At 67.2% G+C, this 57,671-nt stretch carries 49 protein-coding genes and 1 pseudogene (1 of these 50 running past the window's edge); 20 read left to right on the top strand and 30 right to left on the bottom strand.

Features of this window, described 5'->3' with window-relative positions; genetic code table 11:
* The 6 genes from B7438_RS00240 to B7438_RS00215 all read left to right on the top strand — a co-directional run.
* On the top strand, positions 1–687 hold the 3' portion of the coding sequence (locus tag B7438_RS00240; protein ID WP_085367340.1) for an extracellular solute-binding protein. Its footprint begins 678 nt before the window's first position; the window shows 687 of its 1,365 coding nt (coding positions 679–1,365); the start codon falls outside the window, past its left edge; the stop codon is at positions 685–687.
* Positions 684–1,652: a carbohydrate ABC transporter permease gene (locus B7438_RS00235; RefSeq protein WP_085367339.1), complete on the top strand. Its 969-nt coding sequence runs from the start codon at positions 684–686 to the stop codon at positions 1,650–1,652. Before B7438_RS00240 ends, B7438_RS00235 begins: the two co-directional genes overlap by 4 nt.
* Positions 1,649–2,473, top strand: a complete 825-nt coding sequence (locus tag B7438_RS00230) for a carbohydrate ABC transporter permease (protein WP_085367338.1) — start codon at positions 1,649–1,651, stop codon at positions 2,471–2,473. Before B7438_RS00235 ends, B7438_RS00230 begins: the two co-directional genes overlap by 4 nt.
* A gap of 68 nt (positions 2,474–2,541) precedes the next feature.
* On the top strand, positions 2,542–5,376 hold the full coding sequence (locus B7438_RS00225) for a hypothetical protein (protein WP_143465478.1): 2,835 nt from the start codon (positions 2,542–2,544) through the stop codon (positions 5,374–5,376).
* Positions 5,377–5,498: 122 nt separating this feature from the next.
* The gene (locus B7438_RS00220) at positions 5,499–7,784 is read left to right on the top strand and encodes a glycoside hydrolase family 3 C-terminal domain-containing protein (protein WP_085367336.1); all 2,286 of its coding nucleotides are present in this window, start codon (positions 5,499–5,501) and stop codon (positions 7,782–7,784) included.
* 92 nt (positions 7,785–7,876) lie between these two features.
* Entirely contained in the window at positions 7,877–8,170 is a 294-nt protein-coding gene (locus B7438_RS00215) for a hypothetical protein (RefSeq protein ID WP_085367335.1), read from the top strand.
* Between the two features lie 42 nt (positions 8,171–8,212).
* Here the strand turns inward: B7438_RS00215 and B7438_RS00210 are convergent, their stop codons facing one another.
* The 3 genes from B7438_RS00210 to B7438_RS00200 all read right to left on the bottom strand — a co-directional run bounded on the left by B7438_RS00210 (position 8,213) and on the right by B7438_RS00200 (position 9,220).
* Positions 8,213–8,455, bottom strand: a complete 243-nt coding sequence (locus tag B7438_RS00210) for a hypothetical protein (protein ID WP_085367334.1) — start codon at positions 8,453–8,455, stop codon at positions 8,213–8,215.
* Between the two features lie 182 nt (positions 8,456–8,637).
* Positions 8,638–8,838, bottom strand: a complete 201-nt coding sequence (locus B7438_RS00205) for a hypothetical protein (protein ID WP_085367333.1) — start codon at positions 8,836–8,838, stop codon at positions 8,638–8,640.
* A gap of 82 nt (positions 8,839–8,920) precedes the next feature.
* Positions 8,921–9,220, bottom strand: coding sequence for a hypothetical protein (locus tag B7438_RS00200; RefSeq protein WP_085367332.1), 300 nt, complete (start codon positions 9,218–9,220; stop codon positions 8,921–8,923).
* Between the two features lie 96 nt (positions 9,221–9,316).
* Here B7438_RS00200 and B7438_RS00195 point away from each other — a divergent pair, with 96 nt between their 5' ends.
* Complete coding sequence (locus tag B7438_RS00195) at positions 9,317–9,688, top strand: cupin domain-containing protein (RefSeq protein ID WP_085367331.1); 372 nt, start codon at positions 9,317–9,319, stop codon at positions 9,686–9,688.
* 62 nt (positions 9,689–9,750) lie between these two features.
* On the opposite strand, the gene B7438_RS00190 is transcribed toward B7438_RS00195, so the two are convergent.
* The 6 genes and pseudogenes from B7438_RS00190 to B7438_RS00165 form a co-directional block, all read right to left on the bottom strand.
* On the bottom strand, positions 9,751–10,479 hold the full coding sequence (locus B7438_RS00190) for an SDR family NAD(P)-dependent oxidoreductase (RefSeq protein ID WP_085367330.1): 729 nt from the start codon (positions 10,477–10,479) through the stop codon (positions 9,751–9,753).
* A gap of 4 nt (positions 10,480–10,483) precedes the next feature.
* The gene (locus tag B7438_RS00185; protein ID WP_085367329.1) at positions 10,484–11,134 is read right to left on the bottom strand and encodes an HAD family hydrolase; all 651 of its coding nucleotides are present in this window, start codon (positions 11,132–11,134) and stop codon (positions 10,484–10,486) included.
* Between the two features lie 57 nt (positions 11,135–11,191).
* Positions 11,192–11,737, bottom strand: a complete 546-nt coding sequence (locus B7438_RS00180; protein ID WP_179150687.1) for an NUDIX hydrolase — start codon at positions 11,735–11,737, stop codon at positions 11,192–11,194.
* Between the two features lie 255 nt (positions 11,738–11,992).
* Positions 11,993–12,511: a GNAT family N-acetyltransferase gene (locus B7438_RS00175; protein WP_085367327.1), complete on the bottom strand. Its 519-nt coding sequence runs from the start codon at positions 12,509–12,511 to the stop codon at positions 11,993–11,995.
* Between the two features lie 92 nt (positions 12,512–12,603).
* Complete coding sequence (locus B7438_RS00170) at positions 12,604–13,626, bottom strand: Gfo/Idh/MocA family protein (RefSeq protein WP_085367326.1); 1,023 nt, start codon at positions 13,624–13,626, stop codon at positions 12,604–12,606.
* Positions 13,627–14,074: 448 nt separating this feature from the next.
* Positions 14,075–14,773, bottom strand: a pseudogene (locus tag B7438_RS00165) (Gfo/Idh/MocA family protein); the annotation flags it as partial.
* A gap of 168 nt (positions 14,774–14,941) precedes the next feature.
* On the opposite strand from B7438_RS00165, the gene B7438_RS00160 reads away from it, so the two are divergent.
* Positions 14,942–15,883, top strand: a complete 942-nt coding sequence (locus tag B7438_RS00160) for a phosphodiesterase (protein ID WP_085367325.1) — start codon at positions 14,942–14,944, stop codon at positions 15,881–15,883.
* Positions 15,884–15,889: 6 nt separating this feature from the next.
* On the opposite strand, the gene B7438_RS00155 is transcribed toward B7438_RS00160, so the two are convergent.
* Positions 15,890–16,915, bottom strand: a complete 1,026-nt coding sequence (locus B7438_RS00155) for a LacI family DNA-binding transcriptional regulator (protein WP_085367324.1) — start codon at positions 16,913–16,915, stop codon at positions 15,890–15,892.
* 93 nt (positions 16,916–17,008) lie between these two features.
* Between B7438_RS00155 and B7438_RS00150 the strand changes: the two genes are divergently transcribed.
* Genes B7438_RS00150 through B7438_RS00135 form a run of 4 tightly spaced genes read left to right on the top strand, consistent with a single transcriptional unit; the run spans position 17,009 to position 22,296 of the window.
* Positions 17,009–18,385 (top strand): ABC transporter substrate-binding protein, encoded by a 1,377-nt coding sequence (locus B7438_RS00150; protein WP_085367323.1) that lies wholly within the window; start codon positions 17,009–17,011, stop codon positions 18,383–18,385.
* Between the two features lie 40 nt (positions 18,386–18,425).
* Entirely contained in the window at positions 18,426–19,355 is a 930-nt protein-coding gene (locus B7438_RS00145) for a carbohydrate ABC transporter permease (RefSeq protein WP_085367322.1), read from the top strand.
* 3 nt (positions 19,356–19,358) lie between these two features.
* Complete coding sequence (locus B7438_RS00140) at positions 19,359–20,228, top strand: carbohydrate ABC transporter permease (protein WP_218775120.1); 870 nt, start codon at positions 19,359–19,361, stop codon at positions 20,226–20,228.
* Between the two features lie 37 nt (positions 20,229–20,265).
* The gene (locus B7438_RS00135; protein WP_085367321.1) at positions 20,266–22,296 is read left to right on the top strand and encodes a glycoside hydrolase family 2 protein; all 2,031 of its coding nucleotides are present in this window, start codon (positions 20,266–20,268) and stop codon (positions 22,294–22,296) included.
* Positions 22,297–22,357: 61 nt separating this feature from the next.
* Here the strand turns inward: B7438_RS00135 and B7438_RS00130 are convergent, their stop codons facing one another.
* On the bottom strand, positions 22,358–23,935 hold the full coding sequence (locus B7438_RS00130) for a stealth family protein (protein WP_085367320.1): 1,578 nt from the start codon (positions 23,933–23,935) through the stop codon (positions 22,358–22,360).
* Positions 23,936–24,076: 141 nt separating this feature from the next.
* Here B7438_RS00130 and B7438_RS00125 point away from each other — a divergent pair, with 141 nt between their 5' ends.
* Positions 24,077–24,394 carry a hypothetical protein gene (locus B7438_RS00125; RefSeq protein ID WP_085367319.1) on the top strand — a complete coding sequence of 106 codons (318 nt, stop codon included), beginning with the start codon at positions 24,077–24,079 and terminating at the stop codon, positions 24,392–24,394.
* A gap of 35 nt (positions 24,395–24,429) precedes the next feature.
* Here the strand turns inward: B7438_RS00125 and B7438_RS00120 are convergent, their stop codons facing one another.
* The 4 genes from B7438_RS00120 to B7438_RS00110 form a co-directional block, all read right to left on the bottom strand.
* On the bottom strand, positions 24,430–25,269 hold the full coding sequence (locus tag B7438_RS00120; RefSeq protein WP_085367318.1) for a hypothetical protein: 840 nt from the start codon (positions 25,267–25,269) through the stop codon (positions 24,430–24,432).
* 32 nt (positions 25,270–25,301) lie between these two features.
* Entirely contained in the window at positions 25,302–25,568 is a 267-nt protein-coding gene (locus tag B7438_RS00115; RefSeq protein ID WP_085367317.1) for a Rho termination factor N-terminal domain-containing protein, read from the bottom strand.
* A gap of 130 nt (positions 25,569–25,698) precedes the next feature.
* Positions 25,699–25,863, bottom strand: coding sequence for a DUF4175 domain-containing protein (locus B7438_RS20115; RefSeq protein ID WP_143465476.1), 165 nt, complete (start codon positions 25,861–25,863; stop codon positions 25,699–25,701).
* Positions 25,864–25,962: 99 nt separating this feature from the next.
* Entirely contained in the window at positions 25,963–26,703 is a 741-nt protein-coding gene (locus B7438_RS00110) for a TetR/AcrR family transcriptional regulator (RefSeq protein ID WP_085367316.1), read from the bottom strand.
* A 107-nt stretch (positions 26,704–26,810) separates the two neighbouring features.
* Between B7438_RS00110 and B7438_RS00105 the strand changes: the two genes are divergently transcribed.
* Positions 26,811–28,286, top strand: coding sequence for an MFS transporter (locus B7438_RS00105; protein ID WP_085367315.1), 1,476 nt, complete (start codon positions 26,811–26,813; stop codon positions 28,284–28,286).
* A 30-nt stretch (positions 28,287–28,316) separates the two neighbouring features.
* Here the strand turns inward: B7438_RS00105 and B7438_RS20735 are convergent, their stop codons facing one another.
* The gene (locus B7438_RS20735; RefSeq protein WP_247597206.1) at positions 28,317–29,027 is read right to left on the bottom strand and encodes a hypothetical protein; all 711 of its coding nucleotides are present in this window, start codon (positions 29,025–29,027) and stop codon (positions 28,317–28,319) included.
* A 914-nt stretch (positions 29,028–29,941) separates the two neighbouring features.
* On the opposite strand from B7438_RS20735, the gene B7438_RS20435 reads away from it, so the two are divergent.
* A complete protein-coding gene (locus B7438_RS20435; protein WP_179150686.1) occupies positions 29,942–30,103 on the top strand; it encodes a hypothetical protein in 162 nt (53 codons plus the stop codon).
* Between the two features lie 150 nt (positions 30,104–30,253).
* Here B7438_RS20435 and B7438_RS00095 read toward each other — a convergent pair whose 3' ends face one another.
* Complete coding sequence (locus B7438_RS00095; RefSeq protein WP_143465474.1) at positions 30,254–30,439, bottom strand: hypothetical protein; 186 nt, start codon at positions 30,437–30,439, stop codon at positions 30,254–30,256.
* Here B7438_RS00095 and B7438_RS00090 point away from each other — a divergent pair.
* Positions 30,429–30,653 (top strand): hypothetical protein, encoded by a 225-nt coding sequence (locus B7438_RS00090; protein WP_143465472.1) that lies wholly within the window; start codon positions 30,429–30,431, stop codon positions 30,651–30,653. The two genes, B7438_RS00095 and B7438_RS00090, sit on opposite strands and share 11 nt — an antisense overlap.
* Here the strand turns inward: B7438_RS00090 and B7438_RS20430 are convergent.
* From B7438_RS20430 to B7438_RS20705, 6 genes are all read right to left on the bottom strand, one after another.
* Positions 30,650–30,811: a hypothetical protein gene (locus B7438_RS20430; RefSeq protein WP_179150685.1), complete on the bottom strand. Its 162-nt coding sequence runs from the start codon at positions 30,809–30,811 to the stop codon at positions 30,650–30,652. The genes B7438_RS00090 and B7438_RS20430 overlap by 4 nt on opposite strands.
* Positions 30,812–30,868: 57 nt before the next feature.
* On the bottom strand, positions 30,869–31,645 hold the full coding sequence (locus B7438_RS00085) for a hypothetical protein (RefSeq protein WP_085367312.1): 777 nt from the start codon (positions 31,643–31,645) through the stop codon (positions 30,869–30,871).
* A complete protein-coding gene (locus tag B7438_RS00080; protein WP_085367311.1) occupies positions 31,642–32,022 on the bottom strand; it encodes a hypothetical protein in 381 nt (126 codons plus the stop codon). Before B7438_RS00080 ends, B7438_RS00085 begins: the two co-directional genes overlap by 4 nt.
* Before the next feature lie 174 nt (positions 32,023–32,196).
* Entirely contained in the window at positions 32,197–32,553 is a 357-nt protein-coding gene (locus tag B7438_RS00075; protein ID WP_085367310.1) for a hypothetical protein, read from the bottom strand.
* Between the two features lie 9 nt (positions 32,554–32,562).
* Positions 32,563–32,820, bottom strand: a complete 258-nt coding sequence (locus B7438_RS20110; protein WP_143465470.1) for a hypothetical protein — start codon at positions 32,818–32,820, stop codon at positions 32,563–32,565.
* Between the two features lie 299 nt (positions 32,821–33,119).
* Positions 33,120–33,407: a TetR/AcrR family transcriptional regulator gene (locus B7438_RS20705; protein WP_256921807.1), complete on the bottom strand. Its 288-nt coding sequence runs from the start codon at positions 33,405–33,407 to the stop codon at positions 33,120–33,122.
* Positions 33,408–33,509: 102 nt separating this feature from the next.
* Between B7438_RS20705 and B7438_RS00065 the strand changes: the two genes are divergently transcribed.
* Positions 33,510–34,307: a hypothetical protein gene (locus B7438_RS00065; RefSeq protein ID WP_085367309.1), complete on the top strand. Its 798-nt coding sequence runs from the start codon at positions 33,510–33,512 to the stop codon at positions 34,305–34,307.
* A gap of 195 nt (positions 34,308–34,502) precedes the next feature.
* Here B7438_RS00065 and B7438_RS00060 read toward each other — a convergent pair whose 3' ends face one another.
* Positions 34,503–35,372 carry a Swt1 family HEPN domain-containing protein gene (locus B7438_RS00060; RefSeq protein WP_085367308.1) on the bottom strand — a complete coding sequence of 290 codons (870 nt, stop codon included), beginning with the start codon at positions 35,370–35,372 and terminating at the stop codon, positions 34,503–34,505.
* Between the two features lie 444 nt (positions 35,373–35,816).
* Between B7438_RS00060 and B7438_RS00055 the strand changes: the two genes are divergently transcribed.
* The gene (locus B7438_RS00055) at positions 35,817–42,773 is read left to right on the top strand and encodes a PA14 domain-containing protein (RefSeq protein WP_179150684.1); all 6,957 of its coding nucleotides are present in this window, start codon (positions 35,817–35,819) and stop codon (positions 42,771–42,773) included.
* A gap of 1,437 nt (positions 42,774–44,210) precedes the next feature.
* On the opposite strand, the gene B7438_RS00045 is transcribed toward B7438_RS00055, so the two are convergent.
* The 5 genes from B7438_RS00045 to B7438_RS00020 all read right to left on the bottom strand — a co-directional run bounded on the left by B7438_RS00045 (position 44,211) and on the right by B7438_RS00020 (position 54,422).
* A complete protein-coding gene (locus B7438_RS00045; RefSeq protein WP_143465468.1) occupies positions 44,211–44,450 on the bottom strand; it encodes a hypothetical protein in 240 nt (79 codons plus the stop codon).
* Between the two features lie 37 nt (positions 44,451–44,487).
* Positions 44,488–51,354, bottom strand: coding sequence for a PA14 domain-containing protein (locus tag B7438_RS00040; protein ID WP_143465466.1), 6,867 nt, complete (start codon positions 51,352–51,354; stop codon positions 44,488–44,490).
* 833 nt (positions 51,355–52,187) lie between these two features.
* Entirely contained in the window at positions 52,188–53,699 is a 1,512-nt protein-coding gene (locus tag B7438_RS00030) for an FAD-dependent oxidoreductase (RefSeq protein ID WP_085367302.1), read from the bottom strand.
* A 17-nt stretch (positions 53,700–53,716) separates the two neighbouring features.
* Positions 53,717–53,986 carry a hypothetical protein gene (locus B7438_RS00025; protein WP_085367301.1) on the bottom strand — a complete coding sequence of 90 codons (270 nt, stop codon included), beginning with the start codon at positions 53,984–53,986 and terminating at the stop codon, positions 53,717–53,719.
* A gap of 103 nt (positions 53,987–54,089) precedes the next feature.
* Positions 54,090–54,422 carry a hypothetical protein gene (locus B7438_RS00020; RefSeq protein ID WP_085367300.1) on the bottom strand — a complete coding sequence of 111 codons (333 nt, stop codon included), beginning with the start codon at positions 54,420–54,422 and terminating at the stop codon, positions 54,090–54,092.
* Positions 54,423–54,502: 80 nt separating this feature from the next.
* Between B7438_RS00020 and B7438_RS00015 the strand changes: the two genes are divergently transcribed.
* Both B7438_RS00015 and B7438_RS00010 read left to right on the top strand, forming a co-directional pair.
* Entirely contained in the window at positions 54,503–55,294 is a 792-nt protein-coding gene (locus tag B7438_RS00015; RefSeq protein WP_085367299.1) for a putative protein N(5)-glutamine methyltransferase, read from the top strand.
* Between the two features lie 32 nt (positions 55,295–55,326).
* Positions 55,327–56,166 (top strand): TspO/MBR family protein, encoded by an 840-nt coding sequence (locus B7438_RS00010; RefSeq protein WP_085367642.1) that lies wholly within the window; start codon positions 55,327–55,329, stop codon positions 56,164–56,166.
* 6 nt (positions 56,167–56,172) lie between these two features.
* Here B7438_RS00010 and B7438_RS00005 read toward each other — a convergent pair whose 3' ends face one another.
* A complete protein-coding gene (locus tag B7438_RS00005) occupies positions 56,173–57,594 on the bottom strand; it encodes a basic amino acid/polyamine antiporter (RefSeq protein WP_085367298.1) in 1,422 nt (473 codons plus the stop codon).
* Positions 57,595–57,671: the final 77 nt, after the last annotated feature.

Genomic DNA, 57,671 nt, shown 5'->3' with positions numbered 1-57,671 from the left:
CACCTGTACGGGTTCGCGCTGTCGGCGCTGGCCGGATCGCAGAAGGTCAACGACCTCGTCAACGGCTCCAGCGGATCGTGGACGGGCGCCGACGAGGTGAAGGCGGCCGATGTCGTGCAGGGCTGGCAGAAGTCCGGGTACATCACCCCCGGCGCCAACGGCGTCTCCCGGGATGCGGCGGTCGCCTCGTTCGGCAACGGCGACGCGGCGTTCCTCATCACCGGCACCTGGTACCTGGCGACGCTGGCCGAGGCGACGGCATCCAAGGACATCGGCTTCACCGCGCTGAAGCCCGCCGGATCGGACACGCCCGTCACGATGGGCGGAGAGGGCCTCGCCTGGGCGATCACGTCCAAGTCGAAGAACGCGAACGCGGCGGCCGCGTACATCGACTTCGTCACGGACAAGAACGCGTCCGAGGTGCTCGTGAAGACGGGCAACCTGCCGACGGTCGTGCCGAGCGGGTCCGAGCAGGCCACCGGCACGGTCACCGGCGACGTCACCGCGAACTACATCACCATCTCGAAGTCGAACGGCATCACCCCGTACCTCGACTACGCGACGCCGACGTTCTACGACACCATCACCGCGGCGGCTCAGGATCTGATCGCCGAGAAGGCGACGCCCGAGCAGTTCACGCAGACGCTGCAGGACGACTACGCCGCCTTCACGAAGAAGAACGGATGACCGTGACCGCACACAAGGACGGACAGGCGGTCGCCCCCGCCGTCCGACCGGCTGTCCGCCCGGCCGGAGCAGCGCGCTCCGGCCGGGCGGGGCGACGCAGGAAGCGCAGCCTGGTCGCATACCTCTATGTGCTGCCCGCGTTCCTCGTGTTCGCGGTCTTCCTCGGCTGGCCGTTCATCCAGACCGTCCAGTACTCGTTCTACGACTGGGACGGCCTCTCGCCCGCCACCTGGGCCGGGTTCGCGAACTACGTCTCGGTGTTCACCGACACGGCGCTGCGCGGCGCGTTCGGGCACGCGCTCATCCTGATGGTGTTCTACGCCGTGATCCCCGTGGTGCTCGCACTGTTCCTCACCGCCCTCATCTCCCGCGCCAACGCCCTGCGCGGGATGAGCGCCTTCCGCACCGTCCTGTTCCTCCCGCAGGTGATCGCCTCGGTCGTGGTCGCGACGATCTGGGTCTCGATCTACTCGCAGGACGGCCTGGTCAACGAGACCCTGCGGTTCCTCGGCCTCGACGGGCTCGCCAGGGTCTGGCTCGGCGACTACGCGTTCGCGCTCCCCGCGATCGGGTTCGTCGGCACCTGGCTCAACATCGGCCTGTGCCTCGTGCTGTTCCTCTCCGGCGTCGGCAACATCCAGCCGGAGCTGTTCGAGGCGGCGCGGCTCGACGGAGCGGGGGCGGCGCGCGAGTTCTTCTCCATCACGCTCCCCGCGCTGCGTGGCCAGATCGCCGTGGCGCTCACCCTCACCATCGTCTCGGCGCTGAAGACCTTCGACCTCGTCTACGTGACGACGGGAGGCGGCCCTGGCACCTCGACCACCGTGCCGGCGTACGAGGCGTACAACCGGGCGTTCAACACGGGACAGGTCGGCTCGGCCGCCGCCGTGGCCATCGCTCTGACGCTCGTGATCATGGTCGTCACCGCCCTGATCAGCCGGATCCAGCCGAAGGACGTGCAATGAGGCTCACCCGCCGCGAGAAGATCGTCGACTACATCGTCCTCTCCCTCTTCGCCCTGTTCGCCGTCATCCCGCTGGTCGGGGTGCTGTTCTCCGCGGTCACGCCGTCGGCGGACAACCAGGGCGGCTTCGCCCTTCCGACGAAGATCGACCTCGGCAACTTCGCCACGGCGTGGACCGAGGGGCACTTCGCCACGTACATGTTCTCGAGCATCGTGGTCACGCTCGGGGTGATCGTCCTCACCACCGTGCTGTCCGTGCTCGCCGGGTTCGCCTTCGCCCGCCTCGACTTCGCCGGCTCCGGCATCATCTTCTTCGTGATGCTCGCGGGGCTCATGCTGCCCGCGGAGGCGTTCATCATCCCGCTGTACTTCAACCTGCGCAGCGTCGGCCTCACCGACTCGTACCAGAGCCTCATCCTGCCGCAGACCGCGCAGTCGCTCGCGTTCGGCATCTTCTGGATGCGCAACCAGTTCCGCGCCTTCCCCGGCGAGATCATCGAGGCGGCCCGCATCGACGGCGCCCGCGACCTGCGCGTGCTCTGGCAGGTGATCGTGCCGCCGTCGCTCGCCCCCATCATGACGATGTGCGTGCTGGTCGCCATGTGGACCTGGAACGAGTTCCTGATGCCCCTCGTCCTCATCACCAGCGAGGACCGCAGGACGGCGCCGCTCGGCCTCGCATTCTTCAAGGGCGAGCATCTCACCGACTACTCGCTCCTGAGCGCGGCGGGCATCATCGTCGCCATCCCCATCGTCGTCCTGTACTTCTTCCTCCAGAAGCGCTTCATCTCCGGGATGCTCGGCGGCATCTCCGCGAAATGACGCCGCTATAGACGACAAAACCTCACCCGGAGTAGTGTTCGCCCGTCACCAACGATGGGGTGGGCACCATGACGGACAGCGCGACGGCCGGCGGCGCCGACGGGAAGCCGAAGCCGAACCACATCCTGGAGCTGCGGATCCACGGGATCAAGAACACGCCGCCGGCAGAGATGCTGGGCGTCGACAAGTCCGATCTGCGGCAGTACCAGGGCGACGAGAACGGCGGCTTCTGGCTGGCGACGCGCCTGCCGGAGCCCGACCCTGACGACGACACCCCGAATCCAGCCGTGCCTCCGCCGGATGTGCGCCGCGAGGCGTACTCGTGGGGCGCGATGGCGCGCTACGGCGGAGGCGCCCTCGTCATCATCGGGCAGTTCTTCGTGCAGATCGCGTGGCTCCTGCTGCTGCCGTTCGGGCTGACGAACAGCGCCTACTGGACCAGGCGCATCCCGAATCAGAACGCGGGCGGCGAGTGGCGGGGCGGCGTGGGGGTGACCTCGCTGCGGGTGTTCGCGCTGGGGCTGACCCTGCTCTACGTGTGCGCCCTCGGCTCGGTGAGTCTCGACCTGATCGGCACCCAGTGTCTCGGCGGGGCCGCCTGTCCCGCCCTGCCCTCCGGCGTGCTCGACTTCCTCACGTCCGGCTTCCTGGCCGAGCGCGGTCGTCAGCTGGCGGTGCTATCGCTGGTGCCGATCGGTGGGGTGATCGTGCTCTACCTCGTCTCGCACAGCGCGCGCACCCGCTACGAGGCCGGCATCTTCAACACCGTGCGCCGGATGCGGAACGCCGACACCCCGATGCGCGCCACCGAGCGGCGCCCGCTCAGCGTCGAGGGCTTCTGGCAGCAGTCCCGCGTCGGATCGCCGACGGAATGGCTCCACCTGTCCGGCGCGTTCTGCCTGATCGCGCTGCTGCTGGTCTGGGACCGCGTCTTCGCCGGTGCGCCCGGCTGCGGCGAGCTGCAGTCGTTCGGGCCGAGTGGATGCGTCGCCCGCCTCCTCGGCCCGGGCGGAGACCTCTGGTACTTCACGGCGGCGGGCGTCGTCGCCGCGGCGGGCATCGTCTGGATCGTGGTCCGCATCGTCCGCTCGTCGGACACGGTCAACCACTCGGGGGAACGGCTCGCCGCCTTCCTCCGCGACGAGCAGCGCCGCCGCGAGACGGTCGCCGCGGTCACCCTCGCCGCCTCGGTGGTCCTCTACCTGCTCGTCCTGGTCGCGCTGTTCGTCAACGGCGCGTACCACCGGTCGCCGTCGTTCGCGTTCCTCGGCCTGGTCTCCGCGCCGTCGATCATCCTGGGCGTGCTGGTCGCCATCTGCATCTCGGCGCTCGGCTGGCGCCGCGGCGTTCCGCACGTGCTCTCCATCGCGCTGATGACGGTCTCCGGGCTCACCTTCCTCATCGGGGTGTCGATGAACCCGGCGCGGCTCGGCGGTCAGCCCGGCGCGTTCCAGTGGGTGTACTACCTCGTGGCCGCGCTGTTCTTGGCGGCGCAGCTCGTGCTCGTGGGGGTGTGGCCGCGCATCCACGGCACCAGGGACCGGTACCGCACGGAAGGCTGGGCCGGGATGGGTCCAGGGGTGTGGATGCTGCTGTCGCTCGGGGCGGCGATGCTGCTGTCCACGCTGCTCGTCCTCGGCGTGCAGAGCTGGCTCGGCAGTGGCACGCCGGCTTGCGGCTGCGCCGCCCCGGTCGGCCGCGCGCTCGACGCCCCGATCGCGTTCAGCAACTTCGGCGACGTCGTGCCGCTGATCGCGGTGCTGCTGCTGCTCTTCGTCGCCGGCATCGTGGTGCTCAGGATGCTGTGGGTGCCCAAGCTGACCACCCCGCCGACCCCGGGAGGCTCCCGCCCGCTGCTCGAGCCGGTGGAGGAGTACAAGGACGGCGTCATCGAGCGCGGACGGACGACGGACCGGCTCGCCATGCGGATGTTGCGCGCCCGACGGTTCGCCGCCCTCTTCCACCGCGGAGAGCCGATCCTCGGCGTGCTCGCCGGGCTGTTCGCTGTGGGGTTCGTGGCGGCGCTCGCCGTGTCGAAGACCCAGTTCTTCGCCTGGATCGACGGCTTCGTCGCCCCGGCGCTCGGGCTGATCGCGGTGAGCGCTGTCGTGCTCATCGCCGAGAACGCGATCACCACCAAGGAGCGCCCCATCGGGGTGATGTGGGATCTGATGTGCTTCCTCCCGCGCGCAGGGCATCCGTTCGGGCCGCCCTGCTACGCCGAGCGGGTCGTGCCGGAGCTGCGCGACCGCGTCGTCGACTGGCTCACCCACGATCTGAAGCCGCCGCCCGGTCTGAGCATCGCGGAGCAGCTGGCGTGGAAGGAGCAGCAGGAGGAGGATGCGCTCAGCCATGAGCGGCCGTTCAGCGTGATCCTGAGCGCGCACAGTCTCGGCGCCGTGCTCGCGGTCTCCTGCCTGTTCACCTTGCGGCCCTCCCAGCAGGATCAGCTCCGCAACGTCGGCCTGCTCACATACGGCACGCAGCTCCGCACGTACTTCGGCCGCTTCTTCCCCGAACTGTTCGGACCGGGACCGCTCGGGACGCCGACCCAGCTCACGCCGTCCCTGCGCCGCGCGGACCCCTGGTTCACGCAGGTGCAGGCCGACCACGGCGGCACCGACGTCCCTCCTCCGCCGGCGGACACGGCGGACCCGACCCTCGTCGGCCTGCTCACCCAGCCGAACGGCGAGATCGCCTGGTTCAACCTCTGGCGGCGCACCGACTACCTCGGCTTCCCGGTCTTCAGCCACCGCGCCAACCCCGTCGACGGCGGTGCGGACGAGTTCGGTCCCCCGCGCTACCTCGTCAAGGTCGCCACCCACCCCGACTACCAGTCCACCCCTCAGTACATCGCCAACCTCACCCGCATGATCACCCTCCTCTCCCGCCCCCGCAAATAATCGAGTCCGAAGCTATTCACGCGACACGCCGCATCCACCCGTGAACAACGTCGGACTCGATTTTCAGGAAACCGAGCGGTGTATGGTATTCGCACACAGGCAGATCACTTCGAAGGAGAATCATGGGTCGGCTGGCACGCGCGTCCGCGTTGAACACCGAAGAGAAGGCTGCGCTGACGAGCGGCGCGAGTTTCTGGGAGACCGAGGGCATCGACCGGGTGGGCATCCCGTCGATCTACCTCACCGACGGTCCGCACGGTGTGCGCAAGCAGGCCCAGGGAGGGGACCACCTCGGCATCGGCGACAGCGTCCCGGCCACCTGCTTCCCGCCCGCCGTCGCCCTCGGCTCGTCGTGGGACGCCGAACTGCTCGAGCGCGTCGGCGCCGCCCTCGGCGAGGAAGCGAAGGCGGAGGGTGTCGGCGTGCTGCTCGGCCCCGGCATCAACATCAAGCGGTCTCCTCTCTGCGGCCGCAACTTCGAGTACCTGTCGGAAGACCCCATCCTGAGCGGGCGGCTCGGCGCATCCCTGGTCCGCGGCCTGCAGTCGCAGGGCGTCGGCGCCTCGCTGAAGCACTTCGCCGCCAACAACCAGGAGACCGACCGGCTGCGCGTGAGCGCCGACGTGGACGAGCGCCCGCTGCGCGAGATCTACCTCCGCGGCTTCCAGCACGTCGTGCAGCACGCGGCCCCGTGGACCGTGATGTGCTCGTACAACCGCATCAACGGCGTCTACGCCAGCGAGGACCCGTGGCTGCTCACGCGCGTGCTCCGCGACGAGTGGGGCTTCGACGGCGTCGTCGTCTCCGACTGGGGCGCCGTCAACAACCGGGTGGATGCGCTGGTCGCCGGCCTCGACCTGGAGATGCCGTCGAGCGACGGCGTCACAGACGCGCAGCTCGTCGCCGCCGTGCGGGACGGCTCCCTGGAGGAGTCGGTGCTCGACACCGCCGCCGAGCGCGTGATCGACCTCGTGCAGAAGGCCGTCGACAACGCAGACGCGTCCGCGACGTACGACCGGGATGCGCACCACGCGCTCGCCCGCGAGGTGGCCGCCCGCAGCGTGGTGCTCCTGAAGAACGACGGGGTGCTCCCGCTCGCATCCGCATCCGGCCGCAGCATCGCCGTGATCGGCGAGTTCGCGCGCACTCCGCGCTACCAGGGCGCCGGTTCGTCGCAGATCGTGCCCACCAGGCTCGACAACGCACTCGACGAGATCCGCGCGCTGGCGGGCGAGAGCGCTGTGACCTTCTCAGCCGGTTACACGTTGGGCGACGCCGACTCCGACGCCGCTGCTCTCACCGCCGAGGCCGTCGCCGCCGCACAGGCGGCAGACGACGTGCTGGTCTTCCTCGGTCTGCCGGGCGAGGACGAGTCGGAGGGCTTCGACCGCGAGCACCTCGAACTTCCGGCAGCGCAGACCGCCCTCCTGGATGCGGTCATCGCGACCGGCGCGCGCGTCACGGTGGTCCTCTCCAACGGTGGCGTCGTCCGCGTCTCCGGATGGGCGGACAGGGTTGCGGCGATCGTCGAGGGCTGGCTGCTCGGACAGGCGGGCGGCGGCGCCATCGCCGACGTGCTGTTCGGCGTGGTCAACCCGTCCGGGCGTCTGGCGGAGAGCATCCCGCTGCGGCTGGAGGACACGGCCTCGTACCTCAACTTCCCCGGCGAGAAGGGGCACGTCCGCTACGGCGAGGGCCTGTTCGTCGGCTACCGCGACTTCGACGCGCGGGATGCGGAGGTCAGCTTCCCGTTCGGCCACGGCCTCTCGTACACGGAGTTCGCGTTCTCCGGTCTCGCCGTCTCCGGCGACGCCGACGGCATCGAGGTATCGCTGGACGTCGCGAATACGGGGGAGCGGGACGGTCGCGAGATCGTGCAGGTCTACGTGTCCGTGCCGGGCTCGTCGGTGCAGCGCCCGGTGCGCGAGCTCAAGGGCTTCGCGAACGTGGCGGTGGCGGCGGGCGCGTCCGAGCGCGTGACCGTGCGCATCCCGAGCGAGGATCTGGCCGTCTACGACACGGCGCAGGAGCGCTGGGTGGTCGAGGGCGGCGAGTACGAGGTGACGGTCGGTGCGTCGTCGCGCGACCTGCGCGGCAGCGCGACTGTGGCACTGGCGGGCGACGCCGGGCTGCCGCTGCTGGCCTTCGACTCGACGCTGGGCGAGTGGCTGGCGCATCCGGTCGGCGGGCAGGTCCTGATGGGCGCGCTCGCGCAGTCCGGGGGCGGAGCCGTCGCGGGGATGCTCGACGATCCTGGCCTGCGCCGCATGGCGGAGTCGATGCCGCTCAACCGGGTGGCCGCGTTCCCCGGCAGCCCGGTCACGGCCGAGCAGATCCACCAGCTGGTGGCGGCGGCGAACGCGGCGACGGCGGCCGCAGCGAACGCCCCGGCGAGCGTGCCCGCGTAACGTACACCGCTGCCGGACCGGCCTGAACCCCCTTGCGAGAGCGAGGGGGTTCGGCGTTTGCTGGGGCTGAACCGGAGCGAGAGGAGCATCGGATGAGCGACACCAGCGGACTGCCGAACACCACGAGCGAGGGCGTGCCTGCGGAGGATGACCCGACGCGTTTCGAGGGCGGTGACGGCGCAGCTCGCGACGCGCGGTCGGCCGAGCCTGCGGAGACCGCCGACGCACCGGATGCGGACACCGGCGCTCAGGCCGAGCCGGACCTGACCACGGGCGACGCCGCCTCCACCGGCGCGGAGGGTGCGGAGCCGCCGCCCGCCGAGCTCGACCCGGCGCAGAACCCGTCCAACCCCGACCTCGTCGACACCACGGAGGCTCCTGACTAGCCGTCCCGATCGACGTGGAAGCCCCGCTGGCCCCCGACAGGGTCAGCGGGGCAGTCGTGTCCAGCGGTGGATGCACACCGCGCCGGCGACACCGAGCGCAGCGGCACAGACGGCACCGGCGACGAGCAGCCCCACCGCCGTCCGGCTCAGCCCGGTGTCGGCGGCGAACGTGCCGCGTGACGCCGCGACGACGAACGCAGCGGAGAACAGCACGAGCAGGAAGCTGGCGAGATAGCCCGTCAGCGCGTCGCTTCGTGCGCGGAAACGCATTCCGCGGTCGGTCACGGTCGGCCTCCCTCAGTGGTCGCAGTCGTGGGTGGGGCCCGACCGGCCCCACCCACGGGGGACGCCGTCACCCGGTTCGGGCGTCCGAGAGACCGCAGAGGCGAGCACCTCGCGCGATGGGATGTCTCTCACGAGAGGAGACGGCGAACTGCCTGGATCCTGACGCGAGACGTGCGAAAAACTCAGCGAGGGGGCTGGCGGGACACGAACATCCACGCGGCGCCGACGGCCACGCCGACGATGAGGAGGGCGATCCCGGTGACCAGCACGGGCGCTGTGCCGCCGACGCGCGGAAGCAGCAGGCCGAGGGCGAACGCGACGACGCCGACGTTGATGAGCACCGCGGCGAGCCAGCCGAGGGTCGTGCGCAACGTCGCCTTCACGCTCGTATCGTAAGCCAGGACTGCTCCGCAGGGCCGGGGCGCGCGCATCCGGTCGCTGGGGATGAGCGGGAGGAGCGCCGGATCAGGCCTCGCCCTGGTTGCCGGTGGCGCCCGGCGCCGGCTCCAGCGCCTCGTTGATGAGCGACGCGACCAGCATCTTCCAGTCGGATCCCTCGTGCAGCGTCTCCACGTGCCCAGGCGGGATGGCGCCGAACACCGGCTCGTGCTCCTCGCCCTCCCTGGCGACCCGCACCAGCACGCCCAGCTCGGCGTGGGACTCGTCCAGCACCACCCAGCGGCCGGGGGCCTGCTTCTCGACGTGGAAGATGCGGCTGCGATACGGGAATCGCACACTGGACATTTCGAGTTCGCTGGCGGACATAGCGTGCCCCTCTCGTCGGATGCTCGTTAGGCAGCATCCAACGCCCGCGCGGCCCACTGCGCAACCATTTTCCTGCCGCGGACCTAGGTTGGACCCATGAGCGACTCCGTGCACAACCTCGACGACGCCATCGCCTCCATCGCCGAGCACTGGCAACCGCACCGCCTGACGAGCGTCAACGACTACGACGTGAAGGTCGTGAAGCTGCTCGGCGAGTTCGTCTGGCACACGCATCCGGAGACCGACGAGCTGTTCCTGGTGCTGTCCGGGCGGCTCACCATCCAGCTGCGCGACGGGGATGTGCACCTCGGCCCGAACGACGTGTTCGTCGTGCCGCGCGGGGTCGAGCACTGCCCGCTCGCCGAGGAAGAGGTGCGGGCCGTGCTGTTCGAGCCGAAGGGCACGGTCAACACCGGGGATGTGGGCGGCGAGCGGACGAGCCAGCTGCGCGAACTGCCGGACGCGTAGACGCCGGATGCGCAGACGCCGGATGCGCAGACGCCGGATGCGCAGCCCGGGCCGCGCCGCGGCTAGAGGCCGCCGGTCACCCGGATGGTCGTGCCGGTCGCGTAGGACGCATCCGGCGACAGCAGCCAGGCCACGGCACCCGCGATCTCTTCCGGCTGCCCTCCGCGACCGAGCGGGACCGTCGGCGCCACGATGTCCGGGCGGTCGGGCTCGGGATGGAAGTCGGTCCAGATCGTGCCGGGGGCGACGCCGTTGACGCGGATGCCGAGCGCGGCGACCTCCTTCGAGAGGCCGACGGTGACCGCATCCACTGCCGCCTTCGCCGCCGCGTAGTGCACGTAGCGGCCGGGGCTGCCGAGGTAGGCGGACGCGGAGGAGATGTTGACGATGGCGCCGCCGCTCGCGCCGGGAGCGCTCATAGCGCGCACGGCGTGCTTCGCGCAGATCAGTACGCCCACCAGGTCGACGTCGATGTCGCGGCGCACGGCCGCGATGTCGGCCTCGGCGAGCGGGCCGAACGCGCTGGCCGACCCCGCGTTGTTGACCAGTCCCGTCACCGGGCCCAGTTCGGCCGCCGCCGCGAACACGGCCTCGACCTGGGCTTCGTCGGTGGTGTCGACGGCGCAGACGATCGCGCGCCTGCCCGCTGCGCGCACGTCGGCCGCGACCGCTTCCGCGGATTCCACGTCTGTGCGATAGCAGACGACGATGTCGTGACCGTCCGCGGCGAGACGGCGGCTGATCGCCGCCCCGATGCCGCGGCCTGCACCTGTGACGATGGTGAGAGGCATGACCTCAGACTATGGCGTCCAGGTTCTTCAGCAGCTGCGCCGGATCCTCGAACACCGCGAACGCCCCGGCGTCGGTCAGCTCGCGCTCGCCGACACCGCCGCTGAGCACCCCGACCGAGCGCAGGTGCGCCCGCGCCGCCGCCTTCAGATCCCAGACGGAGTCGCCGACCATGATCGCGTCGGACGGCGTCGCGCCCGCCCGTTCGAGCGCCACGTTCAGGATGCCGGGGTCCGGCTTGGCCGTCTCGACGTCGTCGGCGGAGGTGGTGGCGTGGATCGCATCCGGAGCGTCGATGGCGTCGAGCAGCAGGTCGAGCTCGTCGTCCGGCGCCGAGGTGGCCAGCACCACGGCGATGCCGCGGGACGCGATGGCGCGCAGCAGCTCGGGCACCTGGTCGAAGGCGCGCAGCCGCGGCGCGAGCTCGCGGTAGTAGCGGGAGTGCAGGTCGGAGGCTCTGCTCATCCACTCGTCGTCGTGGTCGCCGGCGACCGCGCGCAGCAGCCGGTCGGAGTCCTGGCCGATCGCACGGTGGATGCGCCACGCGTCGGTCGGGGAGCCCAGCTCGGCGAGCGCGCGCTGCCAGGCGTCGACGTGCAGGAAGTTGGAGTCGACGAGCGTTCCGTCGACGTCGAAGAGCACAGCGGTGACCGTCATGCTTCCTGTCTACTCGCTGAGCGCGGGGAGGCAAGGGGCGCGGCTCGGAGCGCCGGGTCAGGCGGCCAGACGCTCCCTGGCGGTGCGCAGCCGTTTCGACAGCCCACGGACGGCGTCGACGGGCAGTGCGTCGAGGTCGAACCACTCGACAGCGTCGCTCTCCTCGTTGGCGCTGGGCACCGCATCCCGTGGCGCCTCGGCGGCGAACAGCAGGTCGAGGTGGATGTCGCAGCCGCCGAACCGTTCGCCCAGCTGCTGCGCTTGCAGGTCGATGGCCTCGGTGGACAGCATCCGGAACGACTCGAGCCCGCTCTCCTCCGTCACTTCGCGCGCCGCAGCGGCGGCCATGTCCGTGTCGCCCGGTTCGAGGTGGCCGCCGAACTGTACCCAGAACCGCCCTTTGCGGTGGAACGCGAGCAGCACCCGCGTTCGCGAGGGATCGAACACGACGCAGCTCGCCGTGACGTGCGCCGGGCCGCCCTTGAACAGCAGCTCCTCGCCCCCGTGGATGCGTTCGGCCACCGACGCGAAAAGCGTCCGCTCCGGCCGCCCGAACCACTGCGGCGCTGTCGTGAAGAACTCGCTGGCGGTCTCGCGGTCCACGGTCCTCCTCGGTGGCGGCGGGTCTCGGTTCCTACGAGGGTAGCGCTCCGAGCACGCGGCGGATAGCGCTCTGCGCGCCCGGCGGACACAGCTCCGCCGCCCAAAGCGGCGGGGGTTTGAAAGCCACGGGGCGGCGGAGTGCGGCGTTCGGACGACGCCTCCGAGCACAGTACGCACCCCGCCCATCCCGACCACCGGGTTGACTCCACCCCGAGATGCCAGTAACTGTCGCGAAACGCCCGGGATGCGCCACAGTTACTGGCATCTCGCGGCCAGACGCCGCCAGACCGTGAGGGGGCGGCCGTCGATGTGGGTGCCGGAGCGTGTCGGCACGAAACCGCAGCGGGTCGCGACGGCCTCGCTTGCAGCGTTGCCGTCGAGGGTGCTCAGCCAGACCTCGGGCACGCCCTGGGCGTCGAGCCACGCGACCAGCGAGTTCACCGAGGCCGTCACCAGCCCGCGGCCCCGGCCTTCCGGCGTGAGCGCGTAGAACACCTCGAACCCGTCCTCGCCGCGGCCGAAGCCGGCGGTGCCGACCGGCACCCCGTGCTCCTCGACCACGTACCGGATGCCCGACCCCGTGTCCGCCCGGGCCACGTTCCGCGTGGCGCGCTCCTTCGCCTGCTCCTCCGTCATGTCGGCCGCGTACATCGTCCAGGTGGGCACATCCGGCACCCGGGCCAGCTCCAACTCGATCCGCCAGTCCGCCGCCTCGAGCCTCCGCAACACCAGGCCGCTCACCCCAGCCTCGACCCGCCGCGGAAACGCATCCATCCCCCCACGCTACCCACGGCGAGATGCCAGTAACTGTCGCGAAACGCCCGGGATGCGCCGCAGTTACTGGCATCTCGCCAGCGACGCCGGCCCTACACCGCGGCGAGGCTGGGGACGGCGGCGACCGCGCGGGTGCGCGCGGAGTCGTATGCGCCCAGGATGATGCCGAGCACCTCGATGCCCTCCTTCTGGGTGTGGATGGGGCGGGTGCCGTCGAGGATGCTGCGCGCGAAGTGCCCGAGCTCCTCGCCGAACTGGTCGACGGGCTCCAGGTCGAGGACCACCGGCTCGCTGCCGCGCAGGCGGTAGCTGAGGGTGGTGCCGTCGCTGGTCAGGCTGCCGAGCGAGCCGACCGTCGAGAAGCGCTCGGTGCTGTCGGCGGCGTCGTACGCCCAGCTGGTCACGACCGTGCCGATCACGCCGTTGTCGAAGCGCACCACCACCGTGGCCGAGTCCTCGCCCTCCATGAAGGTGAGACGGTGGGTGGCGAGCATCGCCGTCACCTCCACCGGGGAGCCGCCGGCGAGGTGCAGCAGCAGGTAGCTGGGGTGGTATCCGGTGTCGATCAGTTCGCCGCCGCCGCTCGTGGCCGCGTTGGCACGCCAGCCCATCGTGGACGGGTCGAAGTCGTTGTAGAAGCTGTCGGTCGTGCGCACCTCGTAGACGGTGCCGAGCGTGCCGGACTCGATCAGCTCCTTCGCCGCCGCCACCGCGGGCAGGAACAGCTGGTTGTGGGCGCACATCAGCGTCACCCCCGCCTCTTCGACGGCTGCGGAGACCTCTCGGGCCTCCTCCGGCGTGAGGCAGAGCGGCTTCTCGCACAGGATGTGCTTGCCGGCGCGGGCGGCCGCGACGATCGCGTCCTTGTGCAGGTGGTGCGGCAGGCAGATGTCGACGGCGTCGATGTCGGCCTCGGCGAGCATGTCGCGGTAGTCGGCGTAGATGACGGCGCCGGTGTCGCCTGCGCGAGCCTCGGCGGAGGCGCGCACCGGGTCGGCGACCGCGGCGAATGTGATCGTGTCCGGGTTGAGGGCGTACCCGGCGACGTGGGCGCCGGCGATGCCGCCCGCCCCGATCAGGCCGATGCGGACGGTGGATGCATTGCTGGAAGTCATGAGTGTCTTTCTGATGGGTGAAGCGGAGGAGAAGGGGTCGCTGGACTGCCCGGCGACCAGTGGATGCGCGAAGCGTGAGTGCCCGGAACGTGAGCGCGCGACGCGCCAGCGCCCGACGCGCCGACGAAGGAACAGCCCCGGCTACACGACCGCGCGCGCAGCCGCGACCGGCACAGCAGCCCCGCTCGCCGCCGACGCGTTCGCCGCGACGACCATCCTGGTGAGCGCCAGCGCGTGGTCCAGGTTCGCGTCGGCCGTCGTGCCGGAGTGGATGCGGTCGACCCACTCCGCGAACGCGCCGTCGAGCGCATCCGGGAGGCAGCTCGCGCCACTCGTCGCCGTGCTCGCCGCCGCCGACCAGCAGCGTCGGGCCGCCGAAGCCGTAGACGGCCACGCCTTCCGTGCCGCGCAGCTCGATCGTGAACTGGCCGGGTGCAGAGGCGACGCTCGCCTCGAAAACGCCGAGCGCTCCGCCGGGGAACTCCGCCGTCACGACCGCGTTGTCCTCCACCGGATGCCCGGTGACCGACCCGTAGACCGCGCTGACCGCGAGCGGTTCGGCCCGGTGGAACAGCCGCGTCAGGTAGGCGGGGTGGCAGCCGAGATCGGTCAGCGCGCCACCGATCGCCTCCTCCGGGTTGCCGAACCGGTCGGGCAGCCAGCCGGCCACCCAGCCGTCGTGGGCGAGCCGCACGCGCGAGTACGTCAGCGTGCCGAGCTCGCCGGAGTCGATGAGCTGCCGGAACGCCTGCGTGTACCCGTCGTAGAGGCGGGGCAGCGAGACGACGAGCGCCACACCGGCGGACGCCGCCGCGGCGACGATGTCTTCCGCCTCGTCGGCGGTGGGCGCGAGCACCTTCTCGGTGAAGACGTGCTTGCCCGCAGCGATGGATCGCAGGATCACGTCGTGGTGCTGGTCGGTGGAGGTGGTGATGGTCACCGCATCCAGAGTGTCGCGGGCGAGCAGCTCGTCGAGGTCGGGGACGAACTCCACCCCGAAGGCTTCCGCTGCGGCGCGGCCGCGTTCTTCGTCGTCGTCCCAGACGGCGACGAGTCTGGTGTCCGGATGCTGTTGCGCGGCTTTCGCGTAGTCTCCGGCATGCACATGCCAGAAGCCGATCGCGGCGACGGTGAGGGGTTGGGGCATTGCAGTAGGCCTCCCTGCCTGTATTCGTTGCGCGCGAACGCGTCCAGCCTAGCCAGTTCCGCCCGGCGGTCGTCAACTTTTGCCGCACACTGGGCGAAAGTCGCGCGGGGGTCGCGGCGCGCCGCGTTCGTTCACGGAGCGTTCAGACTGCGGTGGTGGGATGGGCGTGTGAAGACGCGAATCGCGGAATACCCGCGGCCGGACCACTTCCTCGTGCACATCAGCGACACTCACCTCCTGGCGGGAGGTGAGAAGCTTTACGGCTCCGTCGACAGCGCGCACCACCTCCGCAGCCTCCTGGCCGACCTCGAAGCGTCCGGCGGCAGGCCGGAGGCCATCGTGTTCACGGGCGACATCGCCGACAGGGGACAACCGGATGCGTACGCGGAGGTCCGCGCGATCGTCGACCCGGTCGCGGAGCGCCTGGGTGCCCGCGTTGTCTGGGTGATGGGCAACCACGACGAGCGCGACGCGTTCCGCTTCGGGCTGCGCGACGAGCTCCCCGCTGCCGAGCCGATCGACGACGTGTTCTGGTTCGGCGGCCTCCGGGTGATCGCCCTCGACTCGAGCGTGCCCGGCCACCACTACGGCGAGGTCACGGATGCGCAGCTCGACTGGCTCGCCGCCGAGCTCGCCTCGCCCGCACCGGAGGGCACGATCCTGGCCATGCATCACCCGCCGGTCCCGAGCGTGCTCGACCTGGCCGTGTCCGTCGAGCTGCGCGACCAGTCCGGCCTCGCCGAGGTGCTCGACGGCAGCGATGTCCGCAGCATCCTGGCCGGTCACCTGCACTACTCGTCGATGGCGACCTTCGCGGGCATCCCGGTCTCCGTCGCGTCGGCCAGCTGCTACACGCAAGACCTCAACGTGCCGGTCGGAGGTACCCGCGGGCGCGACGGCTTCCGCGCCTTCAACCTCGTGCACGTGTACCCGACGACGGTGCTGCACTCCGTGGTGCCGCTCGGCGCCTCCCCGGCGCTCGACTACATCGACCCGGACGAGAGCGCCCGCCGCCTCGCCGCCGACGGCATCCGCATCCCGCCCCGGCGAGTGGATGCGGGCGGCAGGCACGACCCGTCGCCCACCACCCCGATCCAGGTCATGGCGTGACGGACGTCATGGCGTGACGGACGCCGCCCCTGTGCTCTCGCGCGGCAGCAGCAGGTGCGGAGCGACGATCTCCTGAGCAGGCAGCCTCGGGTCGTCGATCCTGGCGGCGATGCGTGCGATCGCCTGTTCGGCGATGAACGGCGTGTCCAGTGAGACGGTGCTGAGGGACGGGCGCGCGTACCGGCCCTCCTCGATGTCGTCGATGCCGATGATGGCGACGTCGTCCGGCACCTGCAGTCCGGCGTCGAACACGGCGCGGGCCGCGCCCATCGCGAGCAGGTCGGAGTAGCAGAAGATCGCATCCGGCCGAGGGGACTCGGTGAGCAGCGACGACGCCGCGGCGTATCCGTCGGCGCGGCTGTAGTGGTCGGCCGACCGGATGAGGGACGGCTCCGGGCCGAGGCCGGCGCGTTCGAGGGCCGTGGTGTACCCCTCCGTGCGCTGCAGCGGGGTGGTGTAGTGCTCCTTCGGCTGCGCGCCGATGGCGGCGATGCGGGTGCGGCCGATGGCGATCAGGTGGTCGGTCGCGTCCGCGGCCGCCTGCACGTTGTCGATGGCGACGTGGTCGAACCGGCCGTCGAAGGTGTGCTCGCCCAGGAGCACGAGCGGCATGGTCTGGGACTCGGTGACGCCGCTGAGCTCGGCTTCCGTGGCGAGCGGGGCGAAGAGCATCCCGTCGAAGAGCATGTTGCGGTCTGTCCCGCGGAGGAGGTCCTGCTCGCGCTCGTGGTCGTGGCCGGTCTGGTCGATCATCACCTGATAGCCGACCTCGGCCGCCGCGGTGATGACGTCGCGCGCGAGCTCGCTGAAGTACGGCACGTCGATCTCGGGGACGACCAGGGCGAGCAAGCCGGTGCGACCGGTGCGCAGGGTGCGGGCGACGGGGTTGGGCCGGTAGCCGAGCTCGTCGATGGCCTGTTCGACGCGTGCGCGCATCTTGGAGCTCACGTGCTCGTATCCACTCACCACGTTGGAGACGGTGCGCACGGACACGTTCGCGTGCTCTGCCACATCCCGGAGCGTTGCCGCCATGCTCTCTCCTCTCGACCAACCGACGTTTGCAACGATAGCAAACATCGGGTACGGTTTTGCATACGTTGGCAAACGACCGCACGAAGGAGTGTCATGAAGCTCACAACCCCGCGACGGCGGAAGGCCGCGATCACGCGGATCGTCGCCATCGGAGCAGCCGGTCTCATCGCCGTCGGCCTGTCCGGCTGCGGGCCGGAGATCGGCTCGGCCGACCCCACGACATCGAGCACGGTGCTGAAAGCGCCGACCGAGAAGTCCCCGAAGGGCGAGATCACCATCTGGGATCGCTCCGGCGACCTGTTCAAGGTCTTCGACGCGGCCATCGCCGACTTCAACAAGGTCTACCCGGACATCACGGTCAAGCACGAGGCCGTCGACATCGACGCCAAGCTGCAGAACACCCTCATCACCGGCACCGACGTGCCGGACGGCGTCTTCCTCGACGACGCGAAGGTCGGCGGCTACGCCGAATACCTCTGGAACCTCAAGGATGTGCTCGCCCCGTACACCAAGGACATCGCGCAGCAGAAGGTCGACGTCAACACGGTCAAGGGCGGCATCTACGGCGTCCCGTTCGACCTCGATCCCGGGCTGCTGTTCTACAACGCGAAGGCCGTGGCCGCCGCCGGGATCGACCCGGACTCGATCAAGACCTACGACGACCTCCTCGCCGCCGGCAAGAAGTACCAGGCGTACAAGCCGGGGTCGAAGCCCATCCACCTGGAGCAGAGCGCCTTCCTCGGACAGCTGCAGCTCGAGATGTACGCCAGCCAGCTGGGCACGAGCCTGGCGGACGCGGACGGGAAGCTGCGGCTCGACTCCCCGGAGTACAAGCAGATCCTCGGCTGGCTCGACGAGGTGCAGAAGCAGGGCGTCGGCACCCGCGCCGAATACCTCAGCCCGAGCGACATCGGAGCGCTCGACTCCGGTGACGAGGTCTTCTACCCGTGGTCGATCTGGTTCGACTTCGCGCCGCAGCAGCAGCTCACGGCCACGAAGGGCGACTGGCGCGCGATGCCGCTCCCGGCGTGGAAGGACGGCGGCGCGCGCAGCGGCGCGATGGGCGGATCGTCGTTCGTGCTCCCGAAGGAGGGCAAGAACTCGCAGCTGGCCTGGCTCTTCTACAAGTTCCTGATGTACGACGAGGCCGGATACACCGCGGTCTACGGCCCGAACGACGTCTACCCTGGCGGGCTGAACACGTCCATCCCCGCGTACCAGCCCGCCGCGAACCCGGACAAGCCGCTGTTCAAGCCGATCGAGGCGATGGGCAACCAGGATCTCTGGTCGACCGCGATCGAAGCAGGCAAGGAGATCCCCGGCGGCGCACCGCTGCCGACCTGGTGGGCCGGAGCTGTCGACTACCTGGGCAACGACATCCAGAAGATGCTGGACGGCTCGCTCACGCCCGATCAGGTCATCGAACAGTCCTCGAAGGACATCCAGACCAACCTGATCGACCGCCAGTAGTGCTGCCAGGCCGACCCGACCGCCGAACCGAGGAACACCCGTGACCACAACGACCGCCGCGCAGACCGCGCCCCCCTCTCCGCCCCGCGCGGCGAGGGGGAGCAGGGGATACGCGTTCCGCAGAGCGTTCGCGCCCTACCTGTTCGTGCTGCCGTTCGTCGCGATCTTCCTCGCGTTCAGCATCTATCCGCTCGTGTTCACGTTGCGACTGAGCTTCACGAACTGGCACGGAGCGGGAGCGGCGGAATGGGTCGGCCTCGGCAACTACGCCTACCTCCTCGGCAGCAGCGCCTTCTGGTCGTCGCTGGCGAACTCCGGCATCCTCTGGCTGCTGATCGTCCCCATCCAGATCGTGCTGTGCGTCGTGGTGGCCGTGCTGCTGGACAACGCGAAGCTGCGGCTGCGCGGCTTCTACCGGGTGGCGTTCATCGTCCCGTTCGTGACCCCGCTCGTCGCGGTCGCGCAGATCTGGATCGTGCTCTTCGACCAGAACTACGGGGCGGTCAACGGGGTGCTCAACCTCATCGGGCTCCCGGACGTCGGCTGGCTGGTGACCAGCCAGTGGGCCAAGCCGACGCTGGCGCTGCTCTTCCTCTGGAAGACCAGCGGGTTCATCATCATCATCCTGCTCTCCGGCCTGCAGTCGATCGACGCGAACATCTACGAAGCCGCGTCGATCGACGGGGCCGGCCGGGTGCGGCAGGTCTGGAGCATCACGGTCCCGCTGCTGCGGCGCACGATCATGTTCGCCGTCGTGCTGCAGACGCTCGCCGTGTTCCAGATGTTCGCCGAGCCGTTCGTGGTCACCAAGGGAGGGCCGTACGGCTCCACCACCACGGCGGGACTGTTCCTCTACAACCACATCACGCGCGCCGACCTCGGCACGGGCGCGGCCAACTCGTTCCTGCTCGTCATCGTCGTCATGGCGCTGTCGCTCGGGTTCGTGAGACTCCTGCGGGCGAAGGACTGAACCGTGACCACCACAGCAGAGACCCGCATCCATCGACGGCCGCTCATCGGGTCGAACGTGTTCCTGATGATCCTCACCGTCGCGTTCCTCGCGCCGGTGGTCTGGGCCGTGCTCTCGGCGTTCAAACCGGCGGGCGACATCATCCGCGACCCGCTGGGCTTCGACCCGACAACGTTCACGCTCGACAACTTCCGCGGGATGTTCCAGGACGTTCCGATCGCATCCGGATTCGTGAACACCGGCATCGTGCTGGTGTTCAAGGGGGCGATCACCCTGTTCTGCGCCCCGCTGGCCGGGTATGCGTTCGCCAAGTACGACTTCCGGGGCAAGAACCTCATCTTCGGAACCGTGCTGCTCACGCTGATGCTGCCGACCATCGTGCTCATCATCCCGCTGCTGCTGGAGATGAAGGAGCTCGGCTGGGTCAACACCTACCAGGCGCTGATCCTCCCCGGTTCCGTCGACGCCTTCGCCATCTTCTGGATGCGCCAGGTCATCTCCGCCGTGCCGGACGAGCTGCTCGACGCGGCCAGGGTCGACGGCTGCGGTGAGTTCGGCATCTTCTGGCGGATCGTCGTCCCGGTCATCCGGCCGGGTCTGGCCGGCCTCGCGGTGCTCACCATCATGAACATCTACAACGACTTCGTCTGGCCGGTCGTGGTCGCGAGCTCCAGCAAGATGGCCACGCTGCAAGTGGTGCTGTCCACCCTCGCCCAGAACATCTCCGGCAACAAGGTGGGCGCAGACTACGCGACGGTCACGGGGGAGCTGCTGGCCGCCAGCTCCGTCGCCCTCATCCCCCTGCTCATCCTGTTCATCGTGCTGCAGAAGCACTTCATCAACGGCATCCTCGCCGGCAGCGTCAAAGGCTGACCTCATGCGCGCCGAACGAACGAAAGGCATCACATCCATGTCCGTCCCGAAGCCCGAGTATCCGCGGCCCGACTTCGACAGGTCAGAGCGCTGGCTCACCCTCAACGGCGACTGGGGGTTCGAGCCGGAGGGCGAGGAGCCCACCACGATCGTGGTGCCGTTCGCCTGGGAGACGGCAGCATCCGGTGTCCGCCGCACCTGGCTGGAACGCGCGGTGTACCGCCGCTCCGTCACCGTGCCGCGCGCGTGGGACGGCCGCCGGGTGATCCTGAGCTTCGGCGCCGTGCACCACGTGGCCAGGGTGCTGCTCGGCGGAGTGGTCGTCGGGGTCCACACCGGCGGATACACCTCGTTCGAGTTCGACGTGACCGAGCTCGTGACGCCGGGGGAGCCGGTCGAGCTCGTGGTGGAGGTGGATGCGCCGGCCGACAAGCGGGAGATCCCGCACGGCAAGCAGCGTTCCATCCCGCGCGACGACTACGACGGGGTCTCCTTCACGCCGACGTCCGGCATCTGGCAGTCGGTCTGGCTGGAGGCGCGCGGCCGCAGCTACGTGGAGTCCGCGGCGGTTCGCGGTGACTCGCTCACCGGATTCGCCGTCTCCGGCCGGGTGATCGGCGACGCCCCGGCCGGCGCTGCGGTCGTCGTGACCGTCGACGGCCGCGAGACGACCATCGCGGCCGACGCGCACGGCCGGTTCGACGGCACCGTGACTGTGGATGCGCCCCGGCTGTGGAGTCCGGCCGACCCGCACCTCTACGCCATCGAGTTCCGCGTGGGCGACGGGGAGGCCGCCGACCGCGTCGTGGCGACGGCCGGTCTGCGCAGCATCGAGGTGCGCGGCGAGCAGCTGTTCCTCAACGGCCGTCGGCTGTACCTCCGGGGCGTGCTCGACCAGGGCTACTGGCCGGACTCCGGCCTCACCGCCCCGGACGACGCCTCCCTGGTCCGGGATCTCGACCTGGCGGAGGAGCTGGGCTTCAACCTGGTGCGCAAGCACCTCAAGTTCGAGGAGCCGCGCTGGCTGCACGCTGCTGACCGGATGGGGATGCTGGTCTGGGCGGAGCCAGCCTGCCCCAGCCGGTTCACCCCGGACGCCGCGGCCGCGTTCGAGGAGCAGCTCCCCGAGCTGGTGCGCCGCGACGGCAACCACCCGTCGATCGTCGTCTGGGGTCTCTACAACGAGGAGTGGGGGCTCGACTGGGACATCCCGGGCAGCCAGGAGCGTGCGGAGGCCGCCGTGCACGCGTACGACACGATGCGCGCCCTGGACGACTCGCGTCCCATCGTCGAGAACTCGGGCTGGGCGCACGTGCGCAGCGACCTGGTGGACTGGCACTACTACGACGAGGACCCTGCGGCGTGGGCGGCGAACGTCGCTGCCCTCGCCTCCGGAGAGAAGGAGTCGTTCGAGGTGAAGCTCGGTCCGGACTTCGTCGTCGACAAGTCCTTCTACGGCTCCGCCGACTTCCCGCGCACGGGGGTGCCCATCCTGAACAGCGAGTTCGGGGCGGGGTTCACCAGTCTGGAGCGGGCCTGGCACGTGCGCTGGCAGACACAGGAGATCCGCCGCCACGACCGTTTCGCCGGCTACGTTTACACCGAGCTCACGGATGTGGAGCACGAGATGGCAGGACTGCTCGACGCCGATCGGCGCAGGAAGGACTGGGGAGGGCTGAACCCGGCGGACAGCAACGCCGAGACCGTCCTCGTCGTCGACATCGTGCCGCAGAGGGCCGGGGCGGACATCCCGATCCCCACGAGCCCGCTCGGGGTGGATGTGCGGGTCTCGCACCACGGGGACGCCCCGGTCGACGGCATCCTGCACGCCGCCTGGTCGGCAGCCGGTTCGCCGCTGCCCACCGCCGATGAAGCACCGGATGCGCGGGCGGACGTCTCCGCCGCACCGTTCGCGGTGACAGAGCCGGTCACCCTCACCGTGCCGCCGCCGCCCGGCGCTGCACGGCTGCACCTCTGGCTCGAGGCCGACGGCCGGTGCGTCGCGCGCACCTTCGTGGACGCGGCCGTCATCGAGCGACCGAACCGCCGCGGGGCCCGTCAGGGCTGAGCGGCGGCCGAACGGCGCGCGCCCTCCCTGCCAACGCGGGCGCGCGCCGTCCCCGGCCCGGCTACCCTTCCACGCGCTCCCACGGAGCGGGGAACGGGAAGTACCTCTCCAGGAACTCGGTCACGATCCTCGTGCGCTCCTCCACGCCGATCTCCGGTTTGGAGCCGTCGTTGAGGCAGAACATGTCCTGGTCGCGGCGCTTCAGCAGCCTGCGCATCTTCTCTTCGGCCTCGTGCAGGGTCGTTTCGATGTACTGGACGCGGGCCTGCGTCTGCACGACGGCCCGCCCGGTCATCAGCGAGTAGTAGTGGTAGAGCGAGTTGGTCACCGAGATGTCGGTGGCCGAGCGGAAGGGGCTCGCCGCCGTCCTGGCGAAGTCGTCGGGGAACTCGCGCTCCATCTCGTTGAGCACGCTGACCCTGAGCGGGGCTGCGCAGTGCTCGAGGTGCCGGGTGGTGACGGCGCCGAATCGCTCCCAGAGCAGGCGGCGGTTGACGCGCGCCGCGTTCTCGAAGCCGCTGCGCGCCGGGTCGCTCTCGCCGAGCCCGATCCGCGTTCCCGCCTCCACGAACTTGGTCACGCCGCCGGGCGAGAAGAAGATGTCCGGCGAGATCGGGCGCCCGATGAACATGTCGTCGTTCGAGTACAGGAAGTGCTCCGCGATGCCCGGGATGTGGTGCAGCTGGCTCTCCACCGCGTGCGAGTTGTGCGTCGGCAGCGTCGACGTGTCGACGAAGAAGTCCTCACTGCGCATGATGTGCACGTTCGGGTGCGGGGCGAGCCAGGACGGCAGAGGGGAGTCGGTGGCGATGTAGATGTTGCGCACCCACGGCGCGAACATGTGCACGCTCCGCATCGCGTACTTCAGCTCGTCGATCTGGCGGTAGCGGGCCTCGTTGTCGTCGCCGTCGCCGACCACGTACGCCGCCTGCTGCGCAGCGCGCTTCCGCTGGAACTCCGCGCTCGACCCGTCCACCCAGGAGAACACGATGTCGATGTCGAAGGCGATGTCGCTCGCCAGCGGGTCGAACATGTGCTCCAGCGTGCGCCAGGTGCGCCCGTAGATGGTCACCGATTCCTCGATCGCCTCGTTGCGCGGGAGGCGCGTGCGCATCAGCGCGTTCGGCCGCGGGGCTTCGATGTCCTCGTCGCCGAACCGCCAGAACTCGAGCTGCATGGCGGTCTCGGCTCCGTAGCGGAGCCGTCCGATCGGTTCCAGCCGCGGGCGGAACAGCCGCAGGACGTGCGCCTTCCTTCTGGACAGCCTGCCGTCGGCGATCAGCGTGGGCGCGCCGTCCACGTCGACCGGGCTGGCGTAGAACGGCTCGTTGGCGAACGCGGTCGCGAGCGCCGCCGTGATCTCCTTGCGGCGTCGACGGTCGACGGCGATGACGCGCCTGTCGTCGTCGCCGCGCACCAGCAGGTGCTCGATGCCGGCCGCATCCAGTGCATCCCGCACGGCCAGCAGGTCTTCGACCATCGATTCGCGCGGGGTGAACGGCCCGGAGACGAGGGTGAGCACGCCTTTGCGCAGCACGACGTCGTCGCGCCGCAGGGTCGGGTTGCTCGTGTGGGTGTCGCCCACGACGACGACGGGCTCAGGGTGGTCGGAGAGGGCGGGAGACGGGTGATCTGCCATATGGGCCCCACTCTATGTCGTCCGGAGCTAAGTTCCAGCCCCGTTGTCCAGCCGCGCTCGCAGGGTTACTGGAAGAAAGTATTCGGGTCAATCCCCCCGCCCCGAAAAGTTTCGACCGGTTTCATAGTGGAGAATACTTGCATGGGAAAACTGGTCTACGGCTCCGGGCAGGAGTACGACCTCGACGATCGCGTGTTGAGCCACGTCAAACTCGCCATCGTGGCGAAGCTTCGTCGGCACGAGAGCTTTCTCCTCAACTGGGACGTGCCTGTCGAGCAGGGCTCCGGCCGCGTCTCGATCTGGATCAGCCGTGAGGTGCCGCTGTCGTTCCAGTTCAGCGGCAGCCGCCCGCCCGCGATCAACACCCAGTGGCTCGAAGCGCTCATGCACACCTCGCAGCGCACCGGCGGCATGGTGGTCATGAGCGAGGACACGGTCGGGCAGCACCTCCCCGGCTGACCGCGGCACCGGCCCGCGCACGCACGCACGCCCGCTCAGTCCCGTGCGGCCCTCACCGCTTTCTCCGCCTCCCGCAGCGCCGCCTGCGCCTGGGTGATCCTCCTCCGCAGCTCCCGCTCGGCCGCCCGCGACTCCGCGAGCTCGTCCTGGGTGCGTTCCAGCCGCCGGGCGAGCGCATCCCGTTCGGCTTCGAGGTCGGTGCGCCTGTCGACCTCCTCGTCCAGCTCGTCGTCGAGGGCGTCCGCATCGGTGCGCGCCCGTTCGAGCGCCTTCTCCGCCGTCCGGATGCGCCGCTCCCGTTCCCGGCGTTCGCTCGGCGTCTCCGTCGGCTCGGCGTGGGCGGGTGCGTTCGCGGCGGTGCGGGTCGTCTTCCGGGCCGTGTGGGCGACGGTCGCGGCCTCCACGTCCACCGGCAGCGCCACCGCGTCGGACACGTCGACCTGGTCCACCCCGGTCGACTCCAGCGACCGCACCAGCAGCCCGCTGCGCACCGCCGCGGCCGCCGCGGCGTCGATGACGGCGGCCTGCAGCGTGTCCTCCACCTCGCGCAGCACGGCGGGGCTTGCGGTGCCGGCGCTGCTCGTCGCCTTCTGCAGCAGCCGTTGCCGCTCGCCGGTGAGTTCGCGGATGGCGGTACGGTCGCGCTCGGCGAACGCTTCGCGCATCCGGTCGCCGACGTCGAGGATGGCGTCGACCACATCCGGATGCTCGCGCACCAGCGCGTTGACGGCGGCCGCGGCTGCCGACGGCTTGCGCAGCCCGCGGATGTCCGCGGCGAGCGGCTTGCCCGCCTTCCCTGCCGCCGCGTTGCGGGACGCGGTGAACTCGGCCGCGGGCAGCGCGTAGAGTTCGTCGGCCACCTCGCGCAGGTCCATGCCGTGAGTGTACGACGCGGGCGGGCGCTCGGTCAGTGGTTGCGGAGCGCGCTGATCAGTTCCTTCTTGGTCTTCTTCGAGTAGCCGCTGAGGCCGAGCTCTTTGGCGCGCTTCTTGAGGTCGGGCACCGTCCAGTCGTCGTACGACCCGGACTCTCCGCCCTTCGTGCCGACGGACGAGCGCCCGCGGGCCGCTGCGGCGTTCGAGATGCGCGCCGACTTCTCTTTCGAGTTGCCCTCCTTGCGGAGTTCTTCGTAGAGCTTCTGGTCTTTCAGTTCCGGTTCGTTGCGCCCAGGCATCGACCGCCCCTTCCGTCTGATCCGTTGTCGCCGCGCACGCTACCCCGCCACCGCCTCCCCGGCAATGGCCCTGCAACGGCGAAGGGCTCCGGATGCGGGTGCATCCGGAGCCCTTGGACGTTCGGTGGTTCTAGACGGAACGCCGACCGCTGATCATGCGAACCAGCCACACGATGATGGCGAACACCAGGAGGATGATTCCCACCCAGAGCAGCCAGTTGAGGGCCTGCACGAATCCGCCGGTGAACAGGAGCACGATCGCGACGATCGCGATCACGATGAGCAGAATGTTCATTTTCCGTTACCTGCTTTCTTTTGCGGTCGACCATGACGACGACCGGCGCCCACCGTAGACCTCGGAACGCAGCCTGTCGAGTGCCTCGGGCGAGATCGCCTAGCCGGCCGACCCTGACCCGCGCCCCGCCTGCAGTTCGAGCCCGGCCAGCAGCAGGTCGAGGCCGGCGCGGAACTGATCGCGGTCTTCGTGCACGGCGAACTCGTCGACGATGTAGTGGATGAACGGATACTCCGCCGGGTCGAGCGCGCGCCATTGCTCTGTCGCCTCGGCCAGGTACTGCCGCTGGTCGAGTTCGCCCGAGATGACGGCGTCCGGCAGTTCCTGGCCCATGTCGGCGGCGGTGCCGATCACGAAGCCGACGACGGCGGATGCCGCGTAGAAGCTCTGCCGCGCGGTGAGGCCGAGTCGCATGACCTGCTGGCCGATGCGCTCGTAGAGCATCAGCGAGTGGACCTGGCGCCCGGTGTCGCGCATGGCGTACGCGCCGAGCCAGGGGCGGTCGGCGATGGTGTCGAAGAGCGCGTGGGCGACGGCACGCAGTTCGGCGATCGGATCTGCTGAGGACACGTCGGCCACGTCTTCCAGCACGCCGGCGAGAACGGAGTCGGCCGCGAGGTCGAGGAGTTCGTCGCGTCCGGACACGTACCAGTACACGCTCGCCGGGCCGCCTCCGAGCCGGGAGGCGAGGGCGCGGATGGTGAGCCCCTGTGCGCCGGATTCGTCCAGGATCGCCACGGCTTCGGTGAGCACGGACTCGAGGGACAGCGAAGCGCGGGGACGCTGCGAAGCCGTGTGGCGCCGTGCGCGCGGCTCCGCGTCTCGCTGTGTGCTGCTCATGCCACCCATCCCATCACAGTCGACCTGCCCCTTGCAGTTTATCGAACACTGTTCTATTCTATCGAACGGCGTTCGAAACTCGAACACCGTTCGATACTGGAGTCGCTATGAGCACCGAATCCATCACCACATCCCGCAGCTACGTATCCATGAAGGCGGCCTGGATCCCCCTCGCCGCGCTCTGCCTCGCCTTCTTCGTCGAGATGGTCGACAACACCCTGCTGTCGGTCGCCCTCCCGACGATCGCCCGCAGCCTCGGAGGCGACACGACGTCGCTGCAGTGGATCACCGGGGCGTACTCGCTCACCTTTGGGGGCTTGCTGCTGACCGCCGGTTCGATCGCCGACCGCTTCGGGCGCCGCCGGGTGCTGCAGGTGGGCTTGGGGTTGTTCGGCCTGCTGAGCCTCGGGGTGCTGCTGGTCACGAGCACCGGTGAGCTCATCGCGCTGCGTGCGCTGCTCGGCGTCGCGGCGGCGATGATGGCGCCCATCACCAACTCCCTCGTGTTCCGGCTGTTCGACGACGAGAAGCTCCGGATGCGCGCGATCACGCTGATGATGGTGGTCGGCATGTCCGGCTTCGTCCTCGGGCCGCTCCTGGCGGGCACCGTGCTCGCGCACCTGTCCTGGCAGTGGCTGCTGCTCGTGAACGCGCCGATCGCTCTCATCGCCTGTCTCGGCGTGCACTTCGGCGTCGCGCCGGACACGGCAGACGGTCTCACGAAGGACAAGCTCGACGTGCCGGGGGCCGTCCTCAGCATCCTGACGATCGGTCTCGCCTGCTACACCCTCACCAGCGGAGTGCAGAACGGGTGGCTGTCGCCGGCCACGATCGCGGTCGCGTTCGGTGCGGTCGCATCCCTCGTCCTGTTCATCGTGCGCGAGCGCCGGGCGGCAGCGCCGATGCTCGACCTGTCGCTGTTCCGCGGCGGCACCGTCCGGGGGGCGGCCATCGCCCAGATCGGCACCTCGCTCGCCATGTCCGGCGTCATGTTCGCTCTGGTGCTGCACTTCCAGTACGCGTGGGGGTGGTCGCCTCTGGTCGCCGGACTGGCGAACCTGCCGATCATCCTGACGATGATCTTCGCGACACCGCTCACCGAATTGCTGGTGCGTCGCCTCGGCCACCGGATGGCCTGCTTCGTGGGTGCGCTGCTCCTGGCAGCGGGTCTCGGCATGATGGCGTGGAGCGTCCAGCAGAACTACGTGGCCGTCGCGCTCTCCATGATCGTGATGACGATCGGCCTCCGCACTGTGATGACCATCTGCGCGGTGGCCCTCGTCGGGGCGATGCCGGAGAACCGCACGTCGATGGGCGCTGCGATGAACGACGCAGCGCAGGAGGTCGGCACGAGCATCGGCACCGCGGTCGTCGGAACGCTCATCGCCGTCCTCGTCACCACCACTCTGCCGAGCGGTGCGTGGAGTCACCAGCTGGTCGCGTCGTACTTCGACGGCGAGCAGATCATCTTCGGCATCCTCGCGGTCGCCGTCGGCCTGATCGCGGGGATCGGCGCGCTCACGCTGACGAACGCGCGCACCGTCGACGAGCACGCCCCCGCAGACGCGGAGACGGCCGCCTGACGCAGGCGGCCGTCTCCGGGTCGATGGAACCTAGGCGCGCGGGGCGCGGGACGCCTTCACCGCAGCGAAGTACTGCGAGGCGGGCTTCAGCCAGATCAGGATCGTGGCGACGATCGCCGCGATCACCTGCACGCCGCCGATGAAGTACAGGCCGCCGAGGTTCAGCAGCGAGATCACGGTGAGGACGGTCAGGACGATGCGCGCCCAGTTGCGGCCGCGGCGCATGAAGACCGCGAACAGCACGAAGACGAGCGCCCAGAAGATCAGGGTGACGACCGCCCAGACGATGCCGAACGTGATGGCGGCGTCCGTCAGGGTGTTCGGGTCGAGCTTCGTCCCGGTGGTCTGCGACTTCGCCAGGCTGTCGGTGATCTGCTGCAGGATCGTGTCGCGGTTGGCCGAGACGGAGATCGCCGTCACGATACCGCTGATCACGCTGAGCACCGCCGCCGCGATGTACAGCCAGAACGCGATGGTGATCTGCGACGGCGGCTCGGTCGGTGCGGCGGGAGCCGGTGCGGAAGGCGCGGCCGAATATGCCGGGAAGCCACCGGATGCGGCAGCGGACGGATACCCGGGAGCCTGGGTCGGCGGCGTCTGCTCGACGGGCGCGGCCGGCGGAACGGGGGAGGCGGGAGGTGCGGGCGGAACAGGCGGGACAGCCCCTCCGGCGTCCGGCGCAGGAGGAACATTTCCGCCGGTGGGCTGTTCCGGCGTGCTGTCGTCGTTGGGAATAGTCATGCCGCGACCCTACTGCCGGACAGACCGCCGTGACTACTCTCCCGGAAACTTACCGGCTGTGCTCCGTCTCCAGCAACGACAGAGATTGCGGTTCACGCGAGATCGCCGTGCAAGGCCGCCGAGGCGTTCTGCCCGCATTTGTGTCGTCAGCCGAAGGACCGCAACCCGGGAAACGACGGAGGCGTCCGGCGCTCAAGCGACAGTCGACCAATTCGCCGTGAAGAGAGCCCTAGACGGTGCGTCGTCGAGCGTCCACATCGGACGCGGAGATGCTGCGCCGACAGCGCTTGCAACCTACGAATCGATTTCGCGATGAGTGAAGTTCTAATCGCAGCTGTAGCTAAGGCCCCAGCTGGTCGCCCACGAATTTGGATATCCGGATTTACGCGCCCAGTATTTTCGGGTTGCGAGAACCTGTTCCGTACCTGAGCGTGACCTTGTTTTAGGTTTTGAAGAACGGGTCCGATGAGCAGTCCATGAAATCGAGACGGTCCTAGTGCAAGCAAAGCCTTGGAGGTATCCCGGGCTGGAGCCGATTCGGTGAAGATCGTCGCACCGGCCGGAAGCGGCTGCTTGCGCTGGCGCAACGCACGCGATTCCAAGACCAATCCGCCACTCCTCCGGCTTCCGGCCTGTGGAATGACGAACTCGGTCACGCGTTCGTTGACCGTGTCGTCTATCGCGAATCTGCCGCACATGCACGTGGTTGTAGAGCTTCCGTGGGCACCAGCCCACAGTCTGGCGCACTCCTACTTCGGAGCCGATCCGGCTCCCCGGCCCTCTCAACGATCAACACCCGCTCGCACTTCGAGGCGAGCGCACACCCGGCAAGAGGGCCGGTGCATAGGGAGAACTGAACAGTCCACCCATCGAACAAGCCGACCACGCACGGTCGGCCGGAAAGCAGGAATACCGTGGAACCGAACCAGCCCCTGAAGGGGACCATCACCCTGGCGTCCTTCATCGTCGCCGCCACCGTGGTCATCGTGCCACTGTTCAATCCCGACGCGCAGGGCTATGCGTTGGCGCTGGTGCGCCTCGCACTGGCCGCCCTCCCCGGTGGCGGAGCGTCGTGAGGTAGCAGCTCGGCGCCGCATACGAACACCGCCGACCGTAGAGGGGACCTACCGCCGGCGGTGTCACCGCCACTCTGATGGGAGAGCGGCGTGCGTGCGCGAAGGCACCACACCTGTGAGACGCGCGGCAGCGGGGATAGTGACGCCACTTCACCGCCGCGGCGGGATCTCCCGCCGCGGCCTCGGGCGGACGGCGTCTTTCCATACCCAGCCCTCGTGCTGCTGCCCGTCGCGACTGGTAAATCGGATCTGCACGGCGTGCTCGTTCCAGGCGATCACCTCGACATCGGGCCGGACGACGGCCTCGTGGAAGCGCACGTACGCGGTGATCTTCACAGCGACCCTGTACTGGGCGGACATGGACGACCCGAGCTACCAGGACGAGGAGCGTGTGCCGTTGGCGCTCGGCCCGACCGGGCCGCCGCCGGCTGAGATCCGCATCGGCACCCACGTCGACGGCAGGCAGCTGCTCGAGGTGTACACGCTCGACGACCCGTACGACCTCCCGGATGCGGTCTACTACCGGCACACCGCCACGATTGCGGGCTAGCCGGCCTCCCGGTCGATCAAGATGGCGTTGGCCACGAACCCGTCCGGGACCTTCGCCAACGCGGCCGCCTTCAACATCTCGTACTCGGCACCCTGCTCGATGATCTCCTCGCCAAGCTCATGGCTGGCCCTGTCCTCTATCCGCACTCTCACACGCACGTGCACACCTCTCGTCCTGGTCGATCCGGTTAGTGTGTTGCGGCCGGACGTTCCCGCCTATCCGACCAGGCCGAAGCGTCTTGCCACAGCACGCATCGCCGGATCGTCGCGTTTGATCTCGTCGGTACCTGCAATCTCGATGCCGGGGGGAGCTGCCGAGTTGTAGGGCAGCCAGACCGCACGGCACCAGGTCCCGCCGTGCTTGCTGCCGAAGTGGATTCCGCGCGGGTTCGACCCGTCGTCGAGCTCCGCGTCGCGCACGAGCTCGGCGAGCATTGTGGTCACCAGTCGATTCTCGCTTCGCAGCGCGCCCGTCGTGAGCGACGGAATGCCCTGGTTGGCGAGGAAACGCGCCACGTCACCATCGGCAGGACCCTGGAGCGCCGCGATGGTGTCGGGGTGCTCAATATCGACCAGCCATCCTCCACCGACGGTGCGTGCCCGGTACATCCGGCGACGTTCGTACCAGCTCGATGGCAGAGCCCCGACGCCGCGGAAGTCTGCCTCGTCCCACTCCTCGGCGATCGCGCGAACAGTCTCGTCGATTGTGAGGTTGAGGGTGGCCGCTATCGGAGCCAGCGAGTCATTGCTGCCGTTCACGCGGCGAAGCTGAGAGAGCACCTCTGCGAAAGCGCACTCGTCGGATCCCGCGAGGTAGTAGGTCCGCCCGAGTGTGTCGTAGCGGCCCCACTCCTGGCGATGCACATCAGCAGATCGGTACGGCGCGGACGGCTGCGCGTAGTCACGTTTGGCCACATGGAAGCCAACGGCGTCATCGACCGGGATCAGCCGCAGCCCGCTCTTCGTGCAGGTGTGGATCTCGGCGGGGCTCACTCGTCGACGTCGTCGTCGATGAACGCTTGAGCCGCACGACGCACCTCGGCGTGATGGTCCTCCCGGATCGCCATCACCGGAGTGCCCTCGCCGAGCAGTGGGTTGCCACCGATGAACCAGCGCCGTGCGACGTCTCGTCCTTCAACAGCTTCCAGGGAGATCCAGATCTGGTGAGCGAACTGCAGACGGTTCCAAGTAGCGTCCCGCGGCTCCGGGCCGTCCGGGCGCGCCCAGTCGTACGGCTGCTTCCGATTCTTTGCCCCGGCCAACGCCGCCACCAGCGTCGAACCGAGCGCCTCGTTGAGTTGACGCACAATCTCGTGCGGATCACTGCGGTTCGTGCTCCGGTGCAGCGTCACCGGCGTGTGGATGCTCATGCATCGACTCTACGCGCCTTTGACAAGTGAATGTCAAAAAAGTAACTGAAAAGTAACCCAACCTGGCATGACCCGGGAGGCTGCCGCCACGGTCGAGTAGGCTGCGGTCTGGGTCGGCGGTCGAAAGATCCACGAGGAACACCGGCTTGTCCGCGCGCGCCATCCCGGGCTGAATCAGTTCACGTTGGCGGTTTGATCGCCGTAGGGACTGACGAGGAACACGTTTACGGCGATGGAGGAGAGCCAGAGCCACCCGTTGGCCTCGTAGGATAAGAGGAACTTGCCACTGTCAGCGGCGTTGGTCCAGCGGGCGAACATGTCGTCCAGGTCCTCGCGCGTCGTTCCGTCCGCGAAGTACAACTCGAGCATCGACGTGTCGAGATCGTGTTGCCGCAGCTTCGCGAGCAACGAGTCGACGAACCCAGCCTCAGCGTCGCGTGCCGCATCGTGGACGGTGTACTCAGGCTCCCGCGCCGCAAGGGCATTGAGATTGTAGACGAGTATCCCCGCGTGATTGTTCGTGAAGGTCATGCACGAATGCTAACCGTTCGGCGTGAAAGGCAATTCCAGAGGCGGATCGGTGTGGTCCCATTTGAACGTGTACGTCCAGTCGTCTCGGTTGCTGTGGCCGCCCGCGTGGAAATACCACGCCGTCTCACCCGTCGCTGCAACAGTGCGCCCTATCCGGTTGGGGGGATTCCCGCCAGCTGACGCATACCGGTCAGTCTCGTTATCGTGTGGCCCGTCCATAAATTCGACCTTCACAAAGTCCGGTGCGCCCGCCTGCTCATCGCTCATAGCGCCAATGAAACACCCCGACTGCGCGGTGCGCCAGAGTCCATGCAATCGGGGCCTTGAAACAGCCTGTCGACTTCGAAGTACCGGGGCATTGAGACCCGGATCGAACTGGCAGGAGCGGGTGTCAGTGAGACGGGAGTTGCCTCCCGGCCAGGCCGACACCAACCGTGCCGGCGGCCTGGGCGTCGGCAGTGGCGCTGAGCTGTGACACCGTGGGACTCGACGATTGCGCGAAGGGGCTCGTCGTCGGGGCGCTCGAGCTTTAACCAGTGGGTGAGGCGGAGGGTGCGCGGGCGATCTTAGTAGGAGTCGAAGAACTGGGTGGCGTTCCCGGGGAAGTCAGTGGGGTCGAAGGGGATGTGCTCGACGTGGGCCGTGAACACGGCGTCGAACAGCTCGTCCTTGGTACCGAAATACCGGTAGATCATGGCCTTGTTCGCGTCCGCGTCCTCAGCGATCCGGTCAACGCGGGCACCAGCGATACCCAGGGCGCCGAACTCCCCAGCGGCCGCTTCCAGGATGCGCGCGCGGGTGGCATCCGCGTCTCGCAACCGAGTCCAGCGGGCAGACTGCGGCAGGTTCGTCACTTCGGCTCACACAGCCGAAAACCGGTCGCTCCGGTAGCGGCGTCGTTCCCGGTCAACACTGCGTTAGTTGATACCGTGGTCGCACGAATTCGGAGGAGCAGCATGTCACTTGAGTCCCGCCTCGGCGTTGCGTCTCGTCAGCCCGATCGGACGATTGTCGAGCACGCACCCCAGGTACTGCGTCGGTTCCTGAGGGAACACCTCGCTGGGAGTTTGGGACCGAAGGGCGCACTCACCGTGGTCGGGGCCGAACTCGACGAGGATACGAGCGATTACAACAGTCCATCTTGGGTGGCCAACAGGCTTGACGAACTAATGGCCGACCTCGATTGGCTCAGCGTCTATAGGCTCCTTGAGGAGCATCGGCCATCGCGCCGCAGTCTGGCGGCCTACGACACTGAGGTGAACGTGGTGCTTGCGCGTGCAGGTGTTGCCTACGAGATGGTGGAGGGAGAGTTTCATCGGCTCGATGAGACAGGTGCTGCGTTTGGAGTCGCGGGCGGCGAACGGGACGCCCTCGAGGTGCTGGTCGGCCGGTTCAAACCGGCACGCGAACATTATTTGCTTGCGGTGCGGGCGCTCGACGCGATACCAGCCCGGCCGAAGGACGCGATCCGCGAATCGGTCAACGCGCTCGAGGGTGTCTTGAAAATCATCACCGGCCGCAAGAGCGTTTCGCTCGGTGACGCAGCGTCAGAGCTCGTTCGAGATACGACCGACTGGCGAAACGCACTCGGCGCCTCGCTGAAGTCGCTCTACGGCTATGTGTCGAGCGTGCCTGGCGCCCGGCACTCGTCGTACACCGACGCGGAAGTATCGAACGATGAGGCCGCTCTCGTCGTGCGCATGTGTGGGGCAGCGATCGTGTACTTCATCGACGAGCACACCATCGACCGCTGACCGGCGCGGCACCGCGCGAAAGCCGTCGGCGGATCAAAGGCCACGTCGGAACTTGCAGTGGCCGCCTCGGAATCGCCTAGTCGGCATACTCGCGCGATGTGCGAATTCGGAAACGTCGGCGCGCTCGACATCGACAAAGTAGTGCACGGAACCAACGGCTCAGCGACGCGAACGTCTACCACCGGCCTCACGTCATCATGAGGCAGACGTGCCGGGCTGTTCAGCAGGAAGGACGCGGTAGTAGAAGATGGCCAAGGCGTCGTAACCCATCGCCCAGCGGTAGTGAGTGGTGTCTCCGATCATTCTGATCTGGACGCTCGATTGCGCCCCAACGTTCTCGGTGCCGACCGTCCAGGTGAAGGTGACATTGTTCCCGGTCAGTGTTTGGGCCGATTCATGGCCCGGCCACGGGGTGAGCGTCCAACGAATCTTTCGACCCTGAGGGTGAGATGCGCTGCAGGTAAACGAGACGGTGTCGCCGACTCGGAGCACCAGGCCGGTGCCAGCGCTCGGGTTCTCCGTCGCGAGGGTTTGGATCCCGTCGATCTCGTTTCCGAAGCTGTCCCTCACGAAGTCCACTCGAGCCCAATAGTCCTCGTCTGGTTCGTTCTGACTCACTGCGATTGTCACCCGATTCCTGATCTCACCCGCGATTCCTGACAGAAGGTCTTCTTCGAACGGCAGAAGGGTGCGGTTATGAGCGACCGTGTTCCGCAGCTGATCGAATCGTCGGATCAGCGCCAAGGTGTCTCGCTTGTCACCCAGCGCCGCCGCGAGAGCCGCCCAATGCCGGTCGGCAATGGCGACCAGCTGGTAGAACTCGGCGTAGTCGAGGAGATGCGTTGACACGGTTGCGACTCCGCGAGGCTCGCGGCGCCTGGCTTCGGTCGCCCGCTTCTCAGCCCAGTCGGCCCGCTGTTCCGGCGTCGATACCCGCTCTAGCCAGTCCGTGCCGTACGCATCGGAGAATGCCGACTCGTACAGCTGCCGGAGTGCGCGCTCGATAACCTCGAGTGCTTCAGATGGAGCTAGTTCCGACATCTCGGCCTCCTCGTTCGTGACCATATCGCCTTCACGCAACGAAGCGCGAGTGCGCGCCAGAATCAGCCCTGAGCTGTCTGAGACCAGGGTCGTTTGCGTACCGGTTTCCAGGGATGACTGGTAGGGCCGGGTGCTACTGCGGAGTAGATGTTTGTACCCATTAGGCCCACATTCCTGCGAACTCTTCCGCGTAATGGTTGGTGAACGACCGGGTCAACTGCGTGAAATAATGGCTGATAATGTCGATTTCGTCAGCTCGTCCTTCCGCCCTGCTGACCTCGGCGTGCAAGCAGCCCCTCCGTTTCGACCCCAATTTGTGAGCGGGTTCACAGGTTTGATAGGTTGCGCTCAGGAATCGCACGTGGGGGATTAGTCGAACTCGTCGCGAATGGCTGGCCATGCGTTTTGCGTGGTGTCGAGTTTCGGGGTCTCATGTCGCGTCGCGTGGCGTCTTCTGTCGTGCTTTCAATGCTTGTTTCGACGGTGTTGGTGGTGTCTTCGGTGACGCCTGCCGCTGCCGCCCCAGATGAGGAGTCACCTAGTTCTTCGTCGATTCCATCGGTGCCGTCGATGGATGCGGGAGGTGAGCCGGATACGTCGGCGTCAGCGCCGGCGGGCTCGTTCAAGGATGCGCCACCTGTCGGTCTTCCTGAGTCCCCGCCTGCGCCTGAGCCGGTGCAGGGTGCAAAACCGGACCTCTCCGAGTTCGCTGATGGCGACCAGCAGGTGGTGGATCGAGACGAGTTCTCGACCACCTACGAGGGCCCGGATGACTCCCTGGTGTCGGCGATTTCGCCCACGCCAGTGAACGTGAAAGCCGACGACGGTGCGTGGGTGCCCATCCAAACCGATCTGTCAACGACAGGGCCGCTGTCCTGGTTGGGCCAGGGCGGCGCGGAAGTGCAGCAGCACCCGCTCAAACCGGAGTTCGCCGAACACGCGGACGATGCGAAGCTGCTCACGATGTCGCGTGGTGATGACACCGTGACGTTCAGTCTGGATGGCGCAGCGCACAGTGTGCTCGAGCGTGATTTGGCGCCGTGGTCGGAGGAGAAGAATCACCTCGAGTACAAGCACGTGTTCGACAACGTCGACCTGACCTACGACGTGGACACCGCCGGGGTGAAGGAGCTGTTCCGCGTCGCGAAGAAGCTCGACAAGGACCCGACGTGGACGTGGGTCGTTGACGCGCCGGGGCTGACGGCAAAGCTGGACGAGCGGGGCGGAGTCGTGTTCGAGGACGCGACGGGCACGGACGTGTTCCAGGTGCCAGCGCCGACGATGTGGGACTCGTCGGACGTCGACGGCAAGAAAGCGGCAGCCGTCGGTTCTGTCAAGCTTGCCGTTTCGCAGGCTGGTGACCGGTTCAAGCTGAAGGTCACTCCGGATGCGGCCTGGCTCAACGATGCCGCGCGTCAGTACCCGGTGTTCGTCGATCCGACGACGTCCTCAGCTATGAATGATGCGGAGCTGGCGTTCAAGTCGAATGGTCCGACGAACACGAACCAGGGTGTGTTCATCGGCAACTCGAACAACGGCGGCATGTGGCGCACCCAGGTTCACTACAACTACGAGCAGTTCTTCGGCAAGCAGATCCTCGACGCGGCGATCGTCGCTTCAAACCCGGTGTCCGGCGACAGCAGCACTGGCACATTCGCGGGCGGCGTCTACTATGCTCCCTGCTTCGGCTACAGCTGCGTCGGCGACAGTCTCGCGTCCCTCTCGGTCGGCGCTTCGGGTGGCCAGTCCACCGGGGCTGCTTTGGGAGCGCGGATCGCGTCGTGGGTGCGCGCGGGCACGACCGGTGCGTACATGACCATCACCGGTGACGAGACTGCAGGCAAATTCACTTACAAGCAGATCCAGACAGCGCTGTATGTCGCGTGGAAGGACTACCCGCTCCCCGGTACCCTCACGTCGCCGTCACCGGCGAACGGTGGGAAGAGCTCGCTGACGCCGACTCTGAAGATTGCAGGGTCGACGGACCCGGGCGGGGCTGGTCTTGCGTACCAGTTCGTTGTCTCCGAGAACGTCAACCCGGACTTCAATGTGGTCAACGACATCCTCTGGATCGGCGCCCCGCAGACGCAGATCCCGCAAACGAAGTTGAAGGCGAACACGAAGTATTACTGGCGGGTGAATATCAAGGACGGGTACAACGGTGTCCTCGGGTCCTCGACCGTGCGCGGCAGCGCCATCTGGTCGTTCACGACCGGCAATATGACGTCCCCGAACCGGGACACTGCCAGTCCGGGCGACGGAGCGGTGGTCACGAATCTGACCCCGGAGCTGTCGATCGACAAGGTCACTGGCGCCGCCGGTGGTGCGGTGAAGTATTGGTACCGGATCACGACCGGATCGGACGGGGTGAGCGGGCAGATCGCGAACTCGGGCTGGGTGGACAGCACGTCCTGGACCCCGCCCGCCGGAACGTTGCAGGATGGCTCCATCTACTGGTGGGGGGTCCTGATCAAGGACGGCACCACCGAGTATCAGCCCTGGTGGACGAACAAGATGACCGTCAACCTCCGCATCGGCGACGCGGGCCCGGCTCCGACAGACAAGGTCGGACCGGCGACGGTGAACATGGCCAACGGCAACATGGGTCTCTCGTTCTCGTCGCCGACGGTATCGACGCTGGGCGGCCCAATGGGGATGTCGTTCAACTACAACACGTTGAAGCCTTCCAACCGCGGGTTGAAGGGGGAGTACTTCGACGTAACCCCCGCCGCCGGCGCATCCCCGGACTACAGCTTCACCGGGAAGTCACCGGTGATGGTGCGCACGGACCCGGCAATCAACTTCGACTGGAAGAACGGCTCACCGGGCCCCGCCCTGAAGAACGACTACTTCCTGGTCCGCTGGTCCGGGTTCCTCACCCCGGACGCACCCGGCAGCTACCAGTTCTCCGCCCTGCAGGATGACGGCGTCCGGGCGTGGATCCAGAACACCGTCATCATCGACAAATGGAACGCACCCAGCACGACTCCTGTCTGGGACAAGCCGGCGATCGCGCTCAACGGCTCGAGCGTCGCCTTCCAACTCCAGTATCAGGAGGTCGTCGCCGGCGCTTATGTGACCTTGATGGCGAAGAAGGACGGGGGAGCACCGTTCGAGGTTCCCGCCAGCTGGTTCACGCTCACCCCGGAGATCCTCCCAGCCGGCTGGGCCGCGTCCACCCCGGTCGCCGGGTCCGCTGGCGCGTTCTCGAAGGCGAAAGTCACCGAGACGGGCGTCACCTTCACCGACTCCACCGGTGGTGTGCACGTGTTCAGCAAAACGAACACCGGGTACACCCCGCCCGCCGGCGAGGCCGGCATCGTCGCCCTCGACGCAAACAACCAAGTGTCGTTCACCACCTCCGACGGCAGCATCTACTCGTTCAACGAAGCCGGAGACGTCACCACCGTCTCCAGCCCTGTCGACGCGAAGAAGTCCGCCGCCCCGATCAGCTCGTACCGGGCAGGGTCCAGCCGGATTGATCGGATCAGTGACCCGCTGTCCAAGGTCGCCGGCTCATCGCCAGCGAAATACGACCGCGAAGTCGTGTTCGCCTACGGCGGCGACACTGCAGCATCGGTCGGACTGACCAGTGCGGACACCAACTCTTCTCTCGCCTGCCCACAGGTCACGGATAGTGCAGGTACTGTTCTGTTCCCGCCCGCACCGGCAGGGATGCTCTGCGCGATCATTTACCCCGGACACGTCTCAGGGAAGCGCGACTACACCCGCCTGTTCTACAACACGTCCAGCGCAAACGCTGCAAAGCTGATGCGCATCGACGACCCCGGAAGCGAAATCACCAGCTTCGGCTACGCAGCAAACGGCCTCATGAGCGCGGTACGCGACGCGGCCGCGAACGACTGGTACACGGTCAACCCAGGCAGCGCGCTCCGGGCAGCAGACTACGCCTCGATCTCCTACGACACCTCCAACAGGATCGCCAAAATCGTCCTCCCCGCCGGCGACGGAGTCACCGTCAACGCGCGCACCGCCACCAGCTACGTCTACGGCGACAACGTCACCTACGCCGACGCGAACGGACAAACCGTGCCCAACGTGGCACCGTCCAACGGGCATTCAGCCACCGTCACCTTCGACGACTCCCTCCGCCAACTGTCACGAACATCCGCACTCGGCAACACCGCAAACACACGGTGGCAAGCCAAAGACCCCAACAACCCTGCAGACAAGACCATCGAGAAGGACCTCGTCTGGTCGGAGACCGACGCCCGCGGGTTCATGTCGACCAAGCTCTACAACGAGCAAGACCGCCTCACAGACACGTACGGCCCCGCACCCGCATCCTGTTTCGGAGCCGACCGGAAACCACTGGCGTCATGCCCGATCAAACCCGGACACACCCACACCGACTACGACACCGGCCGACAAGGCCTCGCCATGGCCACCTGGGACAACAAACAATGGGCCGGCGCCCCCAAGGCCTACCGGCTCGGTATCGACCCCGCCGGGTCCGGAAAAATGACGGCCGACTGGGGCACAGGAAGCCCCACCCCGGAAATCACCGCCGACGGCTGGACCGCCCGCCTCACCGGCCTCATCACCATCCCCGCCACCGGAACATGGGAGATCCAAACCAAGGTGGACGACGCCGTCAAGGTCTGGGTCGACAACATCCTCTACATCGATGACCCCATCAACGGCCCACTGCACGCCAGGCAAGCTACGCTGCCGACCTCGCTGAACGGCCGAAACGTACCCGTTCGGATCGACATCCTCGAAGACCGCGGATCGGCCGGATTCCAGCTCCTCTGGCGTAACGCTGCCGTCGCAACCTCCACATTCGACTGGGTCAAAGACAGCTCTCTGAAACCCGACTACGGCTACGCCACCCAAACCACCGTCGACGAGTCCATCCCCGCCGGCGTCACCGGCGCAGCAGCCCTCCCCGCGGTCACCACGACTGACTACGGTACGGCACCCTGGCTCGGCCAACCCATCGCCACCACCGTCGACCCGGCCGGACTGAACCTCCGCACCGAAGCCACCTACGAAACCGCCGGCGCCGGATACCTCCGCCCCCTCAGCAGCAGGCTGCCAGCCGCAACCGCCGCAGGCCACCCCGCCGCCACCGCCGGCACCACCTCCCAGTACTACACCGACGCCGGCGGATACGGCACGCAGCTCAGCCTGACCACCGCGGTGTGCGGCCTCCCGCTCACAACACCCCAGTACGGGACGCTTAAATCCACCACCGGCCCGACACCGGCGGTCGGCTCCGCGATCGTCACAACAGTCATCCACGACCTGCTCGGGCGTACCGTCGCCAGCAAACGCAGCGGCGACGCCGACTGGACCTGCACCAGCTACGACCTCCGCAGCCGAATCACGAAGGTCACCTATCCCGCCTACGGCAGCAACCCCGCACGCACCGTCACGACGACGTTTGGGAAGGGAACCGACCCCACTCTCACCACCGTCACCGATCCCGCGGGCACCATCACCACCCGAACCGACTATCTCGGCCGACAGACCGAGTACACCGACGTGTGGGGGGTGAAGACCGTCAACACCTGGAACCACCTCACCCAAATCACCAAATCAGTCAGCACCATGCCCGACGGGACCACAACCTCCACCCGCGGATATACCTACGACCTCGACGGGCGTCTCCTCACCGTCCTCGACAACGGCGCCACCATCGCCATCAACACCTACCAAGGATCGCAGCTCGCATCCGTCGCCTACCCGGCCGGGCCTGGCAACGCAGGCAACGGCACCGCCCTGTCACAAATCCGCACCAACCTCGCCGGTGCCACCACCGGTATGACCTGGGACTTCGGCGACCAAGCACCCATCACCGAAGACGTCGTCCGATCACAAACCGGCCGCATCCTCACCAACACCCTCGCCGACGGCACAACCACCAGCAAGTCCGCGTACTCCTATGACGCCGCCGGACGCCTCATCGCCGCAACCATCCCCAGGCACAAGCTCACCTACCAATACGCTGCCACCAGCGGGTGCGGGGTGAACACAATGGCCGGCCTCAGCGGCAACCGCACCGGATACACCGACAGCCTCGACGGCGCCACACCCACCACCATCACCTCCTGCTACGACCACGCCGACCGACTCACCGGAACCCGAGTCACCAACCGGCAGATCGACGCGAACCCGATCAATGGGGCCAACCTCTCCACAACCACCGGAGCACCCACCCCAGCTGACCAAGCCACGCTCTACCCGGGGGTCCCCGCCGTCTCACTGTCCTATGACGCACACGGCAACACCGTCCGCCTCGCAGACCAAGTCATCAGCTACGACGCCGCCGACCGACACACCAGCACAACACTTCCCGACGGCACGAAAGTCACCTACACACGGGACGCCACCAACCGCATCGTGCAACGCACAACCAAGGACAGCGCAGGGATCGAGACCACGATCCTCTTCGGATTCACCGGTTCGAGCGCACCATCGTTCATACTCGACAAAGCACGGATGCTTACGACCTATCAAATGGCGCTTCCCGGCGGAGCGACCACACTCACCACAGCAGGCGGAGCCCGGACATGGTCCTATCCGAATCTGCATGGTGATATCGTCGCCGCCGCGGACCAAGCGGGCTTCAGATCGCGGAGCTCAAATACTTACGATCCGTTCGGTCAACCGATGGACCCAGCATCTGGAGCTATCGGCAGCGCAAGCGCGGATGACGCGGTAGCCAATAGCCTGGCCAACGATCTGGACAACGCTTGGCTGGGCGGGGCCCAAAAAATGTTCGAACACCTGGGGAGTGTCGCGACCATCGAGATGGGAGCTCGGCAATACGTCCCGGCGCTCGGTCGCTTCCTAGAGGTCGACCCCGTGACCGGTGGCAACCCAACCGACTATGCTTACCCACTTGATCCGTTAAACAGCTTCGACCTATCCGGAGAGTTCGGAAGCGGATTCAGGCTGAGTGATGGAGGCAACACTCCTATTCGCGGCAGCAAGACGCAGTCGCCCTTCAGCCCAACTGTGATCGGCTGGTCACAAGGCCCATTCAATTCGCTCGGCGTTCGCGCCCGATTGGCGGCAGACTTGCTGCCACTAAATCTACTGAACCCCCTGACGACGCAGATCAAAACCGCTGCAATGTGGAGCCATGTCACCGATCAGGTCCAGAGTTGGGCGCTTGAGCCCGACGGCGGCCAACTTACGGCGAGAGTGCTGTCAAATGCATCGGGTCTGTTCTCCATTGCCGGTCCACTCGTCAGCGAATTCGGTGGCGAAATCGGGGCGCTCGCTGGTCCGCTCTTCGACATAGCCGCGGTCGTTTCTGGAGCGAGCTCTCTTGCAATTAGCTGTATGGCATTTGCAGCCGGAAACACATGCCGAGCTGGGGCGTTCGGCGTTGACGGTTTCCCGGGGAAACCGAGAATCCCTGGTAAGCATGAATTGTTTCCGTCGTACCACTGACAACGTGGCCAGCACAGGAGGAAAACTACATGGGGTCCGCGCAAAGATGGACGCTCCATCTCGCCGCACTTGCGGTCGGGATACCCGCGCTTGCACGCTCGATCGTCGATACCATCAACGGTCGAAACCCACTCTCAGCGTGGCTGATCGCCCTCATTGTCGTCCTAGTGATCGTCGCGATCATTTACATCGGATCTGGCCTCTACTCGGCGGCACAAGTGAGGACCGTCCGCGATCAGTACCCCGGTACTCAGTTGTACCCGTTCTCAGCAGACAGCGTCGTCTGGAACGAGTTAGCATCCGAGCACCGCATGGCGTGGATGCCCCCCCTCGGTGTTCTTCAACTTGATGGAGACGAATTGCGGGTCTGGCGAGGAACCGGATACCCGCAACTAGTAGCAACGATCCCATATACCTCGATGACCTCGGTCGAGGTTCGTCGCGTTCGGGGCGGCCTTCGGAGACGGCGGAAACTGGTTCTAAACCTCAAAAGCAATCCCCATGTATCAGTAGCCCTCACGATCATCCACTCCCGCTCACTAATCGCGCGACCTGCCGCAAAGCCAGCCGTCGACTCGCTTGTTGCTCAGCTTCAGCGACAAACCAGGCCTGAAATTCGGTAGCCACGGCAAGCGGAATACTCCCAAACTGCGCCGCTCCGAAGTTCTCGAATCTAGCCGCAGCTCCCGCGCAATATATTTTATACGGAATCATGCGGCAGCCGACGTGAAGGCGAAGGTGGCGAAGAGTCCGACGCCGGAGAGCCACCGAAGAAGCATCGCGTTCGCCACCGGACGGGAGTGAAACAGTTCAGGTCACCATCAATTCCGGTCGATCTTCCGTTTGCCATCATTGCTCTTGTCGGCGGATTCTCAATGGTCGTCGTCGCAATGCGATAGCGCTGGGGCTGGGATGGAATCACCACCATCGCCATCAGTCACGTCGCCGCCGACAGGCCGGTCCGCACCGCCCCTTGCGACCACAACAAACACGCTTACACATATGCGACGGTGACGAGCAGTCTCCACCCTGCCGGCTGGACAATTACCAAGACTCGCCATGTCCCACACCGAGGCATAAACACCCTATTCATAGATAGCCGATAATATATATTATGTCAGTTTGTATCGTGTGTATTAGCAATATTTGCAGGTGCACGCTCCCTCAGGACCTCTGCGATCAAGGCGAGCAGCTCTTCTGAATCATGGTGATCGTTGGGTTCAACGCGTAACTCCCACAATGATGGCCACTAGCCCGATGACGATCGCGAAAGCCCCCACCGAGCCGAGGTAAACGCCGCTGAACATCCAGGTCGGTGCGCGACTCGATGAGGACGAACGGTGTACGAGCCCTTCAATACGCGAGCGAAGAACAATGGTCGCGATGCCAATCAGGACCAACAACAGACCGAGGATAACGGCGAGTACCGAGAACACGTTACGAACCGCCTAGGTGTTGAATGAGCGACACAACCCCGAACGTGAGCATGGCTGCCCCCAAGAGCGCAATTGCAACCCCGGTGACGCCAGCCCAAAAAGGCGTCTGCAGCAGACCGAGCGAATTTCCGCGGTCATCGCCGAGCGCGGACTTTTCGGAAGAAACGATCCAGTCTCTCAATTGTCTGCGAAAGACAACGATCAGAATGCCGCTCACTAAGACGAGCGGGCCGATGATCATGTTGGGAACAATAATCCCGGGATCTAGCAAGTGCATGTCACCAACCCCATCCGACGCCGCCACTGCACCCAAGGTTTAGTCCAGGTGAGTACCCTCCGCCACCATAGCCGAGCGGACCGTGCTCTTGAATCCCGCCTTCAACGTAAGCACCGACGGGTCCCAGTCCGGCCGAACACTCACCGCCCATATACCAACCGGGCTCCGTCTCCGTGGTGAAGCCAATTTTATACTTGATTCCGGCCTCCGGTCCGACGCCCAGACCAACGCGACCGTGACCGTCTGCTCCGACGTCAACATTCACGCACGCCAGTGCGCACAAGCTCGCACCCGCGCCTACGCCCACCTTCTTCACCCACTCTGGCGCAGGCGGCTCGTGATTCAGAATCGCCTGTTTTCCATTGTATTTCGCAAGCAGCTCTGGCATGGAGTAGCTCGACAGCGGCCGCGTCGCACGATAGGACGATGCCTTGATTCCGCGGTTCACGTGAGGGGAATAGGCCGTCCTCGCGGTTGAGCCAACGATCGGCGTGGTCGTGCCGTAGTCCGATAAACGGAATGAGTAATTACCGGTGAGGTCATTGCTGTTGACGGGGTCGTTTGGGTAGGTGTAGTCGTTGGCGTTGCCCCCTGGGACGGGGTCGACGGAGAGGAAGAGGCCGAGGAGGGGCACGTACTGGCGTGCACCCATTTCGATGGTGTCGAGCCCGCCGAGGGTGAGCATGCCTTTACCGTGTTGTCCTTCGTATCCGTTGGACACGTTCGGGGTAGTTGTATTCGCGGGTCCGTTGGTGTCGGCGGTTGTGGTGCCGATGCACCCGGTGGCGGGGTCGATGGGGTCGCCGTATGGGTCGGTGAGGAAGATCCCGCCGACTCGCGTACCCGCAGCGTCCGCGGTTGCGATCACGTGCCCGCTGAGGCCGGCATACGACCACACCTGCGTACTCGACTGGATGGACACGCTGGCCCCGCCGGGGAGGCTGAGTGTCTGCTCCTGGACGTGGTTAGCGCTGGTGAGTGTGAACGCGGCCGCATCTCCCCCACCCGCGTAGGCGTAATTGGTAACGGTTGCGCTACCACCGGCCGGGGTTTGGGTGACGCTGATGATCCGGTCGGTTGCGTCTCTTTTGTAGACGATGGTGGTGCCGTCGGAGAGCGTGGTGTTCATGTGTCGGTTGGTGTCGTCGTAGGCCAGAGTCTCGGTCGCGAGCTTGGTGATGTTCCCGTGGCTGTCGTAGACCAGATTTGGGGTAGCCCCAGTGCTGGTGAGCGCAGTCCCGAGGACGATGTCGGGGCTGGTCGGCGCGCCGCTCACGGTGTCGGCGGTGAGTCTGTCCGTGTTGTCGTAGCAATACCCCATCGACAGGGTCGGATTCGGCGTGCTCGCACCAGGTGCGGTGGTGATGTCCGTCATCCCAGTCCGGTCACCGTCCGCGCCTGCGGTTGTGTTGGCACCGCAGCCGCCTGTCGCTGCATACGAGTAGGTGAGCTGGTTATACGGGACCTTCGCGGAGGTCAGCCTGCCCGCGCCGTCGTACCCGTATGTGGACGTGTACGTGGCTGCACCATCGACGATGGTGTCCTGCACAATCCGCCCCGTCTGCGATAGCACGTGGCTGTCGGAGAGAGTCGCCCCGCCAGCGAGACTCCATACCAGCGATGAGGCGGCGCCGGTTGGTGCGTAGCCGAGCGTTCCGGAGGTGCCGTTGCCGGCGTTGCCAGCCCCGGAGGGATAGGCAACGCCGGTGAGGACTCCGCCCGTGTAGGTATTCTGGGCGATCGTCTTGCTGTCCTCGGAGACGGTGAGGGCCTGCCCGTCACCGTTGTAGGTGTACGCCTCGGTGTGGGTGGTGCCGTCCGCGAGCTTCGCCGTGGCGGAGACGGTCTGCATAGCCTGGTTGTAGCTGGTGGTGGTCACGGTCCCGGACACGTCGGTATACGTGAGCCGTTGCCCGTCAATGCCGATGGTGCTGGTGATGGTTCCGGAGGCGTCGGACACGCTAGAGGTGAGGGGGTCACCGGTGGCGGTCCCGTCGGATGTGTACTTGTTGGTGACGGTCCGCGCGGGGGATCCGCCGAACGCGGGGAAGGTTTGGGATGCGATCCGGCCGCGGCTGTCGTAGGTGGTGCATGCCCAGGTGGTGTCACCGGGGTTCAGGGTTGCGGCGACGCGACCCATGACGTCGTACACATACTTCGCTGTCCGGGCCACCCCTGTGGCCGGTGTGGGACCGGTCGCTGATGCGGTCAAACCGTATTGCGGGGTGTTCACGGGTACCCCGCAGATCGGGCTGCTCACTCCGAGGGCGGTGCCGTAGGAAACCGTCGGGGTCGACGTTCCGCCGTAGTAGGCGGTCGTTGATTTCGTTGCCGCGCCGGCCGGTTTCGTCGACGTGAGTTGACGCAGATATCCGGTCCCGGGCGCTTCGGTTGTTGACGTGGATGTCAGGTTCAGTCCAGCCGAGTCGACGCTGGTGGAGGCGACCGTCCCGAACCAGGGGTTCGAGTATGTGGTCGCCGTGGACGCGGCGGGCACGTTGGCATTGCTGACCCCGGCCACGCCGGTCGGGGCGGAGTCGGCGGTGGAGGTCTTCGTCACGAGATTGTAGGCGGGTGAGAGGTCTGCGCCTGGGATGGCGACATTGTTCGCGGGGGCTGTGGGCAGCGCCGCCCCTGTCGTCCAGTCCAGCTCGAGGTGTGCTTGCGCAGTCATCTGCTGGTAGGCAAGCCGGATGCGTACCGTCTGACCGAGCGTCGCGGGGATCGTGTATCCGGCTGAGTAGCGGGCGGACCCGCCTCCCCAGGTGTTGATGACGAGTTTGTCGTTGACCCAGAGCATGGTCCCGTCGTCCGCGTACGTGTACAGGGTGTAGTTCGCGGTCGACGGGAAGGTCAGCAGGCCGGTGAATTGTGCGGTCCAGTTGATACCGGTCGACCCGCCGACGACGGTTCCGGTCGGGCCCGTGATGGGTGAGACGGTGGTGGAGGCGCCATTGGTGGTTCCCCAGTCGTGGCTGATTGCTCCGTTGTTCTCGGGGGTGGCGGGGGTGGAGGCTGCTGCGGGCACAGACAGCGAGTACGCGGCGGGCGGGCCGGCGAGGTTGCTGTTGTTGTACCAGGTCGCATTGAGGCCGTGCAGAGTGCCGTCGTACGTGGAGGTGCTGGTGGCGATCGCTGTCCCGTTCATGGCCGGGCAGGTTCCGGTCGGGATGGGCGCGTCCGCCGGGTCTGCCGTTCCGTTGGCGTCGAGAGTGGATGGGCCGAACGGGAGCGCTGCGGTGGCGCCGAAACAGGCGGCGGGTGCCGGACCATAGGTCGCTACGGCGCGGTCCTGGGTGTCGTAGACAGTGCTTGATTCGTGGCCTTGGGCATCCAGGGTGGCGAGGACGTTGTCGTGGCTGTTCCACAGTGTCTTGGAAATGAGCCCGGATGCGGTCGTTGACGTGGACTTCTGTAGAGCCGTGTTGTAGGTGACTTTGAGCTCGTGACCTGGGCCACCGGCGGGTGGGGTGAGCCCTGCGACGTCGACGAACGAGATCCCGTCCTGGGTTGCTGTCGGCGCCGACGAGTACGTGTACGTCTTCGATGGTTGCGGGTCGCTGCCGAGCGCCGCGAGCTTCACGCTCGTCGCCCGCCCACTCGTGTCGTAGCCGATCGCGGTGACTGGCCGCGGCGAGCTGGTGTGCAGGGCCGACCAATCCGTTTGCAACGAGGTGGACACGGCGCTGAGTAGATTCGATCCACCAACGGCCTGGTAGCTGAACAGGGTGAGCGCACCACCTGGGTTCAACACCCCGCCGAGTTGACCGGTGCTGGTGTACTCAAGTTGTGTCGTTGTCCCGTCGGGGTACACGATTGCGCACATCATCTGATCGGGTGCTGCTGCCCAGCCGGTCCCGGACGGCGTTTGGCAGACCGGTCCGGTGGCGGTGATACCCGCGTTCGCCGGGATGCCGAGGTTCGAGTACTGCTCCCCCTTGTAGGCGAAGTACGCGGCCCGCTGGTATGAGGGGGCGCTGGCGGTGCCGGTGTTGGAGAGCGGGTCGGACAGGCTGCGGAGCGCGTTGTCCAGGCTGCTGTTGCTGACATAGCTGGGGATCGGAGTGGCCGGTTTGCTGCCCGCATCTACCGGTGGGGTTGCGGAGGTGAGCTTCCCCGCCGTGTTGAACAGGTACACGGTGCCGTCCTCGGCGGTGAGGGTGAACGCTCCCGTTGTGTCGGTGGTCAGCGTGCTCCGCTCCCCCGCCGGCGGTGTGTACCCGCCCGCCCCGGCCGCTTTCGTGTACACATGGGTGCCGCCGGCGGAGTCCGTGACGGTGACTGAACTTCCACTGGTCTTCAAGGACACATACTGACCTGCCGCTCCGACGATCGGGGCGGATGCGGCCCACCCGTCCGGGAGCGGCGGGTTCGTGTGCGTGAACCAGTTCGCCGGGACCAGCTGCGGATTGGCCGGCGCGATGGTGCTCTCCACGGACAGGGACACCGAGGCTGCTCCGCTGCGCTGGAAGTAGTTCACCGTGATCGGCAGCGGTAACGGCACCGTCGCGCCGCCCAACTTTGCCGTCCCGTCGGCGGCGACAACAAGGACCTGCGAGGCCGCGGTCTCGAATTGCGGGGTTCCCTGCGCCTGGTGCGCTGTCCACTGATCGGTGATCACCGGTGTCGTATTTAGTGTGAGCTCAGCGCCATCGTCGCTTTGGAAGCCGAACGCGTACGAGCCCGCGGGCGGGTTGATGAACCCCGTCCATTGCACCTGATAGTTCGACTGGTTCACTCCTGGTGCTGGTGAATCGAGTTGACCCCAGTTGTCAGCGATCTGACTGTCCGTTTGTACCAACGCGACCTTCGCCCCCGCAGGCAGAGGGTTATACGAGGGAGTCAGATTGTTGGGATCGAGATTGTAGTAGTGGCTGATCAGACCAGCGTTCGACACCTGCTCAGAGTTGTAGGTCAGTTGGAAGCCCATCGGGCCGCCGACCGTGTTCACGGTTGGTGTGGGCACACTTGTGGAGGCGTTGCCGTTGGCGAGATTGACCGTGACGGGCCCGGCGGTGTCGGTGGGGGCTGGTCCGGATGTTGTGACTCGCCGGTTCACGACGATCCGCTGCACGCTTGCCGCCCAGTCGTCGTACACGTCGTTGACGACGAGCGACCAGGTGTACCCGGTGTTGTCTTGCAGGACGTTCGCGGGCACCGTCCAGGTCAGCACGCCGCCGACAGGAGTCAGCACCTGCGAAAGCACCACTTGCCCTGTTGCCCCGTCCTGCCCGGACGCGAGCCTCATCACATACTGCAACGGTTTGCCATTGGTTGCTGTGGCCGCCGGTGCGGTGAGCGTCGGTGTGGTTGTCGCGACCACTGAATTATCTGATGGTGTGGTCGCCCCGGCACCGGGTGTCGGATTCGTGCTGGTCTTCCACGAATAGATCGAACTCGACCCCGTCGTCCCGTACTGGTCTTGCACCGCTGCCTGCCAGTAATACGTAGCTCCCGGAGCGAGCATCCCGGGCGGCACCTGCACTTGCGAACTCGACGTCCATCCGGACTGCCACAACGGGCTCGACATGTTCGCGTTCGCCGACACCGAATACCATCGGTTCACCGGCGCCGAACCATTCGAGGTGTCCTGCGTCGTCGTCGTCGCCAACGTCGGCGTCGACGACCCAACCGCTCCACCCTGCGGGGACGACGACGTCGCCGCGAACCCGTTCGGGTCCGCGACGGAGACCGTCGACGCCGCGATGGTCGGCTTCGACTCATACGAGATAAACATCTGCAAGCCGAGCGACTTGTACGTGTACGCCCCAGGCGTTTCCTGGCCGGTCAACATCAAGTACGCGCCCGACGTGCGATTGTTCACCCACGTCGCGTACTGATTCGTCAGACGAGCATCGTTCGCGACACCGTAGCCTGAGGTTCCGGACGAGACAGTTATCGGTGACAGAGTGGTCCCCTGTCCGTTGAAACTCATCGCATTCGCCCAGAACACCCACGCATTCGTTGCGTCAGTGGAGCCGTCGCCGCCGTACCATTCCTCTAGGTTCACTCCGAGAACCTGATACCCGAAAAGCTGCTCATAGTTGAAGTGGGTGACCGTACGCCACATCGTGTCTCCGCTAGCTCGCGAATTTCCGACGTAGGCGACACCAGTCAACTGAGAGCCCGTGCTCTCATAAGAATGCGCGTCATCCGCGTAGGGGGAGGCCGTGGACGGGTCGACGAACACCGGATACACCCGGGACGGGTCGTTCAGCCACGTCGCGTCCGGGGTCAACGTCATCGTCCAGTCGTCATCGGACACCTGAGCCAAGGAGACGGGCACATTGGTCACAGCAGCCCCGGAGACGCCGGGGACGGCCGAAGAGTCGACCATCGCGGGAATCGGTGTGATGAACACAACATTGCCCAGGACGTCCGTGAAGGTAACGTCCCCGAACTGATCCCGGCCAAGCTGCAAGCCGGGTGCGTGTACTTTCCATGTCCATGACGGGTTGGCCTCAGTCGGAGCTTGGTTGAGAACCAACGTCTCCTTCACCTGGCCCGCCGTGACCTCATACGCGAGATCCTCACCAGCCGCGACGCCCGTGTACGCGACCGACGAGTCGGAATCGCCACCCGACGCCGTCCGATCGACTGCGCTCGCCCGCGTGGCGGGCCGCGGCTTCGCCCCCTCCAAACTGAAGGAGACCGTGTAGCTCGACGACGAGACCTGATAGTCACCGGACGACGAACCAGACGTCGCCGCGAACTTAGGCGCCAACGGGTGATCCGCAACCGCATACCCGCCACTCGACGTCTTCGTCGCCGTTGTGTTCACCGGAACCCACGAACCATCAGACCGCGACACATTCAACGGCTCCGTCGAGAACTGCGCCGTCTTCGTCGAATCCTGATTCTGATACACCGTCTCAAACTCAGACCGCGAAATTGGAGTCGAAGTATCCGGGTTGTATCCCGCAGCTCCCGACATCGTCTTCGTCGGATGAGGATCAGCCGGCGCACCCGGCAACTCTCCCTCGGCCCGCACCCCACCGCCCGCCGTCAACGGATCCCCCACGACTGGTGCGGCCGACTGGCTCGGCAGCGGACTGAGATCCCCTGCCGAAGTCTCAGTCGCTGAAGCAGCCGGCACCGTGAACGGCTGCACGGCTACCGCAACTGCCATCACCGATGCCGCAACGACGGACAAACACGCCCTAAACCAGTCCCCCGACTTCAACACGGCGCCTCAGCTCTCCGCCACCCCCGAGGCAGCAAAACTGAACATACTTGGGCAGCACAGCTGAACACACCATCCAAATAATGAGAAACCACACATATAAGCTTTCGCCCGCGTTCGAATAGTTGGCGCAGGAACATCCCCGCAGGCTAGGAATCTCCGGAAGAGTGCACCCGGAAGTGATAACCCCGTTATCCAGCCGTGTCGCCGCCAGCGTCCCGGGACCCCGCTAGGCCGAGCGACCTGGTCTCGCCACGCCCGCATTCCGTTTCAGAGGGATTTTCATTCACGTGCACCGTGGCGTCGCGTGTGCCGCGCGTTTCGCCCCGTTGAAGCTCCAGAGCAGCGCTGCTCTCTCGTCCCAGATCAATAATCGTCACCTAACAGGTCTCAAACATCCCATCAACACATAATTGATACCCATTGCTATGTCAGCTGTGCACCCACGCCACTTGGTGACCCCGACAGCGGCAATTCCTTCGAGTTACGTAACGATGAGCCAGCTGCACTCGCCGTGACTACTCTCCCGCGGGCTCGGCGTCATCCACGGGTTTCAGCGCCGACGTGGCCGGACCCTCGAGCACGGTGCCGTCCGGTGCGAAGCGGGAGCCGTGCAGCGGGCAGTCCCAGGACAGTTCGGCGTCGTTCCAGCGCACGACGCCGCCGAGGTGGGTGCACACGGCGGAGAGGGCGCAGGTGACGCCGTCCACCGTCGAGACGGCGACGGGCGAAGCACCCCGGCGGCCGACCACGCCCGTCCCCTCAGCGGGCGGGGGAGCATCCACCGGGAGCTGTCCTCCCGTCTCCGCTTCTGCCCACTGGGTGACCGCCGCCTTGCCGACCCCCGCGTTGAAGACGGCGCCGGTGGCGATGTCGATCGGGTGGGTGACCCTGTGGTGCAGCACGCGGGCCCACTCGATGGTCTCGCCCGTGAGGTCTGCGGTGAGGCTGAGCGCGGCGGCGACGCCGTTCGTCATGCCCCACTTGTTGTATCCGGTCGCGAGGAACACGCGCCCGCGTCCGCGCGGCAGCCAGCCGACGAACGGCACCTGGTTGGCCGAGCGGTAGTCCTGTGCCGCCCACCAATGCGTGCGCTCCGCTCCGGGGAAGGTCGTCTCCGTCCACGCCGTCAGATCGGCGACGAGAGCCGCCGGAGACTCCGCGCGACCGGCGACGTGCCCGTTGCCGCCGACGAGCAGCAGCTCGCCGTCCGGCGACCCCGCCGTGCGCAGCGACCTGGTCGGCTCGTCGGCAGAGAGGTACATCCCGCGCGGCAGTTCGCCGGGCACCCGGAACGCGGTGATGTACGAGCGCAGCGGCTCCGTCTTGGCGAAGTAGAGCCCGCGATCCAGGATGGGCGTTCCGCTCGCCAGCACCACGTTGCCCGCTCGCGTCGTGCCGGAGGTGCTCGTCACCACCGCGGGTTCGCTCGCCGAGACGCCGGTCACCCGCTCCCCTTCGACGATCACGCCGCCGAGCGCCCGCACGTCGGCGGCGAGCGACGCGAGCAGTGCCATCGGGTCCACCTGCGCCTGCGCGGGCAGCCGCAGTGCGGCCTCGACGGCGAAGGGCAGCTCGCACCCGCGCTCCTCCGTCGCCGCCAGCCCGGCGACGCGGGCGGCGGAGAGTTCGGCGTCGAGCTTGTCGCGGCCATCCAGTGTCGTCGCGTACGTGTACGCGTCGCGCACGTCGTACGGGATGCTCCGCTCGTCCAGATAGTCGAGCAGCCAGCCCTGGCCGGCGGTGTTGGCGTCCACGTACGCGCAGAGCACCTTGTCCGTGGTGTGGCGGCGGATCTGCGAGAGCGTCGTGCCCTGCAGCAGGCTGACCTTGCCGGTGGTGTTGCCGGTGGTCACGGCGCCGACGGAGCGCGCTTCGAGCACGGCGACGCGCATCCCGCGCCTGGCCAGCAGCAGGGCGGTGGTGAGGCCGGTGAGTCCTGCGCCGACGATCACGCTGTCGTACTCGCCGCCCTCCACGAAGGGATCGGTGGGGATAGGGGCGGCGACGTCGCGCCAGAGCGAGATCATGCGGGGTGCGGTGTCGCTCAGTTCAGCGAGTCGAAGTCGAACCAGAAGGCGTCGTCGTCGTCCGACCCGCCGTCGCCCGGATCGCGCGGGATGGTGGCCGTCTCGATCCTGACTTTCGTCTGCGCCGTGACGAACACCTCGCTCGGCGGCCTGCTCGATTGGGTGATCTGGATGAAATCACCATCGGACCGGCTCGCCTTGACGACACTGCTCTTCAGCTCCTCCACGGGAGCGCGGTCGACGAAGGTGAACCGGAGGTCGTCGATGTAGACGTGGAACACCTGCATGCCCTCTCCCGTGTCCTTAGCTATCTCGTCGTGATAGTACGCGGCGTTTCCGGATGCGCCAGTGCATCGGGAGAACTTTCGGAAGCTGCCAGGAAACTCAGCATCAGAGATAGTCCAAGTCGAGGTCGTCCGACTCTTCCGTTCCCTTCGTGACGAACCCGGCCTTGGTGCCCAGCGCTGCCACCTTCTTCTCGAACGAGTCCACGAACTCCTCGTCCACGAACTCGTCCGTCCCCGGCAGGTGCTCCGCGAGCATCTGACTGGCCGGACCGAGCACGAGCAGCACCTCCGTGACCGCGCCGTCCTCTCCGACAGCGGGCACCGACAGCTCGGCGGCTGTTCGATGCTCCGCCAGTGCAGCGGCATAACGCAAAATCACGTCGGCGATCGCGTCACCGGTCACTAAGGACCCGCTCGCGTAGTGGATGCGTTTCATAGACCATCCATACCGCCTGAGCCGGTCAGGTCAAGGTCTTGTGCGGATGCCCGCTTCGGGATTCTGTCGCGCGAGCTAACATGACCACCGTGACAGACCCCCATCCCGATCCCGCCATCGTCGCCCGTCTCCGCGCGGCGGGATGCGTGTTCGCGGAGGACGAGGCGCGCCTCATCGCGGAGGCGGCCACGGACGCCGACCAGCTGGACGAGCTGGTCGCCAAGCGCGTCTCCGGCCTTCCGCTCGAACCGCTGATCGGCTGGGCGGAGTTCTGCGGCCTGCGCATCCGGGTCGCTCCCGGCGTCTTCGTGCCCAGGCACCGCACCGAGTTCCTGGTGGAGCAGGCGGTGGCACTCGCGGCTCCTGATGCGGTGGTGCTCGACCTGTGCTGCGGTGCCGGTGCGATCGGCGCCGCGATTGCATCCAGAGTCGGAGACGGCGTCGAGCTGGTCGCCTGCGACATCGAGCCGGCGGCCGTGCGCTCTGCGCGGGAGAACATCGAGCCGAGGGGCACGGTGCACGAGGGCGACCTGTTCGACGCGCTCCCCGTCTCCCTGCGCGGGCGGGTGGACGTGCTCGCGGTGAACGCGCCGTACGTCCCGACCGAGGCCATCGCGTTGATGCCTCCGGAGGCTCGCCTGTACGAGCCGGCCGTCGCGCTCGACGGAGGGGCGGACGGGCTCGCCGTGCAACGCCGCGTCGCGGCAGAGGCCGCCGCGTGGCTGGCTCCCGGCGGTTCGCTGCTGATCGAGACGAGCGGCGAGCAGGCGGCCCGGACGGCCGCGCTGTTCGAGGAGGCCGGGCTGCTGGTGCGCACGGTCGTGTCCGACGAGTACGACACGACCGTCGTGGTGGCCACGTCGTCCCGTTGATATCTAGCCGGGCTAGGGATATCGTGACCGGCATGTCGACCACCGCTGTCACCGACGCCGCCACCGCGACCCGACCCGTCGCCGCAGACCGGGTGCGCCAGATCGCCGTGATCGTCGGCGCCGTCCTCGCCGTGATCGGCGCGTTCGTCGGCTCCGGAGCGGCGGGAGGCACCCCCATCCAGAAGGCGGCGGGCGGAGCGCTCAGCGCCGACGCCACCATGCTCTCCCCGGCGGGCCCCGCCTTCTCGATCTGGTCGGTGATCTACCTCGGCCTCCTCGGCTACGCCATCTGGCAGGCGCTCCCGTCGCAGGCCGCCAAGACCCGCCAGCGCCGCATCGGATACTGGATGCTCGCCTCGCTGCTCCTCAACGCCGCCTGGATCCTGAGCGTGCAGTTCGGGATGCTCGCCCTCTCCGCGGTGCTCATCGCCGCGCTGCTCGTGGTGCTGATCGTGGCGTTCGTGCTGCTGCAGCGCATCCCGGGCGGAACGACGGCCGACGCGATCCTGTTCGACGGCACCACCGGCCTCTACCTCGGCTGGGTGACGGTGGCGACGGTCGCCAACGTCACCAGCCTGCTCGTCGCCGCCGGCTTCGACGGCTTCGGCTGGAGCCCCCACGCCTGGGGCATGGCGCTCGTGGTGGTCGCCGCCATCCTCGGCGCCGCCCTGGCGATCTGGGACCGCGGCAGGCTGACGCCCGCCATCGCGAGCGCGTGGGGCCTCGCCTGGATCGGTGTGTCCCGGCTCACCGGCACGCTGGAGTCCGCGCCCGTCGCCATCACGGCCATCGCCGCGGCGGTCGTGCTGCTGATGATCGCCGTCGCGGTCCGGGTCTCGGGGCGCGGCCGCTCGGCCGTGGATCTCGGGTGACGCTCCCTAGATCGTGATCCAGCCGGCCGCGAGCGAGACGATCGCCGCGACCGCCAGCAACACGGCCAGGACGCAGAGCACCGCCTCGAACGGCCGGAACACCCGCAGGCCACGTTCGCGCCGCGCCGCGACGAACAGCAGCGTGCCCGGGGCGTAGATGATGAACGTCAGCAGCAGGTAGCCCGGCCCGGCGGCGACGATCAGGAACAGCGTGTAGACCGTCGCGATGATCGCCACCGTCAGCCCGCGGCGGCTGCGACCGCCCGGATCGTCGCCGGCCCGCGTCTCGAGCTTCAGCGCGTACCCGGCGGTCAGCACATACGGGATGAGGGCGAGCGAGCTGCACAGGCTCAGCATGAACTGGAAGGCGTTCTCCGAGAACAGCGTCACGATCAGCAGCGCCTGAACCAGCAGGGTCGTCAGCACCAGCGCGGCCACCGGGACGCCGCGCCTGCTCACCGCCGCCAGGAACCGGGGAGCGTCCTCGTTCTTCGCCGAGGTGAACAGCACCTCCGACGCCATCAGGGTCCAGGACAGGTATGCGCCGAGCACCGAGACCACGAGACCGACGCTGATCAGCGTGTACCCCCACGGCCCGACGATCACCTGCAGCACGCTCGCGACCGACGGCTCCCGCATCCCGCCGATCTCCGCCCGCGGAGCGACACCGAACGACAGCACCGTGATGAGCACGAACAGGCACAGCACGCTGAGGAACCCGAGCAGCGTGGCGCGGCCGACGTCGCGGCGGCTCTTCGCGTAGCGGGAGTACACGGACGCGCCCTCGACGCCGAGGAACACGAAGACGGTCAGCAGCATCGTCTTCTGGATCTGCCCGAACAGCGACGACGCATCCGGGCTGCCCGTGCCCCACAGGTTGAGCGTGAAGGTGTCCCAGTTGAAGCCGATGGCCACGACGATCACCAGGAAGATCACCAGCGGGACCACCTTGGCGACGGCCACGATCGTGTTGATGAACGCCGCCTGCGGCACCCCGCGCCGGATCAGCAGGAAGAACCCCCACACGCCCACCGTCGACACGGCGACGGCGAGCACGGTGTTCCCCGCCCCGAACGCCGGGAACAGCGCGCCGATGGTGGAGCCGATGAGCACCCAGTACGTGACGTTCCCCGCGCATCCACTCGCCCAGTAGCCGAACGCGGAGAAGAACCCGACGTAGTCGCCGAACCCGGCCTTGGCGTACGCGTAGATGCCGGAGTCGAGCGCCGGCTTCCGCACAGCCAGCCGCTGGAAGACGAACACGAGCGTGAGCATCCCGGCCCCGGCGATGGCCCACGCGACGATGGCGCCGATCGCGCCGGTCGCCCCGGCGAACGTCCCAGGCAGCGAGAACACGCCGGCCCCGACCATCGAGCCGACGACCATGCCGGCCAGGACGAGCACCGGAAGCTTGCGCGTTTGAGTCACGTGCAGACATTTTACGTTTCTTTCGCGGCGCTCGCCGCCGCCGCTTCCGCCCGATCCCCACCGCCTCGCCCCCACCC

This window comes from Leifsonia sp. NCR5 (genome assembly GCF_002105485.1).
Lineage (GTDB): Bacteria > Actinomycetota > Actinomycetes > Actinomycetales > Microbacteriaceae > Leifsonia.
Note: the sequence above shows the minus strand (reverse complement) of the source record. Positions and strands in the feature narration are given on the sequence as shown.

Coding starts and splice junctions, on each gene's coding strand:
- B7438_RS00060 (WP_085367308.1), bottom strand. CDS start 35,372: ATGGTCACGAACGAGGAGGCCGAGATGTCGGAACTAGCTCCATCTGAA.
- B7438_RS00185 (WP_085367329.1), bottom strand. CDS start 11,134: ATGACGGTCACCGCTGTGCTCTTCGACGTCGACGGAACGCTCGTCGAC.
- B7438_RS00200 (WP_085367332.1), bottom strand. CDS start 9,220: ATGTCCGCCAGCGAACTCGAAATGTCCAGTGTGCGATTCCCGTATCGC.
- B7438_RS00055 (WP_179150684.1), top strand. CDS start 35,817: ATGCTTGTTTCGACGGTGTTGGTGGTGTCTTCGGTGACGCCTGCCGCT.
- B7438_RS00065 (WP_085367309.1), top strand. CDS start 33,510: ATGTCACTTGAGTCCCGCCTCGGCGTTGCGTCTCGTCAGCCCGATCGG.
- B7438_RS20110 (WP_143465470.1), bottom strand. CDS start 32,820: ATGAGCGATGAGCAGGCGGGCGCACCGGACTTTGTGAAGGTCGAATTT.
- B7438_RS00045 (WP_143465468.1), bottom strand. CDS start 44,450: ATGATCATCGGCCCGCTCGTCTTAGTGAGCGGCATTCTGATCGTTGTC.
- B7438_RS00215 (WP_085367335.1), top strand. CDS start 7,877: ATGAGCGACACCAGCGGACTGCCGAACACCACGAGCGAGGGCGTGCCT.
- B7438_RS00150 (WP_085367323.1), top strand. CDS start 17,009: ATGAAGCTCACAACCCCGCGACGGCGGAAGGCCGCGATCACGCGGATC.
- B7438_RS00105 (WP_085367315.1), top strand. CDS start 26,811: ATGAGCACCGAATCCATCACCACATCCCGCAGCTACGTATCCATGAAG.
- B7438_RS00170 (WP_085367326.1), bottom strand. CDS start 13,626: ATGACTTCCAGCAATGCATCCACCGTCCGCATCGGCCTGATCGGGGCG.
- B7438_RS20735 (WP_247597206.1), bottom strand. CDS start 29,027: ATGACTATTCCCAACGACGACAGCACGCCGGAACAGCCCACCGGCGGA.
- B7438_RS00135 (WP_085367321.1), top strand. CDS start 20,266: ATGTCCGTCCCGAAGCCCGAGTATCCGCGGCCCGACTTCGACAGGTCA.
- B7438_RS00175 (WP_085367327.1), bottom strand. CDS start 12,511: ATGGATGCGTTTCCGCGGCGGGTCGAGGCTGGGGTGAGCGGCCTGGTG.
- B7438_RS00155 (WP_085367324.1), bottom strand. CDS start 16,915: ATGGCGGCAACGCTCCGGGATGTGGCAGAGCACGCGAACGTGTCCGTG.
- B7438_RS00230 (WP_085367338.1), top strand. CDS start 1,649: ATGAGGCTCACCCGCCGCGAGAAGATCGTCGACTACATCGTCCTCTCC.
- B7438_RS00190 (WP_085367330.1), bottom strand. CDS start 10,479: ATGCCTCTCACCATCGTCACAGGTGCAGGCCGCGGCATCGGGGCGGCG.
- B7438_RS20115 (WP_143465476.1), bottom strand. CDS start 25,863: ATGAACATTCTGCTCATCGTGATCGCGATCGTCGCGATCGTGCTCCTG.
- B7438_RS00075 (WP_085367310.1), bottom strand. CDS start 32,553: ATGACCTTCACGAACAATCACGCGGGGATACTCGTCTACAATCTCAAT.
- B7438_RS00020 (WP_085367300.1), bottom strand. CDS start 54,422: ATGAAACGCATCCACTACGCGAGCGGGTCCTTAGTGACCGGTGACGCG.
- B7438_RS00220 (WP_085367336.1), top strand. CDS start 5,499: ATGGGTCGGCTGGCACGCGCGTCCGCGTTGAACACCGAAGAGAAGGCT.
- B7438_RS00225 (WP_143465478.1), top strand. CDS start 2,542: ATGACGGACAGCGCGACGGCCGGCGGCGCCGACGGGAAGCCGAAGCCG.
- B7438_RS00025 (WP_085367301.1), bottom strand. CDS start 53,986: ATGCAGGTGTTCCACGTCTACATCGACGACCTCCGGTTCACCTTCGTC.
- B7438_RS00010 (WP_085367642.1), top strand. CDS start 55,327: ATGTCGACCACCGCTGTCACCGACGCCGCCACCGCGACCCGACCCGTC.
- B7438_RS00030 (WP_085367302.1), bottom strand. CDS start 53,699: ATGATCTCGCTCTGGCGCGACGTCGCCGCCCCTATCCCCACCGATCCC.
- B7438_RS00195 (WP_085367331.1), top strand. CDS start 9,317: ATGAGCGACTCCGTGCACAACCTCGACGACGCCATCGCCTCCATCGCC.
- B7438_RS00080 (WP_085367311.1), bottom strand. CDS start 32,022: ATGAGCATCCACACGCCGGTGACGCTGCACCGGAGCACGAACCGCAGT.
- B7438_RS00120 (WP_085367318.1), bottom strand. CDS start 25,269: ATGGACCTGCGCGAGGTGGCCGACGAACTCTACGCGCTGCCCGCGGCC.
- B7438_RS00130 (WP_085367320.1), bottom strand. CDS start 23,935: ATGGCAGATCACCCGTCTCCCGCCCTCTCCGACCACCCTGAGCCCGTC.
- B7438_RS00235 (WP_085367339.1), top strand. CDS start 684: ATGACCGTGACCGCACACAAGGACGGACAGGCGGTCGCCCCCGCCGTC.
- B7438_RS00110 (WP_085367316.1), bottom strand. CDS start 26,703: ATGAGCAGCACACAGCGAGACGCGGAGCCGCGCGCACGGCGCCACACG.
- B7438_RS00015 (WP_085367299.1), top strand. CDS start 54,503: ATGACCACCGTGACAGACCCCCATCCCGATCCCGCCATCGTCGCCCGT.
- B7438_RS00125 (WP_085367319.1), top strand. CDS start 24,077: ATGGGAAAACTGGTCTACGGCTCCGGGCAGGAGTACGACCTCGACGAT.
- B7438_RS00115 (WP_085367317.1), bottom strand. CDS start 25,568: ATGCCTGGGCGCAACGAACCGGAACTGAAAGACCAGAAGCTCTACGAA.